Raw genomic sequence first — 56,046 nt, 5'->3', positions numbered from 1 at the left:
TCCTCGCATTGGCCGGACGCTCGACCTGGGCGGCCACCGCCGCTGTCGCCTTCATCATCGCCGGGGATTTCTCAGATTTGGGGCTGGATCCCTCCTTCACGGGGGGCGAGCCGGAGCTCGGCTGGTCACTGTTCGCAGCGCTGGCGGCCGGGACTCTGGCGGTCCGCTGGCGCTCGGCGCCGCTGGCCCATGCGGCCGGACTGGCAGGCCTCATTGGGCTCTTCCCCGCGCTGGACGCCCTCGGGGCGCCCGATCAGGCCATGCTCTTCGCTGGGTCCCTTCTGTTCGCGATCGCAGCGGCGGGCGCGAGGCAATTCCGCGACAGGGTCGACGTCGCCACCCTCCTCTACGGCTGGTTCACGGCCGGCCTGCTGAGCTACTTCGGCCTCTCCTCCTTCGGTGACTACAGGTTCAACATCGTTCACCCCATGGCCTGGCTGGCGCTCTCGGGCGCGATCGTCGCGCTCGGCCGCCATGACCGCCACGCGGCGGTCACGACGCTCGGCGTCCTCAGCCTCTTCGCCGCCGCCGCGCGGCTCCTGTTCGACCTCGGCTTCGGCCTGCTCGTCTCGGCAGGCGTCTTCGCCGCCTGCGCGGTCGTCGCCCTCGTCGTGGCCGTTCTTCTCCGTCGTGGAGGCGGCCGATGAGGTTTGGCGCCCCGATCCGCATCCTGCTGGCCGCCAGCGTGCTCGCCACGGCGCTGATTGGTCTTGTCGTCCGCGAGGCGATCGCCCGCGATCGCGGCGCCGAGGTCGTGCTGCCGATCAACGCCTACGATCCGCGCAGCCCCCTGTCCGGCCACTATGTGTCCTTCCAGGTCAGTTACCCGCTGACCGCTGGCGCCGCCTGTCCGCCCGGCTCGCGCGATCTCGCGACCAGGTGGCGGTGGGTGCTGCTGCGCCGGGAGGGCGGCTATCACCGGGTCCTGTCGGTCTCCGACACCCGCGCCGCCGGCACGTCGGGCGACGTCCCGGTCTGGGGCTCCGCGACGTGCTTGGTCGGCGACGGCTCGCCTGTGCGATCCGGATTTCTCAATGTCGACGTCGGCGTCGACCGCTTCCACGCCGACCAGGACGAGGCGCTCGCGATCGAACGCGCGCTGCGCCTCAGTCCCGGTCAGGATCCGACAGCCTTCGTCGTGCTGTCCGTCGACGGTCGCGGCAAGGCTCGGCTGAAGGGGCTGATCGTCAACGGCCGCCGGACGGACCTCGACTGGCTCTAGCGGCTTTCGGACCTGTGTTGCGTTTGCCGGATTGAGGGCGGCCGGTCGCGGCGCGATCTCTCGTGTATGGACGCCGCCCCTGCCCTATCCCGTACCGAAAGCATTGACTGGCCCGCCGTCGCCGCCGATCTCGACGCCCACGGCTGCGCGCTGATCCCACGCCTGCTCGACCCGGACACCTGCGCCGCGGTCGCCGGCGGATACGACGACGCCCGCCTCTACCGCTCGACAGTCGTGATGGCCCGTCACGGCTTCGGCCGCGGCGAATACCGCTATTTCGCCTATCCGCTGCCCGACCTCGTGGCAGACCTGCGCGCGTCGCTCTATCCGCCGCTCGCCGCGATCGCCAACCGCTGGAACACGATCCTCGGGGTCGAAGGCCGCTATCCGGCCGCCCATGGCGACTACCTCGCCCGCTGCCATGGGGCGGGTCAGGTGCGGCCGACGCCGCTGCTGCTCCGCTACGGCCCCGGCGACTACAACTGCCTGCATCAGGACCTCTACGGCGAGCACGTTTTCCCCCTGCAGATCGCAATCCTGCTGGACGAGCCCGGCCGTGACTTCGAGGGCGGCGAGTTCGTCCTGACCGAGCAGCGGCCGCGGATGCAGTCCCGCGCCGAGGTCGTGCCGCTGCGCCAGGGCGACGCCGTCGTCTTCCCCGTCCGCGAGCGCCCGGTGGTGGGCGGCCGCGGGCCCTACCCCGTGAACCTGCGCCACGGCGTCAGCCGCCTGCGCGCCGGCCGCCGGCACACGCTCGGCGTCATCTTCCACGACGCCCTCTAGAGGAGCCCCCCATGGCCTACGTCGTCACCGGCCTGCCGCTGGAGGATTTCCGCCCCCTGTTCGGCCTTCCGGACGAGGATCTGGCCGCCCGCGGCGTGCGCCGTTACGCGGTCGATGCGCCCGTCGGATTCCCGTGCCGGATCACCCTGGCCGACGCCCGGCCCGGCGAGACGGTCCTGCTCCTGAACTATGAGCACCAGAGCGCCGACACCCCCTACCGCTCACGGCACGCGATCTTCGTGAGCGAGCGGGCGTCGGAGACCGCCCGATACCTGGACGAGATCCCGCCCTGTCTCGCGGTCCGGCCGATGATCTCGCTGCGCGCCTTCGATGCCGCCGGCATGATGGTGGACGCCGCCCTAGCCCCGGGCTCCGCCCTCGAGCCCGAGATCCGGCGGCTGCTCGACCGGCCCGATACCGCCTACATCCACGCTCACAATGCGGGCCGCGGTTGCTATGCCGCGCGGATCGAGCGCGGCTGAGCCGTCGCGGAGCTTGACCATAAGCTATTGACCGACCTGAGAAAATTCTTCCGCTTGCGGCGAGACGCCTCCTGGCCGACGCACCCCCCACCCGTCTAGGACGTATCCGGACGGCCGATCCACGGCTGCCACGACAAGACTGGGGAACTGCTCCGAATGCGTATCCTGAAGATCCTCGCAGCCGCCGCCGCGATCGCCGCCGCGCCCGCGGGCGCCGCCCTGGCCCAGACCGGTCCGCTGGCGCTCGGGGCCAATATCGGCACGCCCGGCGTGGGCGTCGAGGCGCAGTTCCGCGTCGCCGAGGGCCTGGTGGTGCGCGGGGCCGCCGACTGGCTCAGCTACAGCCGGGACCGCGACCATTCCGGCGTGCCCTACGAGGGCAAGCTGAAGGCCTCCACCGTCGGCCTGTTCGCCGACTGGCACCCGGGCGGCACGGGCTTCCTCGTGTCGGGCGGCGCCTACTTCGGCGACCGACGCGCCGACATGAGCTCGCAGCCGACCGAGCCGGTGAACATCGGCGGCGCGACTTTCACCCCGGCCCAGATCGGCCGCCTCGACGGCAAGGCCGAGATGTCCAAGGTCCAGCCCTTCGTCGGCCTCGGCTTCGACAACACCTTCACCGGTGACCGGGCCTGGGGCGTCCGCGCCCTGCTCGGCGTGTCCTTCTCCAAGTCGCCGGACGTGGCGCTCAACGCCTCGGGGGCACGCTCTCGAACGATCCGGCCTTCCAGGCGCGCCTGCGCCTCGAGGAGGCCGACATCCAGGACGACGTGGATGACCTGAAGTACTACCCGGTCGCCCAGATCGGCATCACCCGCCGCTTTTGACGTCGGGCGCGCGGCGCGGGGTCGACCTGCGCCGCGCGATACGGCTACGGTCCCGGCCTCAACTGGCTGGAGCCCTCCGTGTCCCGACGTATCGCCGCGCTTGCCGTCCTGCTCGCCGCCACCGCGGCTCCCGCCCTCGCCCAGCCGAAGGCCGCCATCTCCAAGGCGGATCGCGACCTCCACGAGAACCTGACGGTCCTCGACACCCACTTCGACACCCCGGCCCTGTTCAATGTCGAGGGCTGGCGGATCATCGACCGGCACGACGTGGCCAAGGACGGCAGTCAGGTCGACTATCCCCGCATGGTTGAGGGCGGCGTCGACGGCGGCGTCTTCGTGGTGTTCACCGCCCAAGGGCCGCGCACGCCGGAAGGCAACGCCGCCGCCCGCGACTTCGCCCTCGTGCGCATCACCGAAATCCGCGAGATGGCCGCCCGCTATTCAGACAAGTTCCAGGTGGTGACCACGGCCGCCGAGGCCCGGAAGCTCGCCAATACGCCGAAGAAGTTCGTCTTCATCAGCCTGGAGAACAGCTATCCGCTCGGCCGCGACCTGACCCTGATGGAGACCTTCTACGACCTGGGCGCGCGGATGATGAGCCCGGTGCACACCGCCAACAACGACCTGGCGGACAGCGCCACCGCCCCGGCCGAGCACGGCGGCCTGTCGCCGCTCGGCAAGCAGTGGGTGGCCGAGGCCAACCGGCTGGGCGTGCTGATCGACGCCTCCCACGCCTCCGACGCGGCGACCGAACAGATGATCGAGCTTTCCAAGGCCCCGATCATCCTCTCGCATACCGGCGCCAAGGCGATCTTCGACCACCCACGCAATATCGGCGACGACCTGATGCGCAAGCTGGCGGCCAAGGGCGGCGTGATACAGCTGAACGCCCTGTCCAACTACATGATCACCGTGCCGCCGAACGCCGAGCGCGACGCCGCCCTGCGCGAGCTGAACCGCAAGTACGGCCGGCCGAAGACCCGGGCCGCCATGGAGGCGGCCACCGCCGAGCGCGCCGCCATCCTGGCGCGCTATGGCACGCCGCGCGCCACCTTCGACGACTTCGTGAAGCACCTGCTCCACGCCATCGAGGTGGCGGGGATCGATCACGTCGGCATCAGCGGCGACTTCGACGGCGGCGGCGGCCTGACCGGCTTCGAGGACATCCTCGACTTCCCCGACATCACCGCTGCGCTCCGAGCCAAGGGCTATTCGAAGGCCGACATCGACAAGGTCTGGGGCGGCAATGCGCTGCGCGTTTTCGAGCAGGCCCAGGCCCAGGCCGGTCGCTGATTGTTCCCCCTGCTGCCAGCGTTGTGTCAGCAGGGACCGCGACGGGCGGCCGCAGGATGTTTGTTCCGGTTGCGTTCCGGTGTTATCTACGACTCGGATCACTACATTTGACCGCTGGCCCGAGGGACCTTCCCCAGGGCGCTCAGTGTTTCCGGAAACATGGCTGAACAGACGAACATGATCCGCGTCCGCGGGGCGCGTGAGCACAATCTCAAGGACGTCAGCGTCGACATCCCGCGCGGCGAGCTGGTCGTCCTGACCGGCCTGTCGGGATCCGGGAAGAGCTCGCTCGCCTTCGACACCATCTATGCCGAGGGCCAGCGCCGCTATGTCGAGAGCCTCTCGGCCTATGCGCGCCAGTTTCTGGAGCTGATGAGCAAGCCCGACGTGGATCTGATCGAGGGCCTGTCGCCGGCCATCTCCATCGAGCAGAAGACCACCAGCCGCAATCCGCGCTCCACGGTCGGCACGGTGACCGAGATCCACGACTACATGCGCCTGCTATGGGCGCGGGTCGGCGTGCCCTATTCGCCGGCCACCGGCCTGCCGATCGAGAGCCAGACGGTCAGCCAGATGGTCGACAAGCTCTCGGCCCTGCCCGAAGGCACCCGCCTCTACCTCCTAGCCCCCGTGGTGCGCGGCCGGAAGGGCGAGTACCGCAAGGAGATCGCCGAGTGGCAGAAGGCGGGCTACCAGCGGCTGAAGATCGACGGCGAGTTCTACCCGATCGAGGACGCGCCGACCCTCGACAAGAAGTTCAAGCACGACATCGACGTAGTCGTGGACCGGCTGGTCACCAAGGCCGGGCTTGAGGGCCGCTATGCGGACTCCATCGAGACCGCGCTGAAGCTCGCCGACGGCATCGCCGTCGCCGAATGGGCCGACAAGGATCCCGGCGAGGCGGAGCCCCGCCGGCTGATCTTCTCCGAGAAGTTCGCCTGCCCGGTCTCCGGCTTCACGATCAGCGAGATCGAGCCCAGGCTGTTCTCGTTCAACAACCCCTACGGCGCCTGCCCGGTCTGCGACGGCCTGGGCGCCAAGCTCGCCTTCGACGCCGACCTGGTCGTGCCGGACAAGGACAAGAGCCTGCACAAGGGCGCGATCTCGCCCTGGGCCAAGGGTCCCTCGCCGCTCTACACCCAGACGCTGCAGGCGCTTTCGCGCCACTACGACTTCTCCATGGACGCGCCGTGGTGGAAGCTGCCCGAGGCCGCCCGCAAGGTCGTGCTCTACGGCTCCGACGGCGAGAAGATCCGCTTCATCTACGACGACAACGCCCGCAAGTACGAGGTCAACAAGACCTTCGAGGGCGTGCTGCCGAACCTCGAGCGCCGCTGGCGCGAGACGGATTCGTCCTGGGTCCGCGAGGAGCTCGGCCGCTACCAGTCCGAAACGCCCTGCGAGGCCTGCGAGGGCTACCGCCTGAAGCCCGAGGCCCTCGCGGTGAAGATCGCCGGCCAGCACATCGGCGAGGCATCCCGGCTTTCCATCCGCCATGCTCAGGAGTGGTTCGAGAGCCTGGAGACGACGCTCACCGACAAGCAGATGGAGATCGCGCGGCGGATCCTGAAGGAGATCAACGATCGCCTGCGGTTCCTGGTGAATGTCGGCCTGGACTACCTGAACCTGAGCCGCGCCTCCGGCACGCTGTCGGGCGGCGAGAGCCAGCGCATCCGCCTGGCCAGCCAGATCGGCTCGGGCCTGACCGGCGTGCTCTATGTGCTCGACGAGCCGTCCATCGGCCTGCACCAGCGCGACAACACCCGCCTGCTGACCTCGCTGAAGGGCCTGCGGGACCTCGGCAATTCGGTGCTGGTCGTCGAGCACGATGAGGAGGCGATCCTTACCGCCGACTACGTCATCGACATGGGCCCGGCGGCCGGCGTCCACGGCGGCGAGATCATCGCCGAGGGCAAGCCCGCCGACATCATGGCCAACCCGAGGAGCATTACTGGCCAGTACCTGTCGGGCGCCCGCGAGATCGAGGTGCCGGAGGACCGCCGGCCGATCTCCAAGAAAAAGGTCCTGCGGGTCATCGGGGCGACCGGCAACAACCTGAAGAACATCACTGCCGAGATCCCGGTGGGCGCCTTCACCTGCATCACCGGCGTCTCCGGCGGCGGCAAGTCCACCTTCACCATCGAGACGCTCTACAAGGCCGCCGCGCGCCGACTGCACAACGCCTCGGACGCGCCGGCGCCGCACGAGCGGATCGAGGGCCTGGAGAACTTCGACAAGGTCATCGACATCGACCAGAGCCCGATCGGGCGGACGCCGCGGTCGAACCCGGCCACCTATACCGGCGCCTTCCAGCCGATCCGCGACTGGTTCGCAGGGCTGCCGGAGTCCAAGGCGCGCGGCTACGGGCCGGGCCGGTTCTCGTTCAACGTGAAGGGCGGCCGCTGCGAGGCCTGCCAGGGCGACGGCCTGATCAAGATCGAGATGCACTTCCTGCCGGACGTCTATGTGACCTGCGACGTCTGTCACGGCCACCGCTACAACCGCGAGACGCTGGAGGTCCTGTTCAAAGGCAAGAGCATCGCCGATGTGCTTGATATGACGGTGGAAGAGGCGGCCGACTTCTTCAAGGCGGTGCCCCCGATCCGCGAGAAGATGGAGACGCTGAAGCGCGTCGGCCTGGGCTATGTGAAGGTCGGCCAGCAGGCGACGACGTTGTCCGGCGGCGAGGCCCAGCGCGTGAAGCTGTCGAAGGAGCTGTCCAGGCGGGCCACCGGCAAGACGCTCTACATCCTCGACGAGCCGACCACCGGCCTGCACTTCGAGGACGTGAAGAAGCTGCTGGAGGTGCTCCACGAGCTCGCCGACCAGGGCAATACGGTCGTGGTCATCGAGCACAACCTCGACGTCGTGAAGACCGCCGACTGGCTGGTGGACTTCGGGCCCGAGGGCGGCGACGGCGGCGGCGAGATCGTGGCGCAAGGCTCGCCCGAGGCGGTCGCTGAGAACCCGCGGAGCTGGACCGGCCGCTACCTGCACGAGCTCCTGGAACGCCACCGCGAACGCAAGGGCGCGCGCAAGAAGAAGCTGGTGTCAGCCTAGACCCTGCCCTCCCCTTCAGGGGAGGGAAGAACTCAGCCGAAGTTGGCGGCCAGAACCTCCATCGGCATCGGCCCCGCGGCCAGCACGCGCTCGTGCCAGTCGCGGACGTCGAAGCCGGCGCCGAGCCGGCGCGCGGCCGCGTCGCGGGTGCGCGTCAGCTCCAGGCGGCCGACCATGAAGGCGCAGGCCTGGCCGGGATAGACGCAGTAGCGGTCGATCTCGCGCTGGGCCGAGGCCTGCTGCTCGCCGGCGTTCTCGACCATCCAGCGGGTCGCCTCGGCGCGGCTCCACCGCTTGTGGTGGAGGCCGGTGTCGACGACGATGCGCGCCGCCCGGAACAGCGCCGACTGCACCGCTCCGATCTCGCCGAACGGGTCGTCCTCGTAGGCCCCGATCTCCACGGCCACCTGCTCGGCATAGAGGGCCCAGCCCTCCACATAGGCCGAGAACTGGGCGAACCGCTTGTAGAGCGGCATGTCCGGCCCTGCCGCTCGCCGGAAGACCGCGTTCTGGAGGTGGTGACCGGGATCGCCTTCGTGGTGGATCAGGGTCTTGAGCCGCCAGGTCGGCCACTCCGCCGTGTCCTTGAGGTTGATGGAGATGATCCCCGGCCGCGAACCGTCGGCCGGCGGTCCGTTGTAATAGGCCCCGGCGCCCCCGCCTCGATGGCGACCGGGATGCGGTCCACAGTGATGTCGCGATCCGGAAGCGTCCGGAAGGCGCGCGGCAGCAGGCCGTGCAGGCGGGCCAGGTGATCGCGGGAGAATTGCAGGATTTCCGCGCGGCCGGCGTCGGTGTTGGGCTTGAGCTGCCGCGGGTCGCGGTCCAGCGCCTTGATCCGCTCGGCGACGGTCCCCTGCGTGAACCCCTGGCCCTTCAGCTTCACGTCGAGCTGGGCGCGCAGCGCCTCGAAGGTGTCCAGCCCAAGCCGATGCATCTCCTCCGGCGGCGTCGGGACCGTGGTGTTGGACCGCAGGGCGAGCGCGTACCAGGCCTCTCCGTCCGGCAGCCGCCAGACGCCGGCCTCACCCGCGGCGGCGGGCCCGAGCGCCCGGAGGGCCGCGATCTGTCGGTCGAGGGCGGAGACCACCCGTTCGTCGAGCAGCCTGCGCGCCCGCGATGCGACATCAGCGAGCCCGGCCGCCGTGGCGCGCGCCGCGGGTCCGTCGATCAGGCTCGCCGCCGCCGAGCCGCGGAGGTCTGAAAGCTGGCGCACCGTCCGGTCGAGCACGAAGTCCGGCGGGACGACACCCGCCGCGGCGTCCCTGCGGATGCCCTCCACCTCGCCATCCAGGACGCGGGCGAAGGCGGCAAGCCGGGAGAGGTAGAGATCGGCGTCCTCGCGGGATCCGATGGGCGTGCGCGCGAAGTCCTGCGGCTGCCAGTAGTAGGCGCCGGCCATCTGGTTCACGAGGTAGGGCCCGGGCCGGAGCGCGTGGTCCTGGAAGCCGTAGCGGGCGCCGACGGCGTCCAGCATCTCGTAGGCGAAGGCCGCCGTGTCGTAGTCCATCCGGCGGGCCGGACTGAGCGCCGTTCGGTCGATGCGCGCGAGCTCCGCGCGCCCAGCGGCGGGCCGCCGCCACCTGCGCGGCCTTGGCCGCCGGCGAGCGGTCGTCGAGATCGCCCCGCGCCCTCCGTCCCCGCGCGTCGGTCAGCACCGAGGCCGCCGCCTCGGGCGACATGGCGAGGTGCTCGTCCATATGCCGCGCCAGCAGGGCGGTCAGGGCCGCATCGGCGCCCTGGGCCCAGGCCGGACCGGCCAGGACGGCGGTCCCACCGCCAAGAAGGACGCTGCGGCGGGTGAACATCGGTTACTCCGGGCTAGGCGCGAACAGGCGTTTGGAACTAGCCTGACTGCCAAAGAACATCAGGGGGAGCAAGTCATGATCCTGTACGGTGCGCCGATGCCGGCGCCGAACCCGCGCCGCGTGCGCATCTTCCTGGCCGAGAAGGGCATCGAGCTGCCCGAGACGCCGGTGAACATGATGAAGCGGGAGCACAAGAGCCCCGAGCACCGCGCCCGCAACTCCCTGGGCCAGATCCCCACCCTGGAGCTGGACGACGGCACGACCATCTCCGAGACGGTCGCGATCTGCCGCTACTTCGAGGAGACGAACCCCGAGCCGCCGCTCTTCGGCACGACGCCGGTGGAGAAGGCCCACGTGGACATGTGGATCCGGCGGATCGAGTTCATCGTCATGAGCCCGGTCGGCAACTACTGGCGTCACGCCCACCCGTACACGGCCCGCCTGCTCACCCAATTCAAGGACTTCGGCGAGTCCAACCGCGAGGCCTACGAAAACGCCCTGAAATGGCTGGACCGGGAGCTGGAGGCGCGACCCTTCGTGGCCGGTGAGGCCTACACCATGGCCGACATCTGCGCGCTCTCGACCGTGGACTTCGCCACCTGGATCGGCCTGCCCGTCCCCGACGATCTCGCCAACGTCCGCGGCTGGCACGAGCGGGTCTCGGCGCGGCCTTCGGCTCAGGCCTGATCGTCGCCGCTCAGCGCCATGTACGCGGCGGCCAGGGGCGTCTGCCCGATCACCCAGAGGATCGGGGCGAAGAGGAACTGCAGGACGAGCTGGGCCACGTAGAAGCCCGGCCGCTCGGCGATGGCGTCCGCATCCGTGCGCAGCAGAAGGCCGAGGTCGCTCCAGCCCGTCGCCGCGCCCGAGATCAGGGCGAGCGCCAGGTAGGCCACGACAACAATCAGCGCCAGGAGGCAGAGCGTCAGCGCCGTCATGCCGAGCAGCGCCGCGCCCCGGCCCTTCGTCAGGCGCCACGAGCGGACGAAGCCCAGGCGGCGCTCGGCGACGGCGATCGGCGCGGCGAGCGACAGCCTGAGGCCCAGCCAGACGATCACCGCCATCACGGCTAGCGCCGCCAGCAGGCCGAGCCACAGGCCGCCGGCCGTCCGGGCGATGGACATCGCCGCCACGCCCGCCAGCACCAGCAGGAGGAAGGCGGCCATGACGATCAGCCAGGTGGCGCCGATCCGGAGCTCGTCGGGGCCCAGGCGAAGGTAAAGGAAGCCCGGCGGTCCCTCGCGCAACAGCATGCGATAGAGGGCGCCGACGATCATCACCTCGACGGCGAAGGCCGCCAGCACCAGGACCACCGCGCCCAGCACCCCGCCGGCCATGCCGGCCGCCTCGCTGGAGGCGGCGGCCACGGCGGCGACGCCGATCAGCACGGCGGCCAGCACACAAGCGCCGATCAGGCCGAGCAGGTTGAACAGCGCCCAGCCGGCGACCACACGCCAGCGGTGGCCGAGGACCCGGAACCCCTCGACCGCCGCGTCACTGGCGGAGAAAGGGCTCAAGCGGCGGCCCCGGCGGCCTCTGCGGCTCCCGGGGCCAACTGCAGATACGCCTCGCCAAACGGCGCGTAGATCATCACGTCCCGCAGCACGAAGAGCAGGAACTGCATCACGAGCGTGGCAAGGCCGACGGCGATCGCCGTCGGGGTGACCGAGCCTGCGTCCAGGCTCGCCGCATTGCTCACCCACACGATGAAGAAGCTCAACAGGGTGATCCCCAGCCAGATCATCACGTAGAAGATCGCCGCCAGGACCATCATAAACAGCAGCGGGGCCGTACGGCCGCGGGTCAGCCGCCAGCCGTCGCGGAAGGCGATCCTGTGCGTCGCGAACGTGGTCGGGGTGACCAGTGATAGCCGCGCGCCGAGCCAGGCGGTGAGCACCAGGATGGCGACCAGCAGCAGGCCGCTGAGCAACGACCCGTCGAGCATGGATTCCCACGCCAGGACTCCGCCGGCGAGGCACAGGAAGCCGATCGGATAGAGGACCATGTTGACCGCGGTCAGCCGGAACTCGTCGCGTCCGAGCCGGAGATGGGCGAAGCCCGGTTCGTTGGGGCGCAGGGTGAGCCGGTAGATACCGGCGATCAACACGGACTCGAGGGTCGCCACGACCAGAAGCACCAGCAGGAACGCGGGCCACGACTGGGCCAGGATCCCCGCGACCGCCTCCGTCTTCTCGGTGGTGTTTCCGCCCCGCATCGCGTCGGCGAAGCGCGGGCCGAGCGCGATGCCCATCAGGAGGCCGATGGCCATCATCCCAAGGAAATAGACGCCGGCCCAGGCAAGCATGGTGCCCGGCCGCGACCGGATGAGGCGGAAGCCCTCCAGAGCCGCCTCGCTCGCCGAAAACTGGTTCATTATCGTCCCTTGGCCCGACACGTTCAGGTGAACGATTCCGTGGCCCTCCGGCTGCAAACTCGTCTGCACGGCCCCTGCACGCAAGGCCCTGCTCGCGATCGGGGGCGATCGTTGCTAGTTAGCCACGCATGACGACATCCCCCATCCATGTGGTCGGCGGCGGCCTGGCCGGATCCGAGGCCGCCTGGCAGATCGCCCAGGCCGGCGTGCCTGTAATCCTGCACGAGATGCGCCCGGTGCGCGGCACCGACGCCCACCACACAGACAAGCTCGCCGAACTGGTCTGCTCCAACTCCTTCCGGGCCGACGACTGGGCCGGAAACGCCGTCGGCCTGCTGCACGCCGAGATGCGGAAGCTAGGCTCGATCATCATGTCCTGCGGCGACGCCCACCAGGTGCCGGCCGGCGGCGCCCCTGGCCGTCGACCGCGACGGCTTCAGCCAGGCGGTGACCGACCGCCTGGAGGCCCATCCCCTGGTCACCATCGCCCGCGAGGAGGTCGCCGGCCTGCCGCCCGCCGACTGGGACAGCGTGGTCGTGGCCACCGGCCCCCTCACCTCGCCCGCGCTCGCCCAGGCGATCCTGGACCTGACCGGCGAAGGCCAGCTCGCTTTCTTCGACGCCATCGCCCCGATCGTGAACTTCGACAGCGTCGACATGAGCGTCGCCTGGCGGCAGTCGCGCTACGACAAGGTCGGCCCCGGCGGCGACGCGGCCGCCTACATCAACTGCCCGATGACCAAGGACCAGTACGAGGCCTTCATCGACGCCCTGCTGGCCGGACCGAAGGCCGAGTTCAAGGACTGGGAGAACGTCCCCTACTTCGACGGCTGCCTGCCCATCGAGGTGATGGCCGAGCGGGGCCGCGAAACACTTCGCCACGGGCCGATGAAGCCGGTCGGCCTGACCAACGCCCACAAGCCCGACGAGAAGCCCTGGGCGGTCGTCCAACTCCGGCAGGACAATGCGCTGGGCACGCTCTGGAACATGGTGGGCTTCCAGACCAAGCTGAAGCACGGCGCCCAGACCGAGATCTTCCGGATGATTCCCGGCCTCGAGAAGGCGGTCTTCGCCCGCCTGGGCGGCCTGCACCGCAACACCTTCCTCAACTCGCCGCGCCTGCTGGACCGCCAGCTTCGCCTGAAGGCCCAGCCGCGCCTGCGCTTCGCGGGCCAGGTGACCGGCGTCGAGGGCTATGTGGAAAGCGCCGCCATGGGGCTGCTGGTCGGGCGGCTCGCCGCCGCCGAGCGGCTCGGCCGGCCGATCGAAGCGCCGCCGGCCACGACGGCGCTGGGCGCGCTCGTGAACCACATCACCGGCGGCCACCTGGACGGCGGCGCGGGCTCGTTCCAGCCGATGAACATCAACTACGGCCTGCTGCCGCCGATGGCCCCGCCGAAGCGCGACGCCGAGGGCAACCGCCTGTCGAACAAGGACAAGACGCGGGGCAAGAAGCGGCTGGTCGGCGAGCGGGCGCTGGCCGACCTGGAGGCCTGGGCGGCCGGCGCGCCGGTGCTGGAAGCCGCCGAATAGTCCCGGATGTGGTAAGCTCCACCTTGGAGGCCGGTCCTCCATGGGAAGGAGCTCGCCATGTCCCGCGGCGCTGCGTCCCTGCTTACCCTCGTCTTCCTGCTCGTCGTGCCGGGGACCTTCGCGGTCTACCTGCCCTGGGCCATCGCCGGCGGCGAGATGGGGCCGCCGTTCCTGGGGACGGAGGCCACGCGCTGGCTCGGCTGGGTGATGGTCGCCGCGGGGGCGGCCGTCGTGGTCGAGGCTCAGGCGCGGTTCGTCTGGCAGGGGTTCGGCACGCCCGCCCCGATCGCACCGCCCAGCCGGCTGGTGGTGGGCGGCTTCTACCGGTTCGTCCGCAATCCGATGTACGTGGCGGTCGTCACCCTGACCCTCGGCGAGGCGCTGATCTATGCGGAGCCGTGGATCCTCGCCTATGCGGCGGCCCTGGCGGCCGGCTTCCACGCCTTCATCCGGCTCTACGAGGAGCCGACGCTCCGTCGGAAGTTCCCCGCGGACTATCCCGCCTTCCTGGCGGCCGTCCCACGCTGGCTTCCGCGGCTGACTCCCTGGCGCGGCTAGATCCGGCCCCGCGCGACGGCCCACATGAGACGTAAGCGGCGGCTGAACTCGGATCCGAGTCCCCCGGCGAAAACGGCATGCGCCGCCGCAGGGAAGGATTCGGCGCTGAGGCCCTTAGCGGCCTCGCGGGCGCCGGCCAGCGCCTGCGCAGCCGTTGGCGCGAAGACCGGCGCCTTGCGGGCCATCCGGCTCAGCGCCCAGGCGGTTCCCGCCCCCCTCGCCTTCGCCGCCTCGCCCGCCGGGTCGAGGATGCCGGCGGCGAGTTCCGCGGCGAGCCCGCCGGTGTCCCTGGCCCATTCCAGGGCCTCGTTCGGCGACATGGGGCTCTGATCGAGCTCGCGGTAGCGTGCGTCGATCATCGCCTCCAGCGGCGCCCGCGGCAGGTTCCGGCGGCGGACCACGTCGGCCAGGGCCTGCGCGGTTGGGTGATGGCGGACATGGCGGCCGTCGAAGATCTCGTCCAGGACCTCCCGCCACCAGGTCAGGCGGATCTCGCCCAGCAAGGAATTCGAGGCCACGCGTGGCGCGCGGGCGAGCTCGTGGTCGTAGGCGTAGAGCGCGATCACGTCCGCCCGGGCCTGCGGGTCGCCGATGAACCGGCTGGAGAGCCAGCGGTCGGGGTCCACGCGCCGGATCAGCTCATCGAGGTTGGAGGCGTCGTCGCTCATCAGCTCAAAACGAAAAAGGCCCGCCGCAAGGGCGGGCCTCTCCGTAATGGGCTTTGGATCAGCCGAACAGCGTCTGCGTCATGGTCATCCCGGTGAGCATCGGGATCGAGAGCAGCAGGTTCGTGCGGGAGAACAGCATGGCCGTCCGCGCCGCCTTGGCCTTCGCGTCGGCGTCCGCCTCGACGATCCCCAGCGCGATCTTCTGGTTCGGCCAGATGAACGCCCAGACGTTGACGAACATGATCACCGCCAGCCAGGCCGAGAGACCGAGCAGGGTGTAGCGGTTGTCGCCGGCCGCATAGCCGCCGAACAGGCCCAACGTCAGGGTCTCGTGCGCGTAGTCGACGCCGCGCAGGTAGAGGACGATCAGGCCCATCAGCACGGTGAACAGCGCCGCCCAGCGGAACCAGAACAGCGCCTCCGGCGCGATGTACTTTGGAGACGGCCGGCTTCAGCTCGGCCGGGATCTCCGGCATTTTCCGGATCTGCACGAAGTTGAAGTAGTAGAGCAGACCGATCCACAGGATGCCGAAGAAGGTGTGCAGCCAGCGGAACACGGCCTGCCAGTAGATGGTGTCCAGGCCCTGCGGGCTCTGGGAATAGGCGAACAGCATGACCAGCGCGAGCAGGACGCTGACGATCACGGTGTTGCGGAAATTGGAAAGCAGCCCAGCCATTTTGAAGCCCCTCGATTCCTACCTTGGGTGTCAGGTATAGGGGCGTTTCGCCGCAGGCGGAAGGCTCGCACCGCGACGCCCTCCTCCGCTCAGACGGCGATCAGGGCGGTCGCCAGGCGGCGACCCTCGGCGGTCAGGACGTTGTAGAGCCGCGCCGCCGACGGCGTATCCATGAACTCCAGCCCGATCCCGGCGGCGCGCAGCGCATCGCGCACGGCCCGCGGCGGCTGGGCGTTTTTTGCGCCGACGCCCAGCAGCAGGAACTCTACCTCGGCACGGCCGGCGGCCAGCACCGGCTCGAGGCTCTCGGGCGTCAACTCGTCCAGCGACGCGACCGGCCAGGGCCGCGCCTCGTCGGCGAGGATCAGCAGCGAGCCCTCGTGGCGTTCGCCGGACAGCCGGAAACCGCTGCCCCCGTAGGCGTCGATCGAGGGTGCGTCCCGGGCCATCGCTGCGCCCGCCCTACGGCCGGACGTCGGCCGGCTTCAGCGGCTGGGCTTCCTCCTCGCCGCGCTTGACGCCCCACAGGAGGATCACCGGCGCGGCGACATAGATCGAGGAATAGGTGCCGATGATGATGCCGAACATCAGCACCAGCGACATGCCGAGCAGCGTCGGACCGCCGAACACCGCCAGGCCGGCCAGGGCCAGCACAGCCGTCAGGCCGGTGATGATCGTCCGCGACAGGGTCTCGTTGATCGACAGGTCGATCACCTCGCGCAGCGGCATGCGCTTGTATTTGCGCAGGTTCTCGCGAAGGCGGTCGAACACCACGACGGTGTCATTCATCGAGTAGCCGATGACGGTCAGGATCGCGGCCACCGTCGTCAGGCTGAACTCCAGCCTGAAGAAGGCGATGATGCCGAAGGTCAGGATCACGTCGTGGAACAGCGCCACGACCGCGCCGATGCCGAACTGCAGTTCGAACCGGAACCAGATGTAGATCATCATCAGCAGGATCGCGAGGCCGAGCGCCATCAGGCCGCTGCTGAACAGCTCGCCCGACACCTTGGCCCCGACGACGTCGGGCGGATCGAACTTCACCTGGCCGAGCGCCTGGGTGATGGCGGTGCGCACCTCGCCGGCCACCTGGTCGGCGCTGGCGCCCGCCGGCGGTTGGTAGCGGACCATGGCGGCGGTGCCGTCGCCGAAGCCCTGCACCTGCGGGTCGCCGAGGTTCAGGCGTTCAATGGCGGCGCGGGCGGCGCCGAGGTCCACCTGCTTCGGCGCGGTGGACAGCTCGATCACCGTGCCGCCGGTGAAGTCGATACCGCAGTTCAGGCCGCCGCAGGGGGGGCTCGAACGGGATCAGGGCCCGGGCCAGCGACGCGATCACCGCGATGGCGGACAGGATGGCGGCGTACTTCGAGAAGCGGACGAACTGGAAGTTCGTCTTCACCGGCAGGATGCGGATCAGGGGCCACATGACTGGAAGGCCCTCCCTAGACGATCGGCAGGGACTTCGGGCGCGTGGTGCGGAACCACACGGCCAGGAGCACCTGGGTGATGAGGACGGCGGTGAACACCGAGGTGAGGACGCCGATGGAGAGCGTCCAAGCGAAGCCCTTCACGGGGCCGGCGCCGAACTGGAACATCAGCAGCGCCGCCAGCAGGGTCGTCAGGTTGGCGTCGATGATCGTGCTCATGGCGCGGGAGAAACCCGCGTCCATGGCCGAGATCACCGTCCGCCCGGCCCGGATTTCGTCGCGCATGCGCTCATAGATCAGCACGTTGGCGTCAACCGCCACCGCCAGGGTCAGAATCAGGCCGGCGATGCCAGGCAAGGTCAGGGTGGCCTGGGTCACGCTCATGGCGGCGACGATGAGCAGGCCGTTGACGAGCAGGGCGACGATCGAGATGCCGCCGAACAGGAAGCCGTAGGCGAGGAGCATGAAGACCACGATCGCCGCGAAGGCGACCGCGGTGGAGATCTGGCCGGCCGCGATGGCGTCGGCGCCAAGCTCCGCGCTGACGGTACGCTGTTCCTCGACCTTCAGCGGGGCCGGCAGGGCGCCCGCGCGCAGCAGGAGGGCGAGGTCGTTGGCGCTCTCGACGGTGAAGTTGCCTTCGATGTAGCCGGAGCCGCCGGTGATGGCGCTGTTGATGACCGGCGCGGAGATCACCTTGCCGTCGAGGACGATGGCGAAGCGCTTGCCGATATTCTGGGTGGTGGCGTCGCCGAAGCGCCGCGCGCCCTGTCCGTTGAACCGGAACTCGACGATCGGGGTCTGGTTCTGCGGGTGGAAGGCCTGGTTGGCGTGCACCAGCATCTCGCCGGTGACGACCGAGCGCCGCTTGACGACGACGAACGGCTCCGAGGGATCGTCCTGCGGCAGGAGCTCGGACCCGGGTGGAACGCGCCCCGCCGCCGCTTCGGCCGGCGTGGCCGAATCGTCGACCATCTGGAAGGTCAGCTTGGCGGTCTGGCCGATGACCTCCTTCAGGCGCTGGGGATCGCTCTCGCCGGGCGCCTGGACGACCACGCGGTCGACACCCTGGCGGGTGATGCTGGGCTCCCGCGTACCGAGCTCGTCGACCCGGCGGCGGATGATCTCGATGGACTGCTCCACCGCCCGCGACGCCTCGGCCTGCATGGCCTCCTGGGCGAAGCTGAGCCGCAGGCGCTGGTCGGGGCCGGTGGAGACGTTGACGTCCCGTCCGCTGACGCTGCCGGCCAGCGGCGCGCCGACGCTGTTGCGCAGGTTGCGCAGCGCGGCGTCCACCTGACCGGGATCGGTGATCCGCACGGCGACTTCGCCGTCCACGATCCCGAGGTCGGTGAAGGCGATCTCGTCGTTGCGCAGATTCTGCCGGACGTCCTCGACGAGGTTCGTCAGCCGTTCACGGCGCAACGCTGCGGTGTCCACCTCCAGCAGGAGGTAGGAACCGCCCTGGAGATCGAGGCCCAGGTTCAGGGTCTGCCGGGGCAGGAAGCCCGGCAGCTTGGCGCGGGCGTCGGCCGGGATGAGATCGGCAGCGTGAAGAGCATGCCGAAGACCACCGCCAGGACGACGAGAACGATCTTCCAGCGGGAGAGATTCAGCATCGAGGGGCTTTAGCTCAGACCTTGGAGTCGTTGGCGGGCGAGGGTTCGCCGCGCGTCCGGACGTCGGCGACCATCGCCTTGACTACCTTCACGGTCACGCCCGTGGCGATTTCGAGGCCGACTTCCTTGTCCTCGACGCGGACGACCTTGCCGATCATGCCGGAGGACAGAACCACCGTGTCGCCACGCTTCAGCCCGCCCAGCATCTGCTGGTGCTGCTTCATGCGCTTCTGCTGCGGGCGGATCATCAGGAAGTAGAAGAGCACGACCAGGCCGATGAGCGGCAGGAACTGGATCAACATGTCCTGCGGGCCGCCCGTGGGGCGCCGGCGGCGGCTTGAGCATAGGCAGGGGTGGCGAACATGGCCTCTCCGAAATGGGCGGGCGCGGGCGCCATCGGAAGGGGCCCGCTCAAAGTCGGCGGAAGCTATGCGCTGCGCCTCCGTTTTGCAATGGAACGCGCCCGCGGCTATGGCTCGCGGCGATGGACCCCGAGCTGAAGCCCGTTCTCGAACGCATCGCCGACGCCCTCGAAAGGCTCGCGCCGCCGGCCCCGGAGCGGCCTTCCTTCGCAGGCGCCCGCCTGTTCCGGCACGACCCGGCCACCGGCGCCTTCCACCCGGCGCCGGACTATCCCTTGGCCCTGGACAGCCTGGTCGGCGTGAACCGGCAGAAGGAGCGGTTCCTCGAGAACCTGCGGCGTTTCGCCGGGGGATTGCCCTACAACCACGCCCTGCTCTGGGGCGTGCGCGGTGCGGGCAAGAGTTCGCTCGCCAAGGCCGCCTTCATGGCCGCCGGCGCCGAGGCGGCCGATCTGCGCCTCGTGGAGGTGGACCGCGACCAGGTCACCGCACTCCCTGCCCTCTTCGACCAGCTTCGCGTCCTGCCCGAGCGCTTCGTGGTGCTCTGCGACGACCTCTCCTTCGAGGAGGGCGCGGCCGCGGCCAAGGCGCTGAAGTCCGCGCTGGAAGGCGGGGTCTCCGGTCCGCCGGCCAATGTGCTCTTCGTCGCGACGTCGAACCGCCGCCACCTGATGCCGCGCACCAGCACCGAGGACCGGGGGATGCTGGCCGCCGCCGAGGACGCCGAGGAGGAAGTCAGCGTCTCGGATCGCTTCGGTCTCTGGATCGGTTTCGCGCCGATGGACCAGGCAACCTACCTGGAAGCCGTGCAGGCCTATGCCCGCCGGTTCGGCCTCGCCGCGCCGGACCTCGACCGGAGGGCGCTGCAGTGGGCGCAGCTCCGCGGCGGCCGCTCGGGCCGCGTCGCCTGGCAGTTCATCCGCGACCTGGCGGGGGAACAGGGCAAGCCCCCTCCCCCTCTAGCCCCCTACTTGGGCAGGACCAGCGCCGGGTCGATCGGCCGCGCCCGATCGAGCGGCGACGGGGCGTAGCGGACCTCGAAGTGGAGCTGTGGCTCGGTGACCCCGCCGCTGGAGCCGGCCTGCCCGATCTGCTGCCCCTGAGTGACCTTCTGGGTCATCTTCACGTCCACGCGGGACAGGTGGCCGTAGGCGGTCACCCAGCCGTCCGCATGCTTGATCAGAACGAGGTTGCCGAAGCCCGGAACCTGGTCGCCGGCGTAGACCACGTCGCCGGAGGCCGCGGCGCGAACCGCATCGCCGGTCTTCGCGCGGATGTTGATGCCGTCGTTGCGCTGGTTCCCGGGCTTGGGGCCGAAGCCCGACACGAGGTCACCGTCGATCGGCCAGATAAACCGGCCACGACCGAGCTGCGAGATCTGGGCGTCGCTGACCGGCGGCGCGATGGCGGGGCCGGCCACCGGCGGCGCGCTGGGCGAGGTGTAGGGCTGCGGCCGGCTGGGCGTTGCGCGCGGCGGCGGCGCGGGGCGCGACGTCGCCGGCGGCGTGTAGGGTTGCGGCCTGGGCGGCAGAGCCGGCGTCGGCTCCGGCGGCGGCGTACGGACCGGCGGGGCGGCCCGCTCAGGCGCGGAGCTCTCTACCGGCTGGCGGGTCGTTTGGGTGACCGGGCCGCGATCGCGGTAGCCTGACGGCAGGCGGATGCGCTGCCCCGCCCTGATCGTGGCGTTGCGGCCGAGGCCGTTCTCGCTGCGCAGCGCCGCCGCGGTCACCGAGAATCGCCGGGCGATCAGGTCGAGCGTGTCGCCGGACCCGGCGACGTAGGCCTTGCCCGCGCCGCGGGGCCCTTTGAGGCTGTCGCCGGGCTGGATGTTTGAGCCGCGGATCCTGTTGTCCTTGCGGAGCTGGTCCACCGTGGTGTCGAGCTTGCGGGCGATCTCGATGAGGGTGTCGCCCTTCCGGACCGTGTAGGTCTCGGGTTTGCCTTCGACGTCGATCACCCGGCCGGTGACCGAGCGGGTCGTCACCGCGCGGGTCGCGGGCGGCTCGGCAGCGGGCTCGGGGGCCGGCCGCGTGGGCGGCGGCGCGGCGCGCTCCGGCTCGCGGCTCGGCGGCGGAGGCGGCGTGGCGGGCGCGGCCTGCGGCTCTCCGGCTTCCACAACGGTGCGGGTCGTGGTGACGATCGGCCCGCGGTCCCGGAAGCCCTCCGGCAGGCGCAGGCGCTGGCCGACCTTCAGAGGGGCGTTGCGCCCGATGTCGTTCTCCTCGGCGATCGCGTCCGCCGTGACGCCGAACCGCCGGGCGATGGCGAAGAGGGTGTCGCCCGAGGCGACCACATAGGCCTTCGCATCCGTGCGCGGGCCCTTGAGCTTCTGGCCCGGGCGGATGTTCGAGCCTTCGATGCCGTTGTCGTCGCGGAGCTGGTCCACCGTCGTGTCCAGCTTGCGGGCGATGGCGATCAGGCTGTCGCCCCTTTCCACGGTATAGGTGGTGGAGCGCCCTTCGGCGTCGACCACACGGCCGGTGACCGAACGGGTGGTCGCCGTGCGGTAGGTGGGCTCGGCGCGCGGCGGCGCAGGCTGCGGCGCGGGCGAGGCGGCCGGAGGCAGTTGCTCCAGCGGCCGGCTCTCCACGGGCGCGGGTTGCGCCTGGCTGATGGGCCCTCGTCGGCCGGTGTCGGCGCGGGCGCTTCCGCGACCGGAGGCGGCGGGGCGGCCGGCGCCTGTGTCGGGAAATTCGGGGTCTGGGTCGCGCACGCCGTCAGGGCCGTGGTGGCGAGGAGCGCCAGGACCGTTCGCGAAAGGGAAAGCGTCATCGCCGCTCCGGGGTCACAAATCAGAATCAGTTCGGGGCGTCTGAAGATTTTGGAGCGGGCCGGACGCCACGACCACCCGCAAAGCGACGCAGCGCTCAAAGCTCCTTGGCGACGCCGTCGAGCAGCGGCACGAACCGGACATCCAGAAGGTCCTCGACCTTGAAGCCGCCCTCTCCGTCCCCGGTGTAGCGGCGCAGGGTCTGAACCGGCCCCCCGACCGATCGGCGCCACGAGAACCCCCGTGGGCTTGAGTTGCGAAAGGAGAGCCTTGGGCTCCTCCGGCGCCGCCGCCGTGACCATAATGCGGTCGAAAGGGCGCCTGCTCGGGCCACCCTTCGCCGCCGTCGCCGAACTTGGTGATGATGTTCGTGAGGCCGAGCTGCCTGAACCGGCCCTCGGCCTCCTTCATCAGCGTCCGGTAGCGCTCCACCGTGTAGACCAGCCGGGCGAGCTTCGAGAGGATCGCCGTCTGGTAGCCGGAGCCGGTGCCGATCTCGAGGACGCGGTCGCGCTTCTCGATCTGCAGCATCTGGGTCATCAGGCCGACGATGTACGGCTGGCTGATCGTCTGGCCACAGGCGATCGGCAGGGCGGAATCCTCATAGGCCCGCTCCTTGAAGAGCTCCTGAGTGAACACCTCGCGCGGGGTCTTCTCGATCGCGTTCAGCACCTTGGCGTCGTTCACCCCCTGCTGCTTCAGCGCGAGGATCAGGGTCGCCATGCGGACGTCGGCGGGGCTTTCCGGCTTCGCCATGGGCGTCAGGCCTTCGGAGGCGGACCGCCGAGACGGCCCTTCAGGTCGTGGACGGTGGCCATGTGCGACAGGTCGATGTGCAGCGGCGTGACCGAGATCCGGCCCTCGTAGAGCGCCCGCAGGTCCGTGCCCTCGGCCGGCTTCGATGGGGTCTGTCGGAAGCCGATCCAGTAGTAGTCCTTGCCGCGCAGGTCGGTGCGCTTCTCGGCATGGCGCACATGGACGTCGCGGAATCCCTGACGGGTGACCTCGACCTCGGTAATCTCCGCGACCGGCTTGGCCGGGAAGTTGACGTTCATGATCACGTCGTTCGGCCAGCCGATCTCAACGAGCTTCTTGATGATCCCCGGCGCGAACGTCTCGGAGGCCTCGAAGCTCGTGCCGGGCTCGTAGAAGCCCTGCTGCGAAAGGGCGATCGCCGGCACCCCCAGCGCCATGCCCTCGATGGCCCCGGCCACCGTGCCCGACATGGTGACGTCCTCGGCGAGGTTGGCCCCGCGGTTCACGCCCGACAGCACCAGGTCCGGCCGCCGGCCCTGCACCAGCTCGTGGATGCCCAGCATCACGCAGTCGGTCGGCGTGCCCGTGGTCGAGAACTTTCGCTCGCCCACCTGCCGCACCCGGATCGGCTCGGCGAGTGTCAGGGCGCGGCTGGCGCCCGACTGCTCGTATTCCGGCGCGCAGACCCAGACATCGTCCGAGAGCTCCGCGGCGATACGCTCCAGAGCGGCCAGCCCATCGGCGTGGATGCCGTCATCGTTGGTGAGCAGGATCCGCACGCGTTAGGCCTTCCCGCCGATGTGGGTCAGGCCGGGGAGGTAGCGGTGCAGCGCCTGCGGGATGGCGATCCGGCCGTCCTCGTCCTGATAGTTCTCCATGATCGCCACGAGCGTCCGGCCGACCGCCAGGCCCGAGCCGTTCAGGGTATGGACGAACCGGGTCCCCTTCTCGCCGGCCTTCTTGGACCGGGCGTTCATCCGCCGGGCCTGGAAGTCACCGGTGTTCGAGCAGGAGCTGATCTCGCGGTACTTGCCCTGGCTCGGCAGCCAGACCTCCAGATCATAGGTCTTGCGCGCCCCGAACCCCATGTCGCCCGTGCAGAGCAGCATGGTGCGGAACGGCAGCTCCAGGCGCTTCAGCACCGCCTCGGCGCAGCCGACCATCCGCTCGTGCTCCTCGTCGGACTTCTCCGGCGCGGTGATCGACACGAGCTCGACCTTGTTGAACTGGTGCTGGCGGATCATGCCGCGGGTGTCGCGGCCTGACGCGCCGGCCTCCGAGCGGAAGCAGGGCGTCAGCGCCGTGAAGCGCAGCGGGAGTTCCTCCTCGGCCACCACCTGGTCCATCACAAGGCTGGTCAACGGCACTTCGGCCGTCGGGATCAGCCAGCGGCCGTCGGTGGTCTGGAAGAGATCATCGGCGAACTTCGGCAGCTTGTCGGTGCCGTAGGCGGCCGCGTCGTTGACCAGCAGCGGCGGGGCCACTTCGATATAGCCGTGCTCCTCGGTCTGCAGGTCCAGCATGAACTGGCCGACCGCCCGCTCGAGCCGGGCGAGCTGGCCTTTCAGCACGACGAACCGCGACCCGCTCATCCGGGCGGCCGCTTCGAAATCGAGCAGGCCAAGGCCCTCGCCGAGGTCGACGTGGTCCTTCGGCGCGGAGATGGCGAAAGGCTCGCCCCATCGGCGAGCCTCGACGTTATCGTGCTCGCCGGCGCCTTTGGGCACGTCGGGGGCCGGGATGTTCGGCAGGGTCGCGAGAAGGCTTCGCAGCTCCTCCCCAACCGTGCGCTCGACCTCGGCCTGCTCCTCAAGGGTGCGTTTCAGGGTCTCCACATGCGCCATCAGGCGCTGGGCCTCGTCCTCGTTCTTCTGGGCCTTGGCCTGGCCGATCTTCTTGGACGCCTCGTTGCGCTCGGCCTGGGCGGCCTGCAGCGCCGTCTGGGCGGCGCGGAGCGTCTCGTCGAGGCCGAGGAGTTCGGCCACCAGGGATTCGCCGGACAGGCCCTTCGACGACCAGGCTCGTGCGTAAAGCTCGGGGGTCTCGCGAATGGCTCGGATGTCGTGCATGGCGGCCGCAGTTAAGAGTGAGCCGCCTTCCTAGTGCGCGTCGGCGGTGGGGCCAAGCCCTACACCGGCACGACGTCGGTTCCGGCTTCCTCGCGCTTGCGTCGCGCCTCGATCAGCCGCACGCACCAGATGGAGATCTCGTAGAGCAGGATGATCGGCACCGCGAGCATGGTCTGGCTGATCGGGTCGGGCGGGGTAACGATGGCCGCCACCACGAAGACCCCGACGATGGCGTAGCGCCGGCCCGCGCGGAGCATGTCCGACGTCACGATGCCGGCCATGCCGAGCAGGGTCAGCACCACCGGCAGCTGGAAGCAGAGCCCGAAAGCGAGCAGCAGGGTGGTGACCAGCGTCAGATAGTCCGAGACCTTCGGCAGCATCTGCACGGCGATGCCGTCCGTGCCGATAATCTGCTGGCTCAGCGAGAACCACAGCACGAAGGGCAGGATCACGAAATAGACCAGCGCCGCCCCCAGCAGGAAGAGCGAGGGCGCGGCCAGCAGGAAGGGCAGGAAGGCCCGTCGCTCGCGCTTGTAGAGACCCGGCGCCACGAAGGCGTAGACCTGCCAGGCGAGCACCGGGAACGTCAGCACCACGGCCCCGAAGCCGGCCAGCTTCAGCTTGGTGAAGAAGAACTCCAGCGGCGCGGTGAACACGAGCGTGAGGTCTTCGCCCTTCAGTTGCGGCACGTCCTTGATGCCGAGAAGCACGAAGATCAGGTCGAACGGCCCGTGGCTGCCGCCGGCCTGCTGGGCGGCGAACATGCGGGCGGCCATCTCGAACGGGTGCAGCAGGAACTGGTAGATCGGCGTGGAGAAGCCGAAGCAGACCAGGAAGCCCACGACCACGGCGGCCACGCAGATGATCAGCCGCTTGCGGAGTTCCACCAGGTGGTCGAGGAGCGGCGCGCGGCTCGCCTCGATGTCGGCCTCGTCCGGATCGTATTCACTCACGAGGCGGCGCCCTTGACGGTCTTGGTCGCGCGCGGCTTGCGGGCGGCGGCGGGCTTGGCGGCGGCGGTCTTGGCCGCCGCGGACTTCGCTGGGGTCGTCTTGGCTGTCGCCGCCTTGGGCGCGGCGGCCTTGCGGGCGCGGGGTTTCTTGGCCGGCTCGGCGGCGGCCGCGGGGGCAGGATCGGTCTCAGCGACCGGGGGGCTGTCCCACTGGTGGCTCATGGGCGGATGCATCTGCACGCCCACGTCGGTCAGGCTGCGGTTGATGTCGTCGAGGGCCGAGTTCATGTCCCCGCCCACGTCGGCGAACTGGCCCTTGCGCATGGCCTCGACCTCCTTGCGGAGTTCATCCAGTTCGGACTGGCGCGCCATCTCATCGAAGCTGGCGCGGAACTCGCTGGCCATGCCCCGCAGCTTGGCCACGAACTGGCCGAGCTTCCTCAGAAGGACCGGCAGGTCCTTGGGGCCGACCACGATCAAGGCCACGATGGCGATGACCAGGTATTCGGTGACGCCGACGTCGGGAAGCATGCCGGTGGCCTAGACGGGAACGCCGGCCGCGATCAAGCGCGCCGGCGTTCGGGGATCAGCAAAAAATCGCGTGGCTGAAATCAGCCGCGCGCGTTGTCCTTCTCGCTCTCCTTGGGGAGCGGCTTGGCGTCGGCGTGCTGGGTTTCGTCCTCGCCCTTCAGGCCGTCGCGGAAGGCGCGGATGCCCTTGGCGGCGTCGCCCATGAGGCCCGAGAGCTTGCCGCGGCCGCCGAACAGCAGCGCCACGACAACCAGCACGATCAGCCAGTGCCAGATCGAAAAAGAGCCCATGACGGCCTTACTCCCTATAGGTCCGCCCCCGGACCCCTGCTTCGAGCGCTATATAGTCAGTCCGGAGGGGCCAAGCCAACGCGGCGTTTTCATTCGCTGCCTGCCAGGGTTCAGTTGGTTTCCTCGCCGAGGAAATCCACGTGGAACTCGGGCGCCTCGCCCTCCAGGTCCAGCGGGTCCTCGTCGGGGGACAGCTGGTCCGGATTTGGCACGGTGAAGTCGGCCGGCAGGTCGAGGCTGAGCAGGCCCGCCGCCTTCATCTCGGCCATGCCCGGCAGGTCGCCCAGGCTGGCCAGGCCATAGTGCTCCAGGAAGGCGTCCGTCGTGCCGTAGGTGACCGGGCGGCCGGGCGTCCGCCGGCGCCCGCGCATCTTCACGAGGCCGAGTTCGAGCAGCACGTCCAGCGTACCCTTGGACGCCTGCACCCCGCGCACCGCCTCGATCTCGGCGCGCGTCACCGGCTGGTGGTAGGCGATGATCGCGAGGGTCTCCTGGGCCGCCTTGGACAGCCGGCGCGGTTCTTCCCGCTCCTCGGTCATCAGCCAGGCCAGGTCGCCCGCCGTCTGGAAGCGCCACCGGCCGGCCACCTGGGCCAGTTCCACGCCCCGGCCCTCGTAGCGCGCCTGCAGGGCGGCGATGGCGGCGGCCACGTCGGCGCCTTCCGGAAGGCGCTGGGCGAGGTCCTTGTCGCTCAGGGGTCCGGCCGCGGCGAACAGCAGGGCTTCCACCTCGCGCTCGGTCTGGGCGGGATCGAGGCTCACGGACGCACCTCGGCGCGGCGCTTCAGGTAGATGTCGGCGAAGGCCTCGAGCTGGCGGGCCTCCAGGGCGCCTTCCTTCACGAGTTCCAGGCTGGCTGAGAGCGTTGAGGCCACGAACGACGCGCGGCTCGGCCCGTGGTCGGCGGGTCCGATGGGCGCGACGCCCGTCAGCGGCGTCCAGCGCTCCAGGTCGGGCAGCAGCTTCCTCAGGCGGTCGCGGGCGTCCTCCAGCGGATAGGCCACGGGCGGCCGGGGCGTGTAGTGCCGCGACTGCTCCTTGGTCCGCTGGCTGATGTAGGAGGTCATCAGGCCGTAGAGGTCGCCCTCGATCTCCTTCGACGGGATCACCTTGATCGCCTCGGGGTCGCCGCGCACGAAGACGTCGCGGCCGAGCTGGGCGCGTTCCTTCAGCGCCTCGCCCGCCTTGCGCATGGCGTCGAGCTTGGCCAGCCGGAACGCGAGCCTCGCGGCCACCTCCTCGGCCGGCGCCTCCTCGGGCCGCACCTTCTCGGGCTTCGGCAGCATCAGCCGCGATTTCAGGTAGGCCAGCCAGGCGGCCATCACCAGGTAGTCGGCGGCCAGTGAGAACCGCATCCGCCGGGCCTGCTGGACGAAGGACAGATACTGCTCGGCGAGCTTCAGGATCGAGAGCTGCAGCAGGTCGACCTTCTGGCTGCGGGCCAGCGCCAGCAGGGACATGCAACGGGCCCTCGTAGCCCTCGATGTCGACGATCAGCGCCTCGCCGTCCTCGGCGGCGCTGGCCGCGGCGGCGAAGTCGAGGTTCGGCTGGAAGCCGCCGCTCACGAGAACCGCCCTCCGAACGCCGCGTCGAACCGGGCCCGGGCCTCGGCGGCGTCGAACGGCGCAACCGGATTGCGCAGCGGCGCCAGCGCGGCGGCGGCGCGCTCCGCGGCCCTCCCCGCCAGCGATCCGGTCCCGTCCATCACCTGGCGCATCTCGCCCAGGTCGCCGTTGCAGTGCAGGACGACGTCACAGCCGGCGGCCAGCGCGGCCCGGGCACGCTCGTCCAGCCCGCCCGACAGCGCCTTCATGGAGAGGTCGTCGCACATCACGAGGCCCTCGAAGCCGATGGCGCCGCGGATCACCCGCTCGAAGCAGGCCTTCGAGGTGGTGGCCGACTGTTCGGCGTCCAGGTCTGAGTAGATCACGTGGGCGGTCATCGCCATCGGCATGTCCTTGAGCGCCCGGAACGGAGCGAAGTCGCGGGCGTCCAGCTCGGCGAACGGCGTGTCCACCACCGGCAGCTCGAAGTGGCTGTCCGCCTTCGCCCGTCCGTGGCCGGGGATGTGCTTGACGATCGGCAGGACGCCGCCCGCCATCAGGCCCTCCGACGCGGCGCGGCCCAGCTCCGCCACCTGTTCCGGCGTGTCGCCATACGCCCGGTCGCCGATGATCTCGTGGCCTTGCGGGTCCGGGACGTCGAGCACCGGCACGCAGTCGACGTTGACGCCGATCGCGCCCAGGTCATGGGCGATCAGCCGCCCGCCCAGCCAGGTGATCTCCCGCCGCTGGTCCGCCGGCAACTCGCCGTAGGCGCGGCCCGGCGGATAGAGCTTCCAGTGCGGCGGGACGAGACGGGCGATCCGGCCGCCCTCCTGGTCGATCAGGATCGGCGCGTCGTCGCGGCCGACGATCTCGCGCAGGCTCGCGGTCAGGCGCCGCACCTGGTCCGGGGTGTCGATGTTGCGCGCGAAGAGGATGAACCCCCACGGCTGCACGTCCCGGAAGAAGGCGGCCTCCTCGGGGGAGAGCGCCGGGCCCTGGCAGCCGAAGATGGCGGCGCTGGTCGTCACCGGACGAAGCAGCTCTTCCCGGCCGCCTTCAGGCGGTTGCAGAAGGCGGTGGCGGCGGCGCGGTCGGCAAAGCCGGTGACCGCCGTCCGGTAGAGCGTGCCGCCGTCGCGCTCTATGCGCTCCACGGCCTTCCCCTTACCCGCCGCGAGGCCCGGCGCGGCGGCGACCGCGTCGTTCCAGGCCTTGTCGGCCAGCGCCGGCGAGGAGACCGCGCCGATCTGCACGACCGCGCCGCCGCTGGCGGCCGGAGCCGCCGCGGGGGCCTTGGCGGCGGGGGGCGGGGCGGTCTTGGCGCCGGCGGCGGAGCCGTGGCGACCTGGGCCGGCGGGGCGGCTTTCGGGGCCTGGGCGGCGGGCAGCGCGGGACGGAGCGCCGGCTGCGCGGTCACCGGCTGGGTCGGCGCGGCGGCCGGCGGCGGCGGCGCGGGCGTCACGACCACCGGCGCGGGCTGCGGACGCGGCTGCGGCTGTTCCGGCGGCGGGGCGAAGGTCGGCGACACCGTCTCCGGCGCCTCGCCCGCCTCCGAGCGGTAGATCTGTAGGCCGGCGGCGGGGTCCTGCGGCTGGGCCTCGGCGGGCGGCGGAACCTTCATCTCGGCGACCTCCGTGCCCACCGTCTGCGGCGGCTGGCCGGCCTCGCGGACGCCCGACCGGTAGAAGATCACGATCGCCACCACGAGGGCGACCAGGACCAGGGCCGAGATGATCAGGGTGAAGGGGATCGGGCGCGCCCCGCGCACCGGCTGGCGCGCATCGAACGACAGCGGCGCGTCGGTGGTGGGCGGCGTGTAGGCGCCGCGGTCGTGTTCGGACATCGGGGGCTCCGAGGGAATCCATAGGCACGCGACCCGCGAACCCGCGAATCGCCCGTCGGCGCTCAGTCTATCCAAGGGTTGACGAGGAGTGACCGCGACACCGCGGCTTTTCCTGTGGGTCACCGCGGGCGGAAATGCGGCGGAACGCTACCCCAGCACATCCAGGTGGAAGAGCTTGCGGTGCTCCTCGATGGCGAAGCGGTCGGTCATGCCGGCGATGTAGTCGCAGACCACCCGCGCCTTGCCCGCCTCGTCCCGCGTCGCGGCCCGCTCGCCCCAGTCGGCGGGCAGGACGTCCGGCTCGTGCATGAAGAGCTGGAACATCTCCGCCAGGATGCGCCGCGCCTGGCTGCGGGTCCGGTTGACCTTCCAATGGCGGTACATGCGCTCCATCAGGAAGGTGCGAAGCGCCGACAGGTCCTCGACCATGTCCCGCGAGAAGGCGACCACGGCGTGGTCGAGATTGCGGACCTCCTCGGCGGATTTCAGCCCGTCGGCCCGGCGGCGGGTCTCGGCCATGACGTCGTCGACCATGGCGCCGATCATCCGGCGCACGGCCTCCAGACGGATGATCCGCTGGTCGCAGTCGGGGAAGTCGGCCATGGCGGAGTGCACGTGCGGCCCGATCAGCGGCACGTCGAGCAGTTCCTTCAGGAAGAACAGGCCCGCCTCGACGCCGTCGTCCACGTCGTGGTTGTTGTAGGCAATGTCGTCGGCCAGCGCGGCGACCTGGGCCTCCGCCGACGCCCAGGTGCCGAGCCTCAGCCCGTAGTCGGCGTCGAACTCGGCGATGGCGGCCCAGGACGGCCGGTCGAGCTTATCGGCCACGGGTCCGTTGTGCTTGATGACGCCTTCCAGGGTCTCCCAGGTGAGGTTCAAGCCGTCGAAGCGCGGGTAGCGGCGCTCCAGCTTGGTGACCACCCGGAAGGTCTGGACGTTGTGGTCGAAGCCGCCGAAGCCCTGCATCTGGACCTGCAGCTCGTCCTCGCCGGCGTGGCCGAACGGCGGATGGCCGAGGTCGTGGGCCAGCGCGATGGTCTCCGCGAGGTCCGCGTCGAGGCCGAGCGCGGTGGCCACGCTGCGGGCGATCTGCGCCACCTCGAGGCTGTGGGTCAGGCGCGTGCGGAAGTGATCGCCCTCGTGCGCCACGAAGACCTGGGTCTTCTCCTTCAGGCGGCGGAAGGCGGTGGAATGGATGATCCGGTCACGGTCCCTGGCGAACGGCGTCCGGGTGCGGCTCTCGGGCTCTGCGACCTTGCGGCCGCGGCTGGCGTCGGGGTTTTCGGCAAAGAGCGCGCGAGGCGGGGTCGTAAGGGCCATGAAACCGTTTCGATCTAGGCCTCTTGGTCGAAGCCGCAGGTGACCTCATATAGGCTAAGCCCTGCAAACGTTTAACAGCCATGACCACGACTGACGTCACCCTCTCCGAAAGCGCCGCCCAGCGCATCCGCGCCATCGGCCAGGCCGAAGGCCGCGACGTCATGCTCCGCGTGGCCGTCGAAGGCGGCGGCTGCTCCGGCTTCCAGTACCAGTTCGACCTCGTGGACGAGGTCCAGGACGACGACCTCCGGGTCGAGCGCAATGGCGTGGCCGCCCTCGTGGACACCGTCTCCCTGCCCTTCCTGAAGGGCTCAGAGATCGATTTCGTCGATGAACTGGCCGGCGCGGAGTTCCGGGTGCGCAACCCGAACGCCAAGTCGAGCTGCGGCTGCGGCGTCAGCTTCTCGATCTAGGTCAGCGACATTCCGAACTTCTCGAGCAGCCAGGCGGTCCCCTCCTCGCGGCTGCCGGCGTCGTCGTAGCCGTCCAGGAAGGGGCGCCCTGCTCGGTCATCACGAGCCGCGTCCCCTCGCCGTCCGCGTGGAACTCGATCGTGGCCAGCGAGACCGAGAGCTTCACCCTGTCCACATACATGTCGTAGCCGTAGATGATCCGGGCGTTGGGGATCACCTCGAAGTAGCGGGCCTGGAAATCCGAGACCTTGCCGCTGGGATGCCGGCCCCACAGGCGCTCGGCGCCGCCGGCGCGGAAGTCGAGGCTGCGCTCGTAAATCTCCGTGCCTTCCGGACCGTCGAACCACCTCGCCTTCGCTTCGGCGCTGGCCCAGGCGGCGAAGGCGCGGGCCGGCGGGACCGGATAGCGCCGCTCCAGGCAGAAGGTGGCGTGGACGACGTTGCGTTCGGTCATGAGGGCTTCTCCGGGCCTTCGGCGAGGTAGCTCCCCAGCCGGTCGAGGCGCCGATCCCATTCCAGGCGCCGGTCGTTGATCCATCGCTCGGCGCGGCTCAGCGCGCCGACGTCGAGCTGGCAGGTCCGCACGCGGCCGACCTTGCGCGAGGTGACGACCCCCCGCGGCCTCCAGCACAGCCAGGTGCTGCACCACCGCTGGCAGGCTGATGTCGAACGGCCTGGCAAGGTCGCTCACCGAGGCGGGCCCGCGGCTCAGCCGCTCCAGCATGGCGCGCCGCGTGGGGTCGGCCAGAGCCTGGAACAGGGTGTCGAGGTCGCCGCTCACGCGGCCTTCCGGCCCGGGAACATGTGGAAGACGGGCTCGGCCTCCCGCAGTACGCGGGCGAAGGACGGCCGGGCTTCCAGCCGGTCGAGGTAGGCGCCGAGCGTCGGGTGGCTCGCGCGGAACGGCAGCACCTTGTCGGCGTAGAACAGCGACGGCGCGGCGGCGCAGTCGGCCAGGGTGAAGGTGTCGCCCGCCGCCCAGGTCCGGCCGGCCAGTTCGCGCTCGAGATAGTCGTAGGCGCGCGCCAGCAGGGCGTCCGCCTGGGCCACGCCCACGGGATCGTCGCCGCCCCGGAAGTTCTCGGCCACGACGCGCGACATCGGCTCCATGACGTAGCTGTCGAACACCCGGTCCAGAAGCCGGACGCGGAGCGCAGCCTCGAGGTCGGCCGGGATCATCCCGGCCGATGGGGCGTGGAACGCCTGGAGGTACTCCACGATCACGCTGGTCTCGGCGACCACAGCGTCGCGGCCGGTGTCCTCCAGCACAGGCATCTTGCCCAACGGCCAGCGGGCGTAATGCGCGTTCCGCTTCGCCTCGTCGTAAAGCTCCAACAATCGCGCCTCGAACGGCAGATCCATCTCGTAGAGGGCGATCTTCGCCTTCCAGCAGTAGGAGGAGAGCGGGTGCTCGTGGAGGATCAGGGGCATGGCGCGGCCTTCACTTAAGTCATTGCTTAAGTATCAGCGGCGGATGGCCGCCGCAAGCCATTGAGCGCGACGCCCCGGCCCTCTAGCTTCCCGGCCCTGAACCGGAGCCCCGCATGCGCATCGCCACCTGGAACGTGAACTCGGTCAACGCCCGCCTCGAGACGGTGGTGCGCTGGTTCGAGGCGGCCCAGCCCGACGTGGCCTGCCTGCAGGAGATCAAGTGCGTGGACGAGAAGTTCCCCGCCGAGGCCTTCGAGCGGCTGGGCTACAACATCGCCGTCCACGGCCAGAAGGCCTACAACGGCGTGGCGCTGCTCTCGAAGGCGCCGCTGGAGGACGTCCGCCGCGGCCTGCCCGGCGACGACACCGACGAGCAGGCGCGCTACCTGGAGGCGGTGATCTCGGGCCCCCGCCCCGTCCGCGTCGCCTCGATCTACCTGCCGAACGGCAATCCCATCGCCACCGAGAAGTTCGCCTACAAGCTCGGCTGGATGGCCCGGCTGAACGCCCATGCCCGCGCGCTCATGGCCTTCGAGGAGCCTCTGGTCCTGGCCGGCGACTACAACGTGATCCCGGAGCCGCGTGACGCCGAGTTCCCGAAGAACTGGGTCGACGACGCCCTCTTCCAGCCGGAGAGCCGCGAGGCGTTCCGGGCGCTGAAGTGGATGGGCCTCACCGACGCCTACCTGGAGGCGGACGGCGCGCCGGGCGCCTACACCTTCTGGGACTACCAGGCCGGCGCCTGGCAGCGGAACAACGGCATCCGCATCGACCACGCCCTGCTCTCGCCGCAGGCCGCCGACCTGCTGCAGGGCGTCTCGATCCACCGCGACGTGCGCAGCTGGGACAAGCCTTCCGACCATGTGCCGCTGGTGGTCGAGCTCGACGCCTGACCCACCCCCTTCCGGGGGACTCGCAAAACGGGCTTAGCCTTGTCCCATGGACGAGCTTGCACGCCTCCTTGTGCTGCTCGCGCTCGCGGGCGTGGCCCTCACCGTGGTGGGGACCCTCGCCGCCCGCCTGTCCACCGAAGACCGCAAGATCCGCCGCAGCCTGAAGAAGGTCCTGAAGGCCGATCCCCACGCGATGCTGGTCGCGCCGGGTCGCGGCCGCGGCGTCGGCTTCAACTTCACGTCCGAACGCATGGCCGTCTGCTGGGACACCGGCGCGTGGTGCCTGGTCTACCGGATCGACGAGATGGTCGGGGCGGAACTGATCATCGACGGCCAGGTGACGGCGCGGGCGCATCGCGGCGAGGCCCGCCGGGCGCTGGACCTGCTGACCGGCGCGGACGAGCTGGTGCGGCTGCGGCTGATTTTCGACGATCCGCGGCATCCCGACTTCGACCTCGACCTCTGGCTCGCCGAGGACGAGGGCCGGCGCGGGGCCCCGTCGGCCCGACGCGGTCCAGGAAGCCAACCGCTGGCTCGCCCGCGCCGAGGCGGTCGTGCGGAAGCCCATTTCCCTGCAACCCGCCCGGCCGCCGTCCGTCGAAGCGCCGCCGCCGGCCGGGCCTGAACCGGATCCGGCTCCCCCGCCGCGAGCCGCCTTGCCGGCCGCGACGGCCGCGACCGCCGCGACGGCCGCGACGGCGGAGGATCTGTTCGACCTGCCGCCTTGGGAGGACGATCCGGACGACGCCTTCATTGACAGCGTAAACCGGTAGGCCCACGCTCATCCAAACCGGGGATGCGATGATGCAGAATCTGATCGCCGCCGCCGCCTTCTTCGTCCTCCTGCACCTGTTGATATCGGGCACGCGCCTCCGGGACACGCTCGTCGCACGCCTGGGATCCGGGCCCTACATGGGTCTCTTTTCTCTGGCCTCGGTGGCCGGGCTCGTCTGGCTGGCGTGCGCCTATGCCGCGACGCGGGGGACCGAGAACGCGCTTCCGCTCTGGCGCCTGTCGTCGGTCGTCCACGGCTTCCAATTCTTCCTGCAGCTTGTCGCCGTGCTGTTCGTCGTCGTCGGCCTGACCACGCCCAACCCGACGAGCGTCCGCCAGGAGGGCGTGCTCGACCGCGCGGAGCCGGTCCAGGGCATGCTCCGGATCACCCGTCACCCGTTCCTGTGGGGCGTCGCGATCTGGGCGCTCGGCCACCTGCTGGCGAACAGCGACCCCGCGAGCCTTGTGCTCTTCGGCTCGCTGCTGGCCCTGGCCCTGTTCGGCACGGTGAGCATCGACGCCAAGCGCCGGCGCGCTGGGCGCGAAGTGGGACCGGTTCGCGGTCCAGACCTCCAACATCCCCTTCCTGGCGGTCGCCCAGGGGCGGCAGCGGCTGGAGGTGGGCGAGCTCGGGGCCTGGCGGGTGCTGGCCGCCGTCGTGGTGTGGATCGGCCTGATGCTCGCCCACCCGTTCCTGTTCGGCGTCGGCGTCCTCTACTAGGACAGCGCGAAGTCGATCGCCGCCTCGCAGTGGGCGACGGCGCTGTCCACGGTCGGCAGCGGCATCGCCGCGGGGTCCAGCAGCAGGCCGATCTCCGTGCAGCCGAAGATGATCCCGTCCGCGCCGGCCGCCCGGCCCCGCTCGATGATGCCCAGGACGACGGCCTTCGAGGACTCGGTGACCACGCCCTGGCAGAGTTCGTCGTAGATGATCGCGTGCAGCGTCTCGCGGTCGGCGGCCTCGGGCACAAGGCCGTCCAGCGCCTGCCCGCGCAGCCGGTCGAGGTAGAACGGCTTCTCCATGGTGAAGCGGGTGGCGAGCAGCAGCGGCCGGGTGACGCCGAGCCGCTTCAGCGCCTCGGCGGTGGCGTCGGCGATGTGGATGACCGGGACGCCCGCCTCGGCCACCTGCGGGGCGTTCAGGTGCATGGTGTTGGCGCAGATCACCATGGCCTCGGCGCCGGCCGCGACCAGGCGGCGCGCGGCGTCGGCGAACTGGCGGCCCGTCTCGTCCCAGTCGCCCTTCGCCTGCAGCTCGGCGATCGGCGCGAAATCCACCGACCAGAGGATCAGCTTGGCCGAATGCAGCCCGCCCAGCCGCTCGCGCACCAGCCGGTTCAGCAGCTGGTAGTAGACGACCGTGCTCTCGGCGCTGATCCCGCCGATCAGGCCCAGCGTCCTCATCTCAGAGGTCCGCGTAGACGTGGGTCTCGGCCTTGGCGCCCGGGTGGGTCACGGCGCCCAGGTGGGCCGGGCCGACCCCTTGCGCGAACTTCCAGATCGCGCCGGTCTGATAGTTGGTCTGCCGCGGCGGCTCCTGGGCCAGCAGGTGCGCGCGATGCTCGAGCTCGATGGGGTCGACCTCCAGCTCGATCGTGCCGGCGTCGGCGTCGATGGTGATGATGTCGCCGTCCTTCACCAGCGCGATCGGGCCGCCGGCGGCGGCTTCCGGTCCCACATGGCCGATGCAGAGGCCGCGGGTCGCACCCGAGAACCGGCCGTCGGTGATCAGGGCGATGTTCTCCACCCCCTGGCCATAGAGCGCCGCGGTGGTCGCCAGCATCTCGCGCATGCCGGGACCGCCCTTCGGCCCTTCGTAGCGGATCACCAGCACGTCGCCTTCCTTGTAGTCCCGGGCGGTGACGGCGGCGAAGCAGGCGTCCTCGCCGTCGAACACCCGGGCCGGGCCGCGGTGCCTGGTGTGCTTCAGACCGGCGACCTTGGTGATGCAGCCGTCGGGGGCGAGCGAGCCCCAGAGGCCGACCACGCCGCCGGTCGGCGACAGCGGGTTGGAGACCGGGCGGATGACCTCCTGGTCGTCGCGCCACCGCACGTCGGCGACGTTCTCGGCCAGGGTCTTGCCGGTGACGGTCATGACGTCGCCGTGCAGGTAGCCGCCCTCCAGCAGGGTCTTCAGCAGCATGGGCGTGCCGCCCGCCTCGCCCATGTCCTTGGCGACGAACCGGCCGCCGGGCTTCAGGTCGGCGATGTAGGGCGTGCGCGCGCAGATCTCGGCGAAGTCGCGGAGCGTGAACTCGATGCCGCACTCGTGCGCCATGGCCGGCAGGTGCAGGCCGCCGTTGGTGGAGCCGCCGCTGGCGGCGATCACCACCGCGGCGTTCTCGAACGCCTTGCGGGTGCAGATGTCGCGCGGCCGGATGTTGTTCTCGATCAGCCGCATGACCGCCTCGCCGGACGCCCGGGCGAACTGGTCTCGGTCGAGGTAGGCGGCCGGCAGGGCCGAGGAGAGCGGCAGTGCGAGGCCGATGGCCTCGGAGACCATGGCCATGGTGTTGGCGGTGAACTGGCCGCCGCAGGCGCCGTCGCCCGGGCAGGCGTGCTGCTCCACCTGGCAGAGGCGTTCCTCGCTGATGGCGCCGGCGGAGAACTGGCCCACGGCCTCGAAGACGTCCTGGACGGTGAGGTCCTTGCCGTCCAGCCGGCCCGGCAGGATCGAGCCGCCGTAGATGAACACCGAGGGCACGTTCAGGCGCAGCATGGCCATCATCATGCCGGGCAGGCTCTTGTCGCAGCCGGCGACGCCCACCAGGGCGTCGTAGCCGTGGCCGCGCATGGTCAGCTCGACCGAGGTCGGCGATCACCTCGCGGCTGGCCAGCGACGAGCGCATCCCCTCGTGGCCCATGGCGATGCCGTCGGTGACGGTGATGGTGCAGAACTCGCGCGGCGTCCCGCCGGCCGCCTTCACGCCCTCGGCCGCGGCGTTGGCCTGGCGCATCAGGGCGGTGTTGCAGGGCGCGGCCTGGTTCCAGCAGGAGGCGACGCCCACGAACGGCTGGGCGATCTCCCGGCTGCCGAGGCCCATGGCGTAGTAGTACGAGCGATGCGGCGCCCGCGCGGGCCCCACGGTCACATGGCGGCTGGGGAGGTTCGACTTGTCCCAGGATCCGTCCGGCTTGCGGTGCATGCTCTACGCCCTCCGACTTGGCGGCCTTTCCTTAGAGGGCGCGTCCGCAGGGGGAAAGAGCCTGGCGGCGGAATGCAGCGCCAGTTGCGCCCGCTCTACTTACGGGTGTGCACGGAAGAAGCGGCGCAACAGTCACTCTCGCGCGTGCGAAGGACGGCGCCGATCCCTTACGCCACAAGTGTTTCAGAACCGACACGCGGCCTCGAACGACCTTGCGGCACACCATGAATACCGCATCGCACAAACAAAAGGGCGCGCTTTCGCGCGCCCTCAGGTTGTTCTCTGGGAAGAACAAAGTCAGTAACCGGGTCAGACTGACGCGCTTTCTGGCTCTCGACAACCCCTCATGAGTTGCACATCTGCCTGAATACATCGGCGGAGAGTGAGTCTTATTTAGTTATCAATGTTCAGTTTGCGTCCGAGCCGTTGACGGAGCGGCAACACTGCTTCAGCTTCGAAATCAAGCGCAGGAAATAGCGCTCTTCAGAGAAGCTGCGGGGAGGCGGCTGAAAATGCGGAAAATCCAATTGATGGCGTCCAGCGCTGTGCTGGCCGCCGTTCTCACGACGACTGCGCATGCGCAGGGCGTCAACACCATCGAAGAGCTCGTGGTCACCGCCGAGAAGCGGGAACAGAGCCTGCAGGACGTGCCGGTGGCGGTCTCCGCCTTCACGTCGGAAGGCCGGGATCTGATCGGCATCACCAGCGTCCAGGACATCACCAACTTCACGCCGGGCCTGCAGTACTCCAGCCAGACCGACCGGGTGAGCCTGCGCGGCGTCGGCCGGACCAGCAACGTCCACTCGGCCGACGCCTCGGTCTCGGTCTATTCCGACGGCATCTACACGACCTCCACGGTCGAGGCGGGCAAGACCCCCCTCTTCCTGGAGCGGACGGAGATCCTGCGCGGCCCGCAGTCGACGCTCTACGGCCGCAACGCGGTGGCCGGGGCCATCAACCTGGTCTCCAAGCGCCCGACCGAGGAGTGGTACGCGGAGGCCCGCGCCCAGTATCAGAACTACGACCACAGCCTGCTGGAGTTCGCGGCCTCGGGCCCGACGAAGATTCCGGGCGTCTATTTCCGGGTCGCGGCCAACTGGGAGAAGCAGCGCAAGGGCTGGATCGACAACATCGTCCCGGGCATGCCGGACGAAGGCAACGTCATCGACACCAACATCGTCGAGGGCCAGCTGAAGTTCGACTTCAACGAGAACTTCGAGGGCTGGGCCAAGCTCACCTGGATCGAGTGGCGCAACGGCGGCGGCGGTCCTGGCGCGCGGGCGACGTGGACGCCGGCCCCCTACCCCACCACCGAGGCGCTGTTCTCCACGGCCATTACGCTCAACCCGGGCTACGGCTGCAATCCGAACACCACAAACGTGGTCAATCCGTCACCCATGGGCTGCACCAACCCGGCCCTCACCAATCCCCGGAAGATCGCGTCCACGATCCCCTACGATGTGGACCTCAACGGCACCTACATCTTCGCCAGCGAGTGGACGTACCACTTCCCGAGCTTCGACCTGCGCTACCTGACCGGCGCGGTGAACTACAACTATGCGCTCAACGGCCCGACCCCGGTCGACCACACGGCGCCGATCACCTCCTACCGGCTGCCCTCGCTCATCCCGGGCGGCAACATCACGGTCAATCCGACCTACGCCTTCAACTACCAGGAGCGGGAGAACTGGTGGAGCAACGAGCTCACCCTGATCTCCACCCATGAGGGCCCGCTCCAGTGGCTGGCCGGCCTCTACTACTGGGACGAAAACTACACCCAGCCGGTCTACACCTACCTGCCGAACGAGCCGCGGGTCGAAGGCCCGTTCGGCGTCCCGGCGGTACTTTGCGCCCAGCGCGCGGGCGTCTGCCCGCCGAACCCCAACCGCCGCATCTTCGACACCGCGCCGGAATTCGACATCACGTCCAAGGCCGCCTACGGCCAGATCGACTGGCAGTTCGCCGAGACCTTCACCTTCACCGCCGGCCTGCGCTACTCGGTGGATCACAAGGAAGGCGTCGAGCGCGGCCGCCTGCTCTGCTACCTCGTCGCCGGCTGCTTCGCCGCGCCCGAGTTGAACGGCGCGGTCCCGGGCGGCATCCCGGTCGTCGACATCACCGAGAACCAGTGGTCCTCGCGTCCGGTGCTGCCGGAAGGCGTCGACGGGCCGACCACCTTCGACCGCGCCACCGGCTATGCGATGCGGAAGCTGTCCGACACCTGGAAGGAAGCCACCGGCAATGTCGGGGTGAAGTGGGAGCCGGACGCCGACACCAACGCCTACGCCCGCTACAGCCACGGCTACAAGCCGGGCGGCTACCGGATCGGGATCGACGTGGGCTTCTCGCCCAACCCGCGCACCGAGAAGGAGACTGTCGACGCTTTCGAGGTCGGCATGAAGAAGACCTTCGGCGGCAACCTCCAGACCAACCTCGCGGCCTTCTGGTACGACTACAAGAACGCCCAGATCCCGCTCAGCGTGATCAACACCTCGGGCGCGGTCGCGGTCTCCGAGGCCATCCTCTACAACGTGCCGGAAGCCACCTCGAAAGGCATCGAGCTGGAGTCGATCTGGCAACCGATCGACAACCTGCAGATCCTCTTCAACTACTCCTACCTGGACGCCGAGATCACCGAGGGCACCGCCGTCGACCCGGCGGACCCAGCGGCGCTCAATGCGCGGGCCCGGCCGATCACCGACCGGTCGACCTGCCGGGCCACGGTGTACGGGGACGCCACCACCACCTGCGCGGCGGACGTCTACACGAGCCCCCGCCCCGTCGTGAACGCGGCCGGCCAGACCACCCAGATCTCGGCCAATCCCGATCCGAACGGCGGCTTCCAGCGAGTGCAGGACCTGGACGGCAATTCCCTGCCGAACGCGCCCAGGCACAAGATCGCGATCAATGCGAACTACACCTATGACCTGCCGACCGGCGGGGCGATCGTCGGCTCGGTGAGCTATATCTGGCGCGACGCCCAGTACGGCTCGATCTTCAACCGCGACTACTACAAGTCGCCGTCGTGGGATCAGTGGGACGCGCGCGTCACCTGGCAGGCGCCCGACAACAAGGTGACGGTGATCGCCTTCATCCGGAACATCTTCGACGACCTCGGCTACGAGGGCGGCGCGGGCGGCGTCCGGCGGGCGGGCAGCGTCTACACGCCGCCGGCCGGCGCGCCGATCGTCAACTCTGTGCAGGGCGTCTACTCGACCTATCCGCTGACCGCGCCGCGCACCTACGGCGTCGAACTGCAGTACAGGTTCTTCTAGCCAGTACCGCCACGGGCATGACGTGGGCTGGGCGCCTCGCCCCTTCGGGCGGGGCGCCTTTCCTATGCCGGGGCGAGCGCGCCGACCCGGGCCAGGACCGCGTCCCAGGCGGCGTCGAATTCGGGCGTCCACTCGGAGCCCACGGCCTCGCGGCAGGTGTCGCGGACGATCGGGAAGAACTGGCCGAAGATCGCCGGGTCCACGCCGAAGGCATCGTGGTTCACGCGTTCGGCGGCGATGAAGCTGGCGCCGTAGCCGCCGTCGAGGTCCAGCAGGCACTGGAAGGCCACCGCCAGCATCTCGCCGCGCACCGCCCCCGTGGTGTCGCGCACGAACAGAGCCTCGGTCTCGGGAAAGGCCGCGAACAGCCGGGCATAGACGCGCGGCGCCGGATCGCCGATCCGCTCGGCGACCAGCTCGAGCGAGCGGGCGACCGCGTTCGCGCTCAGAGGGCCTTCTCGATCTGGTCGGTGATCTCGCTGTCGAGCGGATCTGTCCGCGGACCGAAGGCGCGGATCGCCTCGCCGTCCTTGCCGATCAGGATCTTGTGGAAATTCCATACCGGCACCGCCGGCTCGCCGAGCTCGGCCTCGGCCCAGCGGTAGAACGGGTGGGCGCCCTCGCCCTTCACCTCGACCTTGGAGGTCAGGGGGAAATCGACCTTGAACCGCGTCTCGCAGAACGCCTTGATCTCTGCCTCGGCGCCCGGCTCCTGGCCGGCGAACTGGTTGCAGGGCACGCCCAGCACCACGAGGCCCTTATCCCTGTAGGCCGAGTAGAGCTGTTCCAGCCCGTCGTACTGGGGCGTCAGCCCGCACGCCGAGGCGGTGTTCACCACCAGCACCACCTTATCGCGGAAGGTGGTCAGAGGCAGGTCGGCCCCATCGATGGTCTTGAAGGCGAAATCGTGGGCGCTGGACGTCATGGCGGGATCCTCCCGATGGTCAGGCCGACAACGCTAGACCCGTTACGCGGCGTCCTCCAACGCCTGTTCGATGGCGAGGCCGAGGTCGAGGGCGCGGATCGCCTCGTCGGCAGTGACCACCGGCCGCGGGGCCAGCCCCCGCACCGCCTGCAGGAAGCCCTCGACGCTGGCGCCCAGCGGGTCGGTGGCGGCCGGCGTCTCGGCGAAATCCGGGTTCAGGGCGAAGGGGGTGGTGTTGCGGAACTCCCGGGTCACGAAGTCGATCTCCACCTCGCCGGAGGGATAGACCACCTTCATGTGCCGCCGCCGTTCGGGCGCCAGCCGCGAGCAGTCGAATCGGGCGGTGAAGCCGTCCTCGAAGCTCACCTCGGCGCGGACCGCGTCCCAGACGTCGCCGGGCCCCCCGCTCGCCCTCGCTCTCGGCGGTCACCGGGTCGGCGGCGGAGATGGCGAGCGCCAGGTCGAGGTCGTGGATCATCAGGTCGAGCACGGCCGAGACGTCGCGGCTGCGCTCCGACGGCGGGCCATGGCGCAGGGCTTCCAGGAACAGCGGCTGCTCGGGCACATCCAGCAAGCCCATGGCCCGGAACACCACCCGTTCCTGGTGGCCGCAGGCGACGACCAGCTTCCGGGCCGCCGCGGCCGCCCTCACCTTCTCGGCGTCGGCGACGCTGACCGCGATCGGCTTCTCCACATAGACATGCTTGCCGGCCTCGAGCGCCGCCAGCGCCTGGGCCGCGTGGTGGGTGGCGGGCGACGCGATGGTCACCACGTCCACGGCGGCCAGGAATTCGTCCAGCTCGTGGAAGGCGCGCCCGCCCAGCGGAACGGCCACCTTGGCGGCGCGGTCGGGATGCGGATCCAGGACGGCCGAGAGCACGACGCCGTCGAGGCGGGCGTACTGGCGGGCATGGTAGCCGCCGAAGACGCCGGCGCCGATCACGCCCCCTCGCAGGGACTCAGCCATGGGAAGCTCCGAATTGGCGGGCGCCAGTACCAGACCACGGCCCTCGACGCCACCGCCGCCCTCAAGCTAAACAGGCGTTTGAACAATCATATGGAGGGACGACCATGGCCAGCGTGCGCGAAGTCCGGCTGAAGAGCCGGCCGGTGGGAACGCCGACCCGCGACAACTTCGAGATCGCCACGGTGGACCTGAAGGACCCGGGCCCCGGCGAGGTCCAGGTCAAGAACCTCTGGATGACGGTCGACCCCTACATGCGCGGCCGCATGAACGACGTGAAGAGCTACGCGCCGCCCTTCGCGCTCGGCGAGGCCATGCAGGGCGGCGCCATCGGCGAGGTCACCGCCTCCAACGACCCGAGCCTCAAGCCCGGCGACCTTGTCCAGTCCATGTTCGGCTGGCGCGAGGGCTTCACCGCCCCGGCCCAGGGCCTGCAGAAACTCGATCCGCGCGGCCTGCCGGTTCAGGCGTTCCTGGGCGCGGCCGGCATGCCGGGCCTCACCGCCTATGCCGGCCTGCTGCGGATCGCGGCCCTGAAGGACGGCGACGTGGTGTTCGTCTCCGGCGCGGCCGGCGCTGTCGGCTCGATGGTCGCGCAGATCGCCAAGGCCAAGGGCCATGAGGTGATCGGCTCGGCCGGCGGGGCGGAGAAGGTGGCCTTCCTGAAGGAGATCGGGGTCGACCACGTCATCGACTACAAGGCCGAGAAGGACCTGAACGCGGCCCTGGCCGCCGCCGCGCCCGGCGGCATCGACGTCTATTTCGACAACGTCGGCGGCGCCCATCTCGAGGCGGCGCTGAACTCGGCCAAGCTGTTCGCCCGCTTCGCGATCTGCGGGATGATCTCGATCTATAACGCCACCGAGCCGCCCCCCGGCCCGCGGAACCTCGCCCAGTTGATTGGCAAGAACATCCGCATGGAGGGCTTCATCGTCTCCCACCACTTCGACCTGATGCCGAAGTACATCGAGGACCTCTCGGGCTGGGTGAAGGACGGCAAGGTCAAGTGGAAGGAGACCGTGTTCGAGGGCATCGAGAAGAGCCCCGACGCCTTCCTCGGCCTCTTCACGGGCGAGAACCTCGGGAAGATGCTCGTCAAGCTCGCCTGAGCCCGACGCGGCCGTTGGCCCGTCGGCGCGGAGGGGTTAGAAGCCTCAGTCCCTCCCAACCGGAGCCGCCAACGTGCCGCGCCTGTTCAGCGCCTATGTGATCGTCGACTGGAGCGCCGCCTCGAAGCCGACGACCGGAGCCGATTCCGTCTGGATCGGCGTGCTGAAGCGCGACGTCCGCTTCCGCCTGGCTTTCGAGAGCTACAACCCGCCGACCCGGGCCGAGGCCGAGAAGAAGCTCGCCAGCCTGCTGGACGACTTCCGGAAGCGCTCCGAACGCGCGCTCGTGGGCTTCGATTTCCCGCTGGGCTTCCCGCGGGGCTTCGCCGCGGCGCTGAAGCTGCCCGGCGAGCCGCCCTGGCGCGCGGCCTGGGACCAGCTCGACAAGATGGCCAAGGACAAGGCCGACAACACCAACAACCGCTTCTCGGTGGGCTCGGAGATCAACCGGCGCCTGACCGGCGGCCCCTTCCCGTTCTGGGGCTGCCCGCCGAAGGACACGCTCACCACTCTGCAGCCGAAGCGCAGCCGCGAGCACGGCCCCGACGACCTTCCCGAGTTCCGGCACGCGGACCTGGCGGCCAAGGGCGCGGCCTCGATCTGGAAGCTCTACTACAACGGCTCGGTGGGCGGTCAGGCGATCCTCGGCATCCCGGCGGCCCGCCGGTTGAAGCTCGCCCGCGGCGAGGGCGTGAAGGCCTGGCCGTTCGAGACCGGCTTCAAGCCGCTGACCGAGGCCGATCTCGCCGGCGTCGAGGTGGTGCTGGCCGAGGTCTATCCGTCGCTCCTGAAGGTGACGCCGGGCCCCGGAGAGGTGAAGGACCTGGCCCAGGTGCGCGCCACGGCCGAGCACTTCGCGAAGCTGGACGAGGCCGGCAAGCTGGGCGCCCTGTTCGGTCCGCCGAAGGACGCCAGCGCCGACGTGGTGCTCGACGCCGAGCGCGAGGAAGGCTGGATCCTCGGCGCCGGCGCCTAGGCCGCCCGCAGCGTCTCCAGCGCCGTCCGGAAGCGCCGGGACAGCGGGGCCTCCAGCGTCCCCAGCTCCACCGCATAGTCGCCCGAACCTTCCGGGCGAAGGCCGCGCACCCGCGCGGCGTTGACCAGCCAGGACCGATGCGTCCTCACGAAGCCGCGCGGCGCGAGCTCCACCTCGAGCGTGGTCAGCGGCGCGCGCATCAACGGCCGCCGGCCATCGGCCAGCAGGAACTCGACGTAGTTGCCCGCCGAGCGGATCGCCAGGATTTCGGCGACGGGCGCGCGCACGATCCGGGCGCCGTCGCGGATGTCGAACAGCTCGGTTCCCGGACGGGACGGGTCCGCCGCCTGCTGGCGTCCGAAGACCAGGGTGAAGGCCACGAGGGCGCCCGCGTACACGGCCAGGTCCTTGGCCATCTCGTAGAGGAATTCGCTCAAGGGATGGCCGAAGTCGTACGGGTAGCCGAGCGCCAGGGGATAGGCGAGGCCCCGGAGCGCGACGAATCCCGAGACGTGGACCAGCGGATAGGCCAGGGCGCCGGCCGCGAAGACGAGGGCCACGCGCCAGGCGGGCGGGGAACGGCGACGCCGCCAGACCACCAGCAGCCCGGGAATCAGGATCGCCACGGAGTTCACCACCGCGCTGGAGCCCTCGTCGATGATCGACTGCAGCGGTGGGACCGGCAGGTCGTGCATGCGGGTCAGCACGTTCAGCACAAGCACCACGGCGATGATCGAGATCGCCACCAGCCAGCAGAGCAGCAGCGACCGGCGCTCCTCGCCGCTCAACCCGCGCCACGCGCGGACCGTCCCGGCGGCCTCCGGCTCGTCACCGCCCGCGCGCCGTTCGTCCCAGGAACCTTGGCCGGCGGCGCGAACGCGGTTCGTCTGGTCCGGCTTTCCCCAGGTGATGGACACCACGCATGCCCCCCATGCCCACGGCCCGCGCCGCCGCGGTTCTGAGCTTACTCGCAGCCGCGGCCTGTTCGCCAGCGGGCCGCGCGCCGGTCGCCCCGGTCGCGGATGCCGACTGGGCCTTCTATGGCGGCGACGCCGGCGGCCAGCGCTATTCCTCCGCCGCCCAGATCACGCCCGCGAACGTGAAGGGCCTGAAGGTCGCCTGGACCTATTCGAACGGCGAGGCGACCAGCCACGCCGACTTCATGGACCAGTCCTCCCTGCAGGTGACTCCGATCATGGCCGGCGGCCGGCTCTACGCCTGCTCGTCGTTCAACGCCGTCTCGGCCCACGATCCAGGCAGCGGCAGGGAGATCTGGCGGTTCGACCCCAAGGTCGATCCGGACGTGAACTATCCCAACGACTACGTCTGCCGGGGCGTCACCTACTGGCGTGACCCTGCCGCCCCGGCGGGTGCGGCCTGCGCCGAGCGGATCTATGCTCCGACCGCCGACCGCCGCCTGATCGCCCTCGACGCCGCCACCGGCAAGCTGTGCGCCGGCTTTGGGAGCCTGGGCGTCGTGCACGTCGGCGACGGCGTGAAACTGGCCCGCGAGGGCGCCATGCAGATCACCTCCCCGCCGGTGATCGCCCGGGGGCGTGATCGTCATCGGCTCGTCGATCGACGACAACCAGCGGGTGGACGAGGTCCGCGGCACGGTAAGGGCCTACGACGTGCGCACCGGCCAGCCGCGCTGGACCTTCGATCCGCTCGCCGCCGCGGCGCCCGGGGTCCGCGCCGGGGCCGCCAACGTCTGGGCGCCGATGTCGGCCGACGAGGCGCGCGGCCTGGTCTTCCTGCCGACGTCGAGCCCCAGCCCGGACTTCTGGGGCGGCGCGCGGGTCGGTGACGACGGCCACGCCAACTCCGTGGTCGCGCTGAACGCCGAGACCGGCCAGCCGGTCTGGAGCTTCGCCACCGTCCACCACGACGTCTGGGACTACGACGTCCCCGCCCAGCCGACGTTGGCCGACGTGGCCTACGGCGGCCGCACGACGCCCGCCGTGATCCAGCCCACCAAACAGGGCCTGATCTTCACCCTGGCCCGCGACGGCGGTGCGCCGGTGATCCCGGTGGAGGAGCGGCCGGTTCCGCAGGGCGGCATGCCCGGCGAGCAGCTCTCGCCGACCCAGCCCTTCCCGATCGCGCCAAAGCCGCTGGCGCCGATCACGCTCACCGACGACGACGCCTACGGCCTGACGCCCTGGGACAGGGGCGAATGCCGCAAGCTGATCCGCGCCACCCGGCACGACGGCATCTACACCCCGCCCTCGACGAAGGGGACCATCGTCCACCCGTTCACCGGCGGCGGCACGAACTGGGGCGGACTCGCCTTCGATCCCGGCCGGCAGATCGCCTTCGTCAACACCTCGAACCTGCTGCACAGGATCACCCTGATCCCGGCCGACCAGTTCAAGGCGGTGCGCGCCGCCAATCCCGGCCACGAGATCTCGCCCCAGGCCGGCGCGCCCTACGGCATGCGCCGCGACGTCCTGCTCTCGCCGCTCGGACTGCCCTGCAACAAGCCGCCGTGGGGCCGGCTGCACGCTGTCGACATGCGGACGGGCCAGGTGCTCTGGGAAGTCCCGCTCGGCACGACCGAGGCCCTGGCGCCCGGCACCCAGTTCCTGCTCGGCAACATCGGCGTGCCCAACGTCGGCGGGCCGATGGCCACCGGCGCGGGCCTGGTCTTCATCGGCGCGGCCATGGACAACTACCTGCGCGCCTTCGACGCCCGCACCGGCAAGGAGCTCTGGAAGGGCAAGCTGCCGGCCGGCGGCCAGGCCACGCCGATGACCTATGTCTGGAAGGGCCGGCAGTACGTGGTGATCGCCGCCGGCGGCCACTCCAAGCTCGACACCAAGCGCGGCGACCAGCTTGTGGCGTTCGCCCTCTAGGGTTCGGGCTGCCCTCTAGAGCTGGCGCCGGTCGCGCCTCGCCAGCATCCAGAAGCGGCCGAGCAACAGGACCGCCGAGACGATGCTGGCGATCACCACCGCCCAGGCGATGCCGTTGACGCCCTGGCCCATGGGAATCGCCAGCCACCAGGCGAGCGGCGCCATCAGGACGATGTAGCTGGCCAGGTGCGTATAGGTCGGCAGCCAGACGTCGCCGCGGGCCCGCAGCGCCTGGGCCGCCACCACCTGCAGGGCGTCAGGGAAGTACATGGCCGCCGAAAGCGCCAGCGCCGGGATGGCGAGGGCGAGCGTCGCCGCCTCCGTCGTGTAGCCCCGCGCGATCAGGCCGGCGGCCGGCCAGACGACCAGCGTCACCGCGATGCCGAACACCGCCGTGATCCCGAAGGAGACGGCGCCCGCCCGGTTCACGCCGCGGGCGTCCCGCGCGCCATAGGCGGAGCCCACCAGCACCGCGGCCCCTGTCGCCAGGCCGAGCGGCACCATGAAGACGATCGCGGCCACGTTCAGCACGATGGCCCAGGCGGCCACGGCCATGCCGCCAAGCCAGCCGGCGATGACGTTCATGCTGGCGAAGGACGCCACCTCGAAGAAATTCGATGCGCCGGCGCCATAGCCGATGCGCCGCTGCTCGGCCTCCGCGGCCTTGTCGCGGTCGGGCTTCCGGAAGACGCCGACCGTCCGCGCCTCGGGCATCCGCGCGATGTAGATCAGCATGGCCGCGGCCAGGAAGGTCCGCGCCGCGAAGGTCGACCAGGCGCCGCCGACGGCGCCCAGAGCCGGAAGGCCGAAGGTCCCCGGCACCAGCAGCAGGTTGAAGCCGAGGTTCACGATGTTCGCCGCCCACATGGCGATGGCCGCCGGCCCGGGTCGCGACTGGCCCTCCAGCCAGAAGCTGGCGGCGACGCTGATCGCATAGCCCGGCAGGGACAGCGCGAAGACCATCAGCGCCCGGCTCGCGCCGTCGGCCAGGTCCTGCTCCAGCCGGATCACGTGCATGAAGGGCGGGCCGGCGACCATCAGGATGATCATCGAGGCTATGCCCAGCCACAGGCTGTAGCTCAGGCCGCGCCGGAGCACCGCGCCGGTCTGATCGCGCCGACCCTCGCCGATGCGGCGCGCGGTCATCACCTGGATGCCGGTGAGCAGGCCCACCACGGCGGTCAGGACGACGCTCGTCGGCGCCCAGCCGAGCGCGTGATAGCCGAGCTCGATCGCGGAATACTGGCCGACCACGATGGCGTCGGTCAGGCCCATGGCCATGATGCCCAGGCGCGACAGGACGACCGGCCCGGACAGCTTCAGAAGCTGGGGCAGTTCCTCGCGAACGGGATGCGGGCGCGCCTCGGCGAGCGAGGGCGCCTGAGCCTGGGCGGGCTCCATGGGACACCTGATTGTCAAAGAGGGGGCCGAAACTGACGGTCGCGCCCGAAAAGGCAAGGCCAAGCTCTTCGCCTGTTAACCTTCTCCGTGAGCCCGTGGCCCGGAAGGCACAGGCGGGGCCGCTGGACTGCCCCAACGGCATCCCGGGCGGACTTCCGCGATGACCGCCACCGCGCCCGAACTGCCTGTCCGCGACGTCGTCCCGGCCCACCGCTTCGACGAGGCGAAGCTGCACGCCTGGCTCAGCGCCCAGCTTCCGGAGATCGGCGACGCCCTGCGCGTCCAGCAGTTCCAGGGCGGCGCGTCCAACCCGACCTTCCTGCTGACGAACGGCGAGGGCCGCCGCTACGTCCTGCGCAAGAAGCCGCCCGGCCAGCTCCTCTCCAGCGCCCACCAGGTGGAGCGGGAATATCGGGTGATGAAGGCCCTCGAGGGCCAGATCCCGGTCCCGAAGATGCGGGCGCTGTGCGAGGACGCCGACGTCATCGGCACGCCGTTCTACGTCATGGATTACCTGGCCGGCCGCATCTTCCGCGACGCGGCCCTGCCCGGCCTGGAGCCGGCGGAGCGCGCGGCGATCTACGATGACCTGAACGCGACCCTGGCGAAGCTGCACCAGGTGGACTTCGAGGCCGTGGGTCTCGGCGACTACGGCCGGCCCGGCAACTACTTCGAGCGCCAGGTGGCCCGCTGGACCCGCCAGTACCGCGACGCGGAGTCCGAGAGCATCCCGGCCATGGACGCCCTGATCGCCGAGCTGCCGGCCCGCATCCCCGCCGACCAGTCAGTCTCCATCGCGCATGGCGACTACCGGCTGGAGAACGTGATGTACCACCCGACCGAGCCCCGGATCATCGCCGTGCTCGACTGGGAGCTCTCGACCATCGGCCACCCGCTCGCCGACATCGCCTACAACGGCTTCATCTGGCGCTCGCACAGTCCGTCCTGGGGCAGCCTGGATGGCGTGGACCTCGCCGCGAGCGGTATCCCGACGGAGGCCGAGTACGTCGCCGCCTACTGCCGCCGCACCGGCCGCGATCACATCGAGGACTGGCCGTTCCTGATGGCCTTCTCGATCTTCCGCCTCGCCTCGATCTCACAGGGCGTCTACCGCCGCGTCCTGGCCGGGGTCGCCGCCAGCGACCGCGAGGCGATCAACGGCACGCCGGCGCTCGCCGAGCAGGCGCTTTCCATCCTCCATTCAGGCCGTTAGCCCATGAACCTCGACCTTGAAGGCAAGGTAATCTTCGTCGCCGGCGCCAGCCGCGGCATCGGGCTAGGCATCGTCGAGGCCTGCCTCGCCGAAGGCGCGAAGCTGGTTATCACCGCCCGCGGCGCCGACGCCCTGGAGGCCACACGCGCCCGCCTCGCCGCCCGATATGGCGACGACCGCCTGCTGGCGATCTCCGGGGACCTTCGGGAGACGAAGGTGATCGAGGACGCGGTCGCAAAGGCCGAGGACAGTTTCGGCCCGATCTTCGGCGCCGTCGCCAACGTCGGCCTGCACCCCTGCCCGCCCGGCATCGAGATCGACGACGAGACCTGGGACGCCGGCTTCACCCAGAACCTGGATTCAGCCTGGCGGCTGTCGCGCGCGGCGTTGCGGCGGATGACGCCGCGCAAGGACGGCTCCGTCCTGCTGATCAGCTCGATCGCGGGGCTCGGCGCGCTGGGCACGCCGCTGACCTACGGCACGGCCAAGGCCGGCGTGAACCACCTGACCAAGGAGCTGGCCCGGATCGCCGGTCCGAGCGGGGTCCGCGTCAACGCCATCGCGCCCGGCAACATCATCTTCGAGGGCGGCGAGTGGCAGGAGCGCTCGCAAGGACCGCGCGCCGACGCCTGGACCCGCTGGATCAACCGCGAGGTGCCGCTGAAGCGCTTCGGCCGCCCGGAGGAGATCGGCGCCGTGGCCGCCTTCCTCCTCAGCCCGCTGGCGAGCTTCGTGACCGGCGCCGTCGTCCCCGTGGACGGGGGGCCAGACACGCTAGGCCCCCGGCCTACCGGCTTGCGCTGACGCCCGCCTCGGCGAAGAGCGCGTCGAACGCCTTCTGGTCGACGCCCCCTTCCAGGTTCGCCATGCCTTCGCTAACCGACGGATGGTTCATCAGCCCCTGCATCGCGAACTCGCCGAACAGCCGGAACGATTCCGGCAGGGCCGCTCCACCCTCGAACTTCAGCGCCTTCATGCTCTGCTGACGGCAATCCTTGACGAGGAGGCGCTGCATCAGGCTGCCGGCCTCGACCGCCATGGCCTTCCGCTGAGCATCGGTGAGGTTGGAATATCTCGCGACATCGGGATGATGCGACATGGCGGAGAACATCCACGCCACGAACACCGCCTGATCCTTGGGACCTGCCGACTCCACAAGGCACTTCGACAAGTCGTCGCCATACACCCCGGCATTGGCGGACGTGGCCGCGACAGCCGACAGGCCGAGCGCCGCCACGGCGCCCGCCAAACGAACATTCATGAGATCCCCCCGAACCTTACGGACGCCAGCTTAGCCGTTGGACGCCCATCCGCAAGCGGAGGAATAGGGCGTCAGCCGCCGGCCACCGCCCGCTTCGCCTCGCTGAGACGGTCTTCCTTCAGCTTCTCGGCCACCAGGAAGGCCAGTTCCAGCGCCTGTTCGCCGTTCAGCCGCGGGTCGCAGTGCGTGTGGTAGCGATCGCCCAGGTCGGTCTCCGAAAGCGCCCGGGCGCCGCCCAGGCATTCGGTGACGTTCTGGCCGGTCATCTCCAGGTGCACGCCGCCCGGGTGGACGCCCTCCGCCTTGCAGATCTCCACGAAGGACTTCACCTCCGAGAGGATCCGGTCGAACGGACGGGTCTTGTAGCCGTTGGCGGCCGTGAGCGTGTTGCCGTGCATCGGGTCGATGGCCCAGACGACGCTCCGGCCCGCCGCCTTGGTGGCCTTCAGCAGGCGCGGGAGCCGGTCCTCGATCTTGTCGTAACCGAAGCGGCCGTAGAGCGTCAGGCGGCCCGGCTCGTTCTGCGGATTGAGCACGTCGATCAGCTTCAGGAGGTCGTCGCCCTCCATGGTCGGGCCGCACTTCATCCCGATCGGGTTCTTGATCCCGCGGAAGAACTCCACGTGCGCGCCGTCCAGGTCCCGGGTCCGCTCGCCGATCCACACCAGGTGCGCGGACGTGTCGTACCACTGGCCCGAGGTGCTATCGACGCGGGTCATCGCCTCCTCGAAGCCCAGCAACAGGGCCTCGTGGCTGGTGAAGAAGTCCACCTGATGCATGGACGGGTGGCTCTGCGGCGTCACCCCGATCGCCTGCATGAAGGTCAGGCTCTCGCTGATCTTGTCGGCCAGTTCGCGGTAACGCGCGCCCTGCGGGCTGTCGGAGACGAAGCCCAGGGTCCAGCGGTGGATGTTGTGCAGGTCGGCGTAGCCGCCATGCGCGAAGGCCCGCAGCAGATTGAGCGTCGAGGCGGACTGGGAGTAGGCCTGGATCAGTCGTTGCGGATCGGGCCGCCGAGACTCCTCGGTGAACTCCATGCCGTTGATGTTGTCGCCCCGGTAGGACGGCAGGGTCACATCGCCCTGGGTCTCGATCGGGGCCGAGCGCGGCTTCGCGAACTGGCCGGCCATGCGGCCGACCTTCACCACCGGCTTGCCGCCCGCAAAGGTCAGCACCACCGCCATCTGCAGGATCAGGCGGAAGGTGTCGCGGATGTTGTCCGCGTGAAATTCCTTGAAGCTCTCGGCGCAGTCGCCGCCCTGCAGCAGGAAGGCGCGGCCTTCCGACACCTCTGCCAGGCGGGCCTTCAGCTGACGGGCCTCGCCGGCAAACACCAGCGGCGGCATCCCTCGGAGCGTCTGTTCGACCTTCGCCACCTCGCCGAGGTCCGGATAGTCCGTCGGCATATGCTTGGCGGGCTTCGATCTCCAGGAGGCGGGCGTCCAGTGTTCGGTCATGACTTCGTACTTTTGGGCGAGATTGCTCCCCGGGGGGAGCCAAGGGGCGGGTTCTACCCCTAAATGGGGTGTCAGGTCGATGGGCGAAGAAGGTTTTGCCCTTTCGCCGCGGCGGCAATGACGGCCACCAGCGCCGCGCAGGCCAGCCACCACTCCTGCCAGAGGCCGAAGTTGATGCCGCCGAACAGCAGATAGACTGCCGCCGAGGCCGTCGCCGCTGCGGCGACGAGGTCCGCCTTCGGCCGGTTCAGGCGGCTGAGCGCCAGCCACCAGATCGCTGCCGCCATCAGGGCTCCCACGGCGCCGAGCTCCAGCCAGGCCTGCAGGGGCCCGTTGTGGGGATGCAACACGATCCCCGGGCTGAACTCCCGGCTCGCCTCCAGGCCCCAGCCGCGCAGGGGGTGATCGCCGATCCAGTCGGCAGCGTGGGTCCAGTAACCGACCCGCATGGACCAGGAGAGCGGAAGGTTGGGCGTCCAGTGGAAGGCCTGGGATGCGAGCCTTCCGGCAACCACCATGGCCGGCATGACGATGTAGGCCACGGCGGCCAGGCTGCCGATGGTCTTCGGCGCATCGGCCGGCCAGCGCAGCGTCGCCAGGAAGACGACGACCGCCAAGGCCACCGCAATGGCCGGCGCGTCGGCGTTGAAGGCGATTGCGCCGACCACCGTGCCCACAGCCATGGGCGCGCACAGCCAGCCCATCCCCTTCACGCGCATGGCGCCCACCGCCGCCACCGGCCAGAGCAGGGCCAGGACGAAGGTGGTCCGGGCAAGGTTGCGGGCCGCCAGGTCCGGGCGGATCGGCTCGACGATCTGCGGCCAAAGCCACTGGTAGAAGGCCGCGCCGGTGAAGGCCTCGGCGATGAGGACCACACCGACCGCCGCCAGGCCCCAGGCGAGGATCTGCAGGGCGATGGTCCGAAGGCGCGGCGAGGCGCGCCGCGCGCCGCAGACGGCGCCCCAGTAGAGCGGCAATTGCAGGGCGAGCTTCAGCGCCGTGCTGTCCTCGGCGCTCTCCACCCGGTGCGGGCTCCAGAGCGTCGAGACCGCGGCCCAGAGGAGCGCGGCGAGGAGGGCGATCAGCAGCGGCCGGTCCTCCCTGCGGATCCGCAACGCCGGCAGGCTGAGCAGACCCATCAGCGCGAGCAGCGGCGCAAAGCCGAGCTGCGCCAGCCAGGCGAGCAGCGGCGTCGCCACGGCGCCGAAGATCAGCACCGCCCCGCACCAGACGCCCAGCGCCCCGCCCTCGCCCGCCCCCGAGCCTGTGGAGCCCGCGCGAGGCGGGCTCCGGGAAGGCCGCGTCATGCAGCCTGGCCCAGGCCCGGCGGCATGTACTTCTCGCGCAGCGTCACCAGTTCCTCGGCCAGCGTCGGATGGACCGCGCAGGTCTGGTCCCACTGGGCCTTGGTGGAGCCCATCTTCATGGCGATGGCCGCCATCTGGATCATCTCCGGCGCATCGGGGCCGACCACGTGGCAGCCCACGACCCGATCGGTCGCCTGGTCCACCACGAGCTTCAACAGCGAGCGCTCATCGGCGCCGGTGAAGGCGTATTTCATGGGCCGGAGGCGGGCCAGGTAGATGTCCACCTTGCCGTAGGTGTGCCGGGCGTCGGCCTCGGAGAGCCCAACGGAGCCGATCGGCGGCTGCGAGAAGACGGCCGAGGCCACCATCTCGTGGTCGAACTTCGTCGGCCGGCCGTAGAACTCGGTGTCGGCGAAGGCGTGGCCCTCGCGGATCGCCACCGGCGTCAGGTTGATCCGGTCGGTGACGTCGCCCACCGCCCAGATCGAGTCGACATTGGTCTTGGAGTATTCGTCGACGATCACCGCGCCGTTCTCGGCGAGCTTCACGCCGGCGTTCTCGAGGCCCAGGCCTTCGGTGTAGGGCTCGCGGCCCAGCGCGAACAGCACCTCGTCGCTCTCGCAGTGGTGGCCGTTGGTGAAGTGGCTGACATAGCCGGAGCCGGTCTTCTCGATCGACTTGTGCTGGGCGCCCAGGATCACCTTGATGCCGCGCTTCTCCAGCTCCTCGGCGATATGGGCGCGCACGTCGTCGTCGAAGCCGCGCAGCAGGTTCGGCCCGCGATGGACGATGGTGGTCTCCACGCCCAAGCCGTTGAAGATGCCGGCGAACTCGATGGCGATATAGCCGCCGCCAGCGACGACGATCCGCTTCGGCAGCTTCTTCAGGTGGAAGGCCTCGTTGGAGGTGATGGCGTGCTCGACGCCCGGCAAGTCCTTGGGCATCCAGGGCCGGCCGCCCGTGGCGATCAGAATCCTCCTCGGCCGTGGCGCGGCCCTTCTCCGGGCTCTCGACCGTGTGGGCGTCGACCACGGTGCAGCGAGTGTGGACCAGCTCCGCGCCGGCGTTCTGCAGGTTGCGGACGTAGATGCCCGACAGCCTGGCGATCTCCTTGTCCTTCTCGGCCAGGAACTTCGACCAGTCGAAGGACGCGTTCTCCACGCTCCAGCCGTAGCCTTCGGCGGTCTTCACCTGGTGCGAGAACTCCGAGGCGTAGACCATGAACTTCTTCGGCACGCAGCCGCGGATCACGCAGGTGCCGCCGACACGGTGCTCCTCGGCCACCGCCACCTTGGCGCCCGACATGGACGCGAGCCGCGCGGCGCGGACCCCGCCGGAACCCGCCCCGATGACAAAGAGGTCGTAGTCGTACTTGGCCAAGAGGCGCTCCTTCTTACGGCTCGAGCGTCGCCACGCCGTCCGGCGCGCCGATCAGGGCCTGTTCGGCGAGGTCGAGGAAGAGGCCGTGCTCGACGACCCCGGTGATGCTCTTCAGCGCCGCGGCCAGCGCCGCCGGCTCCTCGATCCGCCCACAGGCTGCGTCATAGATAAGGTTGCCGCCGTCGGTTCTCACAGGGGCGCCGTCCTTGGCCCGCAGCCGGGGCGCCATGCCGATCTCGAACTCCGAGAGCACATCGCAGATACGGGCCGCCGTCGTCTTGTGGCCGAAGGCCACCACCTCGATCGGCAGCGGGAACCTGCCGAGCGTCGGCACGACCTTGGCCGCGTCGGCGATCACCACGCAGCGCCGGGAGGCTTCCCAGACCAGCTTCTCGCGCAGCAGGGCCGCGCCGCCGCCTTTGATCAGCGACAGGCCGGGCCCGATCTCATCCGCGCCGTCGACGGTCAGGTCGATCTCGCGGGTCTCGCCGAGCTG

Annotated in this window: 47 protein-coding genes and 12 pseudogenes (2 of these 59 cut by a window edge); 22 read left to right on the top strand and 37 right to left on the bottom strand. The window is 70.0% G+C overall.

All coding sequences use genetic code 11. From position 1 onward, the window contains the following. The 7 genes from LRS04_RS17890 to uvrA all read left to right on the top strand — a co-directional run. Positions 1-647: the 3' portion of a DUF2157 domain-containing protein gene (locus tag LRS04_RS17890; protein WP_257817497.1), read on the top strand. 421 nt of this gene lie to the left of the window's left edge; 647 of the gene's 1,068 nt are visible here — the last part of the coding sequence; its start codon lies off the left edge, out of view; its stop codon occupies positions 645-647. After that, complete coding sequence (locus LRS04_RS17885) at positions 644-1,222, top strand: GDYXXLXY domain-containing protein (protein WP_257817496.1); 579 nt, start codon at positions 644-646, stop codon at positions 1,220-1,222. The genes LRS04_RS17890 and LRS04_RS17885 overlap by 4 nt, the downstream gene beginning before the upstream one ends. Positions 1,223-1,288: 66 nt before the next feature. Further along, a complete protein-coding gene (locus tag LRS04_RS17880) occupies positions 1,289-2,005 on the top strand; it encodes a 2OG-Fe(II) oxygenase (protein ID WP_257817495.1) in 717 nt (238 codons plus the stop codon). Positions 2,006-2,016: 11 nt separating this feature from the next. Next, entirely contained in the window at positions 2,017-2,487 is a 471-nt protein-coding gene (locus LRS04_RS17875) for a DUF1203 domain-containing protein (RefSeq protein WP_257817494.1), read from the top strand. Positions 2,488-2,643: 156 nt separating this feature from the next. Beyond that, positions 2,644-3,270, top strand: a complete 627-nt coding sequence (locus tag LRS04_RS17870; RefSeq protein WP_257817493.1) for a hypothetical protein — start codon at positions 2,644-2,646, stop codon at positions 3,268-3,270. 122 nt (positions 3,271-3,392) lie between these two features. After that, a complete protein-coding gene (locus LRS04_RS17865) occupies positions 3,393-4,607 on the top strand; it encodes a dipeptidase (protein WP_257817492.1) in 1,215 nt (404 codons plus the stop codon). A gap of 159 nt (positions 4,608-4,766) precedes the next feature. Further along, positions 4,767-7,667 carry an excinuclease ABC subunit UvrA gene (uvrA, locus tag LRS04_RS17860; protein ID WP_257817491.1) on the top strand — a complete coding sequence of 967 codons (2,901 nt, stop codon included), beginning with the start codon at positions 4,767-4,769 and terminating at the stop codon, positions 7,665-7,667. 32 nt (positions 7,668-7,699) lie between these two features. Here uvrA and LRS04_RS17855 read toward each other — a convergent pair. After that, positions 7,700-9,210: pseudogene (locus tag LRS04_RS17855) on the bottom strand (DUF885 family protein). A gap of 340 nt (positions 9,211-9,550) precedes the next feature. Here LRS04_RS17855 and LRS04_RS17850 point away from each other — a divergent pair. After that, entirely contained in the window at positions 9,551-10,162 is a 612-nt protein-coding gene (locus LRS04_RS17850; RefSeq protein WP_257817490.1) for a glutathione S-transferase family protein, read from the top strand. Here the strand turns inward: LRS04_RS17850 and LRS04_RS17845 are convergent. Both LRS04_RS17845 and LRS04_RS17840 read right to left on the bottom strand, forming a co-directional pair. Further along, a complete protein-coding gene (locus tag LRS04_RS17845; protein WP_257817489.1) occupies positions 10,153-10,992 on the bottom strand; it encodes a hypothetical protein in 840 nt (279 codons plus the stop codon). The genes LRS04_RS17850 and LRS04_RS17845 overlap by 10 nt on opposite strands. Then, complete coding sequence (locus LRS04_RS17840; RefSeq protein WP_257817488.1) at positions 10,989-11,906, bottom strand: hypothetical protein; 918 nt, start codon at positions 11,904-11,906, stop codon at positions 10,989-10,991. Before LRS04_RS17840 ends, LRS04_RS17845 begins: the two co-directional genes overlap by 4 nt. Positions 11,907-11,977: 71 nt before the next feature. On the opposite strand from LRS04_RS17840, the pseudogene trmFO reads away from it, so the two are divergent. Both trmFO and LRS04_RS17830 read left to right on the top strand, forming a co-directional pair. Further along, a pseudogene (trmFO, locus tag LRS04_RS17835) lies at positions 11,978-13,382 on the top strand (methylenetetrahydrofolate--tRNA-(uracil(54)-C(5))-methyltransferase (FADH(2)-oxidizing) TrmFO). 57 nt (positions 13,383-13,439) lie between these two features. Beyond that, a complete protein-coding gene (locus LRS04_RS17830) occupies positions 13,440-13,940 on the top strand; it encodes an isoprenylcysteine carboxylmethyltransferase family protein (protein WP_257817487.1) in 501 nt (166 codons plus the stop codon). Here the strand turns inward: LRS04_RS17830 and LRS04_RS17825 are convergent. The 6 genes and pseudogenes from LRS04_RS17825 to yajC all read right to left on the bottom strand — a co-directional run bounded on the left by LRS04_RS17825 (position 13,937) and on the right by yajC (position 18,633). After that, complete coding sequence (locus tag LRS04_RS17825) at positions 13,937-14,608, bottom strand: squalene/phytoene synthase family protein (protein ID WP_257817486.1); 672 nt, start codon at positions 14,606-14,608, stop codon at positions 13,937-13,939. The two genes, LRS04_RS17830 and LRS04_RS17825, sit on opposite strands and share 4 nt — an antisense overlap. Before the next feature lie 58 nt (positions 14,609-14,666). Next, positions 14,667-15,285: pseudogene (locus LRS04_RS17820) on the bottom strand (hypothetical protein). Positions 15,286-15,374: 89 nt separating this feature from the next. Continuing rightward, positions 15,375-15,734, bottom strand: coding sequence for an Mth938-like domain-containing protein (locus LRS04_RS17815; RefSeq protein ID WP_257817485.1), 360 nt, complete (start codon positions 15,732-15,734; stop codon positions 15,375-15,377). Between the two features lie 13 nt (positions 15,735-15,747). Beyond that, positions 15,748-16,711: pseudogene (gene secF / locus LRS04_RS17810) on the bottom strand (protein translocase subunit SecF). A 16-nt stretch (positions 16,712-16,727) separates the two neighbouring features. Beyond that, positions 16,728-18,331, bottom strand: a pseudogene (secD, locus tag LRS04_RS17805) (protein translocase subunit SecD). Between the two features lie 14 nt (positions 18,332-18,345). Further along, complete coding sequence (gene yajC / locus LRS04_RS17800; RefSeq protein WP_257817484.1) at positions 18,346-18,633, bottom strand: preprotein translocase subunit YajC; 288 nt, start codon at positions 18,631-18,633, stop codon at positions 18,346-18,348. A gap of 182 nt (positions 18,634-18,815) precedes the next feature. Between yajC and LRS04_RS17795 the strand changes: the two are divergent. Then, positions 18,816-19,637, top strand: a pseudogene (locus tag LRS04_RS17795) (ATP-binding protein); the annotation flags it as partial. Positions 19,638-19,660: 23 nt separating this feature from the next. Here LRS04_RS17795 and LRS04_RS17790 read toward each other — a convergent pair. From LRS04_RS17790 to LRS04_RS17735, 13 genes and pseudogenes are all read right to left on the bottom strand, one after another. Next, a complete protein-coding gene (locus LRS04_RS17790) occupies positions 19,661-21,406 on the bottom strand; it encodes a LysM peptidoglycan-binding domain-containing protein (protein ID WP_257817483.1) in 1,746 nt (581 codons plus the stop codon). Between the two features lie 154 nt (positions 21,407-21,560). After that, positions 21,561-22,219 (bottom strand): annotated as a pseudogene (locus LRS04_RS17785) (protein-L-isoaspartate(D-aspartate) O-methyltransferase). A 5-nt stretch (positions 22,220-22,224) separates the two neighbouring features. Beyond that, positions 22,225-22,998 (bottom strand): 5'/3'-nucleotidase SurE, encoded by a 774-nt coding sequence (gene surE / locus LRS04_RS17780; protein ID WP_257817482.1) that lies wholly within the window; start codon positions 22,996-22,998, stop codon positions 22,225-22,227. A gap of 3 nt (positions 22,999-23,001) precedes the next feature. Then, complete coding sequence (gene serS, locus LRS04_RS17775) at positions 23,002-24,288, bottom strand: serine--tRNA ligase (RefSeq protein ID WP_257817481.1); 1,287 nt, start codon at positions 24,286-24,288, stop codon at positions 23,002-23,004. 59 nt (positions 24,289-24,347) lie between these two features. After that, positions 24,348-25,241 (bottom strand): twin-arginine translocase subunit TatC, encoded by an 894-nt coding sequence (gene tatC / locus LRS04_RS17770; protein WP_257817480.1) that lies wholly within the window; start codon positions 25,239-25,241, stop codon positions 24,348-24,350. After that, entirely contained in the window at positions 25,238-25,771 is a 534-nt protein-coding gene (tatB, locus tag LRS04_RS17765; RefSeq protein ID WP_257817479.1) for a Sec-independent protein translocase protein TatB, read from the bottom strand. Before tatB ends, tatC begins: the two co-directional genes overlap by 4 nt. Before the next feature lie 80 nt (positions 25,772-25,851). Then, positions 25,852-26,061, bottom strand: a complete 210-nt coding sequence (locus LRS04_RS17760; protein WP_257817478.1) for a twin-arginine translocase TatA/TatE family subunit — start codon at positions 26,059-26,061, stop codon at positions 25,852-25,854. Between the two features lie 110 nt (positions 26,062-26,171). Then, the gene (scpB, locus tag LRS04_RS17755; RefSeq protein ID WP_257817477.1) at positions 26,172-26,822 is read right to left on the bottom strand and encodes an SMC-Scp complex subunit ScpB; all 651 of its coding nucleotides are present in this window, start codon (positions 26,820-26,822) and stop codon (positions 26,172-26,174) included. Further along, positions 26,819-27,626, bottom strand: a pseudogene (locus tag LRS04_RS17750) (ScpA family protein). Before LRS04_RS17750 ends, scpB begins: the two are co-directional and overlap by 4 nt. Next, positions 27,623-28,636 (bottom strand): beta-N-acetylhexosaminidase, encoded by a 1,014-nt coding sequence (gene nagZ, locus LRS04_RS17745; RefSeq protein WP_257817476.1) that lies wholly within the window; start codon positions 28,634-28,636, stop codon positions 27,623-27,625. The pseudogene LRS04_RS17750 and the gene nagZ overlap by 4 nt, the downstream one beginning before the upstream one ends. Further along, entirely contained in the window at positions 28,633-28,830 is a 198-nt protein-coding gene (locus LRS04_RS27060) for an SPOR domain-containing protein (RefSeq protein WP_308238382.1), read from the bottom strand. Before LRS04_RS27060 ends, nagZ begins: the two co-directional genes overlap by 4 nt. Further along, a complete protein-coding gene (locus tag LRS04_RS17740; RefSeq protein ID WP_308238451.1) occupies positions 28,749-29,450 on the bottom strand; it encodes an SPOR domain-containing protein in 702 nt (233 codons plus the stop codon). Before LRS04_RS17740 ends, LRS04_RS27060 begins: the two co-directional genes overlap by 82 nt. Before the next feature lie 147 nt (positions 29,451-29,597). Continuing rightward, positions 29,598-30,770 carry a deoxyguanosinetriphosphate triphosphohydrolase gene (locus tag LRS04_RS17735; protein WP_257817475.1) on the bottom strand — a complete coding sequence of 391 codons (1,173 nt, stop codon included), beginning with the start codon at positions 30,768-30,770 and terminating at the stop codon, positions 29,598-29,600. 80 nt (positions 30,771-30,850) lie between these two features. Here LRS04_RS17735 and erpA point away from each other — a divergent pair, with 80 nt between their 5' ends. Next, positions 30,851-31,183, top strand: a complete 333-nt coding sequence (gene erpA, locus LRS04_RS17730; protein WP_257817474.1) for an iron-sulfur cluster insertion protein ErpA — start codon at positions 30,851-30,853, stop codon at positions 31,181-31,183. Position 31,184: 1 nt separating this feature from the next. Here erpA and LRS04_RS27055 read toward each other — a convergent pair whose 3' ends face one another. After that, positions 31,185-31,964 carry an SRPBCC domain-containing protein gene (locus tag LRS04_RS27055; protein WP_308238171.1) on the bottom strand — a complete coding sequence of 260 codons (780 nt, stop codon included), beginning with the start codon at positions 31,962-31,964 and terminating at the stop codon, positions 31,185-31,187. Continuing rightward, positions 31,961-32,614, bottom strand: coding sequence for a glutathione S-transferase family protein (locus tag LRS04_RS17715; RefSeq protein WP_257817472.1), 654 nt, complete (start codon positions 32,612-32,614; stop codon positions 31,961-31,963). The genes LRS04_RS27055 and LRS04_RS17715 overlap by 4 nt, the downstream gene beginning before the upstream one ends. A gap of 113 nt (positions 32,615-32,727) precedes the next feature. Between LRS04_RS17715 and xth the strand changes: the two genes are divergently transcribed. The 3 genes and pseudogenes from xth to LRS04_RS17700 form a co-directional block, all read left to right on the top strand. Then, positions 32,728-33,507: an exodeoxyribonuclease III gene (xth, locus tag LRS04_RS17710; RefSeq protein ID WP_257817471.1), complete on the top strand. Its 780-nt coding sequence runs from the start codon at positions 32,728-32,730 to the stop codon at positions 33,505-33,507. Positions 33,508-33,553: 46 nt separating this feature from the next. Next, positions 33,554-34,132 carry a hypothetical protein gene (locus tag LRS04_RS17705; RefSeq protein WP_257817470.1) on the top strand — a complete coding sequence of 193 codons (579 nt, stop codon included), beginning with the start codon at positions 33,554-33,556 and terminating at the stop codon, positions 34,130-34,132. Between the two features lie 176 nt (positions 34,133-34,308). Continuing rightward, positions 34,309-34,761 (top strand): annotated as a pseudogene (locus LRS04_RS17700) (NnrU family protein); the annotation flags it as partial. Positions 34,762-34,998: 237 nt separating this feature from the next. Here the strand turns inward: LRS04_RS17700 and LRS04_RS17690 are convergent. The 3 genes and pseudogenes from LRS04_RS17690 to LRS04_RS17680 form a co-directional block, all read right to left on the bottom strand. Next, the gene (locus LRS04_RS17690) at positions 34,999-35,685 is read right to left on the bottom strand and encodes an aspartate/glutamate racemase family protein (protein WP_257817469.1); all 687 of its coding nucleotides are present in this window, start codon (positions 35,683-35,685) and stop codon (positions 34,999-35,001) included. A gap of 1 nt (position 35,686) precedes the next feature. Continuing rightward, complete coding sequence (locus LRS04_RS17685) at positions 35,687-37,075, bottom strand: dihydroxy-acid dehydratase (protein ID WP_257817468.1); 1,389 nt, start codon at positions 37,073-37,075, stop codon at positions 35,687-35,689. 76 nt (positions 37,076-37,151) lie between these two features. Next, positions 37,152-37,238, bottom strand: a pseudogene (locus LRS04_RS17680) (hypothetical protein); the annotation flags it as partial. 719 nt (positions 37,239-37,957) lie between these two features. Between LRS04_RS17680 and LRS04_RS17675 the strand changes: the two are divergent. Next, positions 37,958-40,702, top strand: a complete 2,745-nt coding sequence (locus tag LRS04_RS17675; protein ID WP_257817467.1) for a TonB-dependent receptor — start codon at positions 37,958-37,960, stop codon at positions 40,700-40,702. A 62-nt stretch (positions 40,703-40,764) separates the two neighbouring features. On the opposite strand, the gene LRS04_RS27050 is transcribed toward LRS04_RS17675, so the two are convergent. From LRS04_RS27050 to LRS04_RS28235, 3 genes and pseudogenes are all read right to left on the bottom strand, one after another. After that, a complete protein-coding gene (locus LRS04_RS27050) occupies positions 40,765-41,262 on the bottom strand; it encodes a globin (RefSeq protein ID WP_308238170.1) in 498 nt (165 codons plus the stop codon). Then, the gene (locus LRS04_RS17665) at positions 41,148-41,627 is read right to left on the bottom strand and encodes a glutathione peroxidase (protein ID WP_257817465.1); all 480 of its coding nucleotides are present in this window, start codon (positions 41,625-41,627) and stop codon (positions 41,148-41,150) included. The genes LRS04_RS27050 and LRS04_RS17665 overlap by 115 nt, the downstream gene beginning before the upstream one ends. Before the next feature lie 42 nt (positions 41,628-41,669). After that, positions 41,670-42,594: pseudogene (locus LRS04_RS28235) on the bottom strand (Gfo/Idh/MocA family protein). Positions 42,595-42,698: 104 nt separating this feature from the next. Here LRS04_RS28235 and LRS04_RS17655 point away from each other — a divergent pair. Both LRS04_RS17655 and LRS04_RS17650 read left to right on the top strand, forming a co-directional pair. Then, positions 42,699-43,700 (top strand): NADP-dependent oxidoreductase, encoded by a 1,002-nt coding sequence (locus tag LRS04_RS17655; protein WP_257817464.1) that lies wholly within the window; start codon positions 42,699-42,701, stop codon positions 43,698-43,700. A 73-nt stretch (positions 43,701-43,773) separates the two neighbouring features. Further along, on the top strand, positions 43,774-44,676 hold the full coding sequence (locus LRS04_RS17650; RefSeq protein ID WP_257817463.1) for a cobalamin biosynthesis protein CbiG: 903 nt from the start codon (positions 43,774-43,776) through the stop codon (positions 44,674-44,676). Here the strand turns inward: LRS04_RS17650 and LRS04_RS17645 are convergent. Further along, the gene (locus LRS04_RS17645) at positions 44,673-45,596 is read right to left on the bottom strand and encodes a LytTR family DNA-binding domain-containing protein (protein WP_257817462.1); all 924 of its coding nucleotides are present in this window, start codon (positions 45,594-45,596) and stop codon (positions 44,673-44,675) included. The genes LRS04_RS17650 and LRS04_RS17645 overlap by 4 nt on opposite strands. Before the next feature lie 2 nt (positions 45,597-45,598). On the opposite strand from LRS04_RS17645, the gene LRS04_RS17640 reads away from it, so the two are divergent. Both LRS04_RS17640 and LRS04_RS17635 read left to right on the top strand, forming a co-directional pair. Further along, positions 45,599-46,483, top strand: coding sequence for a PQQ-binding-like beta-propeller repeat protein (locus LRS04_RS17640; protein WP_257817461.1), 885 nt, complete (start codon positions 45,599-45,601; stop codon positions 46,481-46,483). Further along, a complete protein-coding gene (locus LRS04_RS17635) occupies positions 46,398-47,531 on the top strand; it encodes a PQQ-binding-like beta-propeller repeat protein (protein ID WP_257819173.1) in 1,134 nt (377 codons plus the stop codon). The genes LRS04_RS17640 and LRS04_RS17635 overlap by 86 nt, the downstream gene beginning before the upstream one ends. Before the next feature lie 15 nt (positions 47,532-47,546). Here LRS04_RS17635 and LRS04_RS17630 read toward each other — a convergent pair whose 3' ends face one another. Beyond that, the gene (locus LRS04_RS17630) at positions 47,547-48,950 is read right to left on the bottom strand and encodes an MATE family efflux transporter (RefSeq protein ID WP_374576600.1); all 1,404 of its coding nucleotides are present in this window, start codon (positions 48,948-48,950) and stop codon (positions 47,547-47,549) included. A gap of 142 nt (positions 48,951-49,092) precedes the next feature. Between LRS04_RS17630 and LRS04_RS17625 the strand changes: the two genes are divergently transcribed. Both LRS04_RS17625 and LRS04_RS17620 read left to right on the top strand, forming a co-directional pair. Beyond that, positions 49,093-50,145, top strand: coding sequence for a phosphotransferase family protein (locus LRS04_RS17625; RefSeq protein ID WP_257817459.1), 1,053 nt, complete (start codon positions 49,093-49,095; stop codon positions 50,143-50,145). Positions 50,146-50,148: 3 nt separating this feature from the next. Further along, complete coding sequence (locus LRS04_RS17620) at positions 50,149-50,949, top strand: SDR family NAD(P)-dependent oxidoreductase (RefSeq protein WP_257817458.1); 801 nt, start codon at positions 50,149-50,151, stop codon at positions 50,947-50,949. Here LRS04_RS17620 and LRS04_RS17615 read toward each other — a convergent pair. The 5 genes and pseudogenes from LRS04_RS17615 to rpiA all read right to left on the bottom strand — a co-directional run. Continuing rightward, complete coding sequence (locus tag LRS04_RS17615) at positions 50,933-51,382, bottom strand: hypothetical protein (protein WP_257817457.1); 450 nt, start codon at positions 51,380-51,382, stop codon at positions 50,933-50,935. The genes LRS04_RS17620 and LRS04_RS17615 overlap by 17 nt on opposite strands. A 95-nt stretch (positions 51,383-51,477) precedes the next feature. After that, positions 51,478-52,863 carry a class II 3-deoxy-7-phosphoheptulonate synthase gene (locus LRS04_RS17610; RefSeq protein ID WP_257817456.1) on the bottom strand — a complete coding sequence of 462 codons (1,386 nt, stop codon included), beginning with the start codon at positions 52,861-52,863 and terminating at the stop codon, positions 51,478-51,480. A 71-nt stretch (positions 52,864-52,934) separates the two neighbouring features. Continuing rightward, positions 52,935-54,170: an O-antigen ligase gene (locus LRS04_RS17605; RefSeq protein ID WP_257817455.1), complete on the bottom strand. Its 1,236-nt coding sequence runs from the start codon at positions 54,168-54,170 to the stop codon at positions 52,935-52,937. Further along, a pseudogene (gene gor / locus LRS04_RS17600) lies at positions 54,167-55,550 on the bottom strand (glutathione-disulfide reductase). The gene LRS04_RS17605 and the pseudogene gor overlap by 4 nt, the downstream one beginning before the upstream one ends. Before the next feature lie 13 nt (positions 55,551-55,563). Next, on the bottom strand, positions 55,564-56,046 hold the 3' portion of the coding sequence (gene rpiA / locus LRS04_RS17595) for a ribose-5-phosphate isomerase RpiA (RefSeq protein ID WP_374577246.1). It continues 138 nt past the right edge of the window; 483 of the gene's 621 nt are visible here — the last part of the coding sequence; its start codon lies off the right edge, out of view — the gene reads right to left on this strand; its stop codon occupies positions 55,564-55,566.

The organism is Phenylobacterium sp. J367 (assembly GCF_024699985.1).
Classification (GTDB): Bacteria; Pseudomonadota; Alphaproteobacteria; order Caulobacterales; family Caulobacteraceae; genus Phenylobacterium.
The sequence above is the reverse complement of the archived record's forward strand: the minus strand, read 5'-3'. Positions and strand labels throughout refer to the sequence as shown.

What these genes read in the sequence shown, in the direction of transcription:
- LRS04_RS17885 (WP_257817496.1), top strand. Translation starts at nt 644, where the DNA reads ATGAGGTTTGGCGCCCCGATCCGCATCCTGCTGGCCGCCAGCGTGCTC.
- LRS04_RS17880 (WP_257817495.1), top strand. Translation starts at nt 1,289, where the DNA reads ATGGACGCCGCCCCTGCCCTATCCCGTACCGAAAGCATTGACTGGCCC.
- LRS04_RS17875 (WP_257817494.1), top strand. Translation starts at nt 2,017, where the DNA reads ATGGCCTACGTCGTCACCGGCCTGCCGCTGGAGGATTTCCGCCCCCTG.
- LRS04_RS17870 (WP_257817493.1), top strand. Translation starts at nt 2,644, where the DNA reads ATGCGTATCCTGAAGATCCTCGCAGCCGCCGCCGCGATCGCCGCCGCG.
- uvrA (WP_257817491.1), top strand. Translation starts at nt 4,767, where the DNA reads ATGGCTGAACAGACGAACATGATCCGCGTCCGCGGGGCGCGTGAGCAC.
- LRS04_RS17850 (WP_257817490.1), top strand. Translation starts at nt 9,551, where the DNA reads ATGATCCTGTACGGTGCGCCGATGCCGGCGCCGAACCCGCGCCGCGTG.
- LRS04_RS17830 (WP_257817487.1), top strand. Translation starts at nt 13,440, where the DNA reads ATGTCCCGCGGCGCTGCGTCCCTGCTTACCCTCGTCTTCCTGCTCGTC.
- LRS04_RS17825 (WP_257817486.1), bottom strand. Translation starts at nt 14,608, where the DNA reads ATGAGCGACGACGCCTCCAACCTCGATGAGCTGATCCGGCGCGTGGAC.
- LRS04_RS17815 (WP_257817485.1), bottom strand. Translation starts at nt 15,734, where the DNA reads ATGGCCCGGGACGCACCCTCGATCGACGCCTACGGGGGCAGCGGTTTC.
- yajC (WP_257817484.1), bottom strand. Translation starts at nt 18,633, where the DNA reads ATGTTGATCCAGTTCCTGCCGCTCATCGGCCTGGTCGTGCTCTTCTAC.
- serS (WP_257817481.1), bottom strand. Translation starts at nt 24,288, where the DNA reads ATGCACGACATCCGAGCCATTCGCGAGACCCCCGAGCTTTACGCACGA.
- tatB (WP_257817479.1), bottom strand. Translation starts at nt 25,771, where the DNA reads ATGCTTCCCGACGTCGGCGTCACCGAATACCTGGTCATCGCCATCGTG.
- LRS04_RS17760 (WP_257817478.1), bottom strand. Translation starts at nt 26,061, where the DNA reads ATGGGCTCTTTTTCGATCTGGCACTGGCTGATCGTGCTGGTTGTCGTG.
- LRS04_RS17740 (WP_308238451.1), bottom strand. Translation starts at nt 29,450, where the DNA reads ATGTCCGAACACGACCGCGGCGCCTACACGCCGCCCACCACCGACGCG.
- LRS04_RS17735 (WP_257817475.1), bottom strand. Translation starts at nt 30,770, where the DNA reads ATGGCCCTTACGACCCCGCCTCGCGCGCTCTTTGCCGAAAACCCCGAC.
- erpA (WP_257817474.1), top strand. Translation starts at nt 30,851, where the DNA reads ATGACCACGACTGACGTCACCCTCTCCGAAAGCGCCGCCCAGCGCATC.
- LRS04_RS17715 (WP_257817472.1), bottom strand. Translation starts at nt 32,614, where the DNA reads ATGCCCCTGATCCTCCACGAGCACCCGCTCTCCTCCTACTGCTGGAAG.
- xth (WP_257817471.1), top strand. Translation starts at nt 32,728, where the DNA reads ATGCGCATCGCCACCTGGAACGTGAACTCGGTCAACGCCCGCCTCGAG.
- LRS04_RS17705 (WP_257817470.1), top strand. Translation starts at nt 33,554, where the DNA reads ATGGACGAGCTTGCACGCCTCCTTGTGCTGCTCGCGCTCGCGGGCGTG.
- LRS04_RS17690 (WP_257817469.1), bottom strand. Translation starts at nt 35,685, where the DNA reads ATGAGGACGCTGGGCCTGATCGGCGGGATCAGCGCCGAGAGCACGGTC.
- LRS04_RS17685 (WP_257817468.1), bottom strand. Translation starts at nt 37,075, where the DNA reads ATGCGCGGCCACGGCTACGACGCCCTGGTGGGCGTCGCCGGCTGCGAC.
- LRS04_RS17675 (WP_257817467.1), top strand. Translation starts at nt 37,958, where the DNA reads ATGGCGTCCAGCGCTGTGCTGGCCGCCGTTCTCACGACGACTGCGCAT.
- LRS04_RS27050 (WP_308238170.1), bottom strand. Translation starts at nt 41,262, where the DNA reads ATGGAATTTCCACAAGATCCTGATCGGCAAGGACGGCGAGGCGATCCG.
- LRS04_RS17665 (WP_257817465.1), bottom strand. Translation starts at nt 41,627, where the DNA reads ATGACGTCCAGCGCCCACGATTTCGCCTTCAAGACCATCGATGGGGCC.
- LRS04_RS17655 (WP_257817464.1), top strand. Translation starts at nt 42,699, where the DNA reads ATGGCCAGCGTGCGCGAAGTCCGGCTGAAGAGCCGGCCGGTGGGAACG.
- LRS04_RS17640 (WP_257817461.1), top strand. Translation starts at nt 45,599, where the DNA reads ATGCCCCCCATGCCCACGGCCCGCGCCGCCGCGGTTCTGAGCTTACTC.
- LRS04_RS17635 (WP_257819173.1), top strand. Translation starts at nt 46,398, where the DNA reads ATGTCGGCCGACGAGGCGCGCGGCCTGGTCTTCCTGCCGACGTCGAGC.
- LRS04_RS17625 (WP_257817459.1), top strand. Translation starts at nt 49,093, where the DNA reads ATGACCGCCACCGCGCCCGAACTGCCTGTCCGCGACGTCGTCCCGGCC.
- LRS04_RS17620 (WP_257817458.1), top strand. Translation starts at nt 50,149, where the DNA reads ATGAACCTCGACCTTGAAGGCAAGGTAATCTTCGTCGCCGGCGCCAGC.
- LRS04_RS17610 (WP_257817456.1), bottom strand. Translation starts at nt 52,863, where the DNA reads ATGACCGAACACTGGACGCCCGCCTCCTGGAGATCGAAGCCCGCCAAG.
- LRS04_RS17605 (WP_257817455.1), bottom strand. Translation starts at nt 54,170, where the DNA reads ATGACGCGGCCTTCCCGGAGCCCGCCTCGCGCGGGCTCCACAGGCTCG.